This window comes from Nonomuraea sp. NPDC050790, assembly GCF_044456745.1.
In the GTDB taxonomy this organism is placed as follows: Bacteria; Actinomycetota; Actinomycetes; order Streptosporangiales; family Streptosporangiaceae; genus Nonomuraea.
On sequence record NZ_JBITGF010000012.1, the window covers coordinates 114,584 to 168,864 of the forward strand.

The window sequence follows — 54,281 nt, forward strand, 5'->3', positions numbered from 1 at the left end:
AATGCCCTACTACGGGCCAGACTTCGGCCTGCTGCAGCAGCGGGATCCCGAGATCGCCCAGGTGTTGCTCGACGAGCTCGACCGGGTGCGCGGCGGGATCCAGCTCATCGCGAGCGAGAACTTCACCTCGCCCGCCGTGCTCGCCGCCCTGGGTTCGACCCTCACGAACAAGTACGCCGAGGGCTACCCGGGACGCCGCTACTACGGCGGCTGCGAAGTCGTGGACCGGGCCGAGCGGCTGGCGATCTCGCGGGCCAGGGAGCTGTTCGGGGCGGAGCACGCCAACGTCCAGCCGCACTCGGGTGCCTCGGCGAACCTGGCCGCGTACGCCGCGCTGCTGCAGCCGGGCGACACCATGCTGGCCATGGCGCTGCCGCACGGCGGCCACCTCACGCATGGCTCGAAGGTGAACTTCTCCGGAAAATGGTTCGACGTCGTGGCGTACGGCGTGCGGCGCGACACCGAACTGATCGACTACGACGAAGTCAGGGCGCTGGCCCTGCGCCACCGGCCGAAGGTGATCGTCTGCGGCGCCACGGCCTATCCGCGCCTGGTGGACTTCTCGATCTTCCGCGGCATCGCCGACGAGGTCGGGGCCTGGCTGCTGGCCGACGTGGCGCACACGATCGGGCTGATGGCGGGGGGTGTGATCCCGAGCGCGGTGCCGTACGCGGACGTGGTCACCTTCACCACGCACAAGGCGCTGCGCGGACCGCGCGGCGGCGGCATCCTCTGCACCCGCGAGGTGGCCGCGCGGGTGGACCGGGCGGTCTTCCCGTTCGTGCAGGGCGGGCCGCTGATGCACGCGGTGGCGGCCAAGGCGGTGGCGTTCGGGGAGGCGCTGCGGCCGGAGTTCGCCGACTACGCCAGGCGGGTGGTGGCCAACGCGCGGGCGCTGTGCGAGACGCTCGCGGCCGAGGGGATGCGCCCGGTGTCCGGCGGCACCGACAGTCATCTGGCGCTGATCGACCTGCGCCCGCTGGGCGTGACGGGGGCGGAGGCGGAAAGCCGGTGCGCGGCGGCATCGATCACCCTGAACCGCAACGTGATCCCGTATGATCCCGAACCACCTGCCGTCACGTCAGGAGTCAGGGTCGGCACGCCGTGCGTCACCACGCAGGGCATGGGGCCCGAGGAGCTGAAAGAGGTGGCAACACTCGTGGCGCAGGCGGTGAGATATCCGGACACCGTGGCTGAAGTGCGGAGACGGGTCTCGGAGCTGCTGGTTATACATCAGCCTTATCTCAGCGAATTATAAGCTGTTCTGTGTCGTTTTCCGGCCACAGCAGGCCGGATGATCAGGGAAACTGATGCCCGTGCGCGAATACCTCTTCATGGCTTTGGTCGCGGCGGCGGTGACGTTTCTACTCGTGCCGCTGGTCCGTCGCTTCGCCATCCGCATCGGAGCGATGCCCGAGGTTCGCGAGCGCGACGTGCACACCACGCCGACCCCGCGCCTCGGGGGTCTGGCCATGTACTTCGGCCTGGTCGCCGGCCTGCTCGTGGCCGGCAACCTCAACCGCACCGGCTACGTGCTGTCGCAGGAGCAGACCACGCTGGCGCTGATCGTGGCCGGCGGCCTGATCACGCTGACCGGGTTCCTGGACGACTGGTGGGGCATGGACCCCTTCATCAAGCTGGGCGGCCAGATCGCGGCGGCGGGCGTCATGGTCTTCTTCGACATGCGCCTGACCTCGATCCCGCTGCCCGACAGCTGGGGCGGCGCGTACGTTCTCGACTACAACCTGAGCGCGGTCCTGACGATCCTCATCGTGGTCGTCGCCATCAACGCGGTGAACTTCGTCGACGGGCTCGACGGCTTGGCGGCCGGCATCGTCGGCATCGCCGCCGCGGCCACCTGGATGTACTCGATCTTCCTCGACCAGGCCATCGAGCAGAACCGCATCAACACCACGGCGGCCATCACCGCGATCCTCATCGGCATGTGTCTCGGCTTCCTGCCGCACAACTTCCACCCGGCCAAGATCTTCATGGGCGACACCGGCGCGATGCTGCTGGGCCTGGTGCTGGCCGGCTCGCTCATCACGGTGACCCCGCTCGACCCGTTCTCCTTCGACGGCATCAACAAGTTCGGCACGCTGGTGCCGTTGCTGCTGCCGGTGGCGGTGCTGGTCCTGCCGCTGACCGACCTGATAACCGCCGTGGTCAGACGCACCTCCCAGGGCATGTCGCCGTTCGCGCCCGACCGGGGCCACCTGCACCACCGGCTGCTCGACATCGGCCACTCGCAGCGCCGCACGGTGCTGATCATGTACGCGTGGACGATCCTGTTCGCCTTCGGCCTGGTGACGATGTCGGTCTTCGGCGTGCCGATCCTGCTCTTCCCGATTGTGATTCTGCTCGCACTCGGCGTGCTGGTGATGATGGCGCTGCCCCGATTCCGCGGACGCGGCGGCGCGCACGCCGCCGCGCGCGGCCGGTCCGACGATGACGACGACGGCCCGCCGACCGGCCCGATGCCCGCCATCCAGCCATTCGACGAGGTCACCCGGCAGGTACGCCGCCCGTCCCCGCCCCAGGAGCGCAACACCGTCCAGGCGTTCCCCGGCGGTTCATGATCGCGAACTAGAAACGGCAGGTAAAAGCGGCCTTCCGTGAGCTTGTGATATCTTTCACGAGCAAGGCCCCCTGGAAGCACCGGCTCTGGGGGTAGCAAACGCTCGCTTGATAACTCGCTACGGGAGCACCGATGCAGGCCAACGACGTGCGCGTACTCAAAAGCGCCGCGCTGCCCACGCTGGTCGTGGGCGCCGTTGCCGCCATCGTGGCCTTCTTCGTCGCGGGGGGTAAGGGAGCCATCGGAGCCCTGGTCGGGCTCGCGCTGGTCGGTGTCTTCTTCAGCATCAGCGTGGTGGTCGTCTCTTACGCCGCCAGAATCTCCCCGCACATGATGGCCGCCGCGGCCATGGTCAGCTACCTCGTCAAAGTCGTCGTCATCATGGTCATGCTCTCCACGTTCGGTGACACCACCGCGTGGAACCCGCAGGCCTTCGCCTGGAGCGTGGTGATCTGCACGATCGTGTGGACCGCCGCGGAAGTCAGGGCGTTCATGAAGACGAAGATGCTCTACGTGGACCCCGAGGCCAAAGTGCCGGGCCAGGGCGACTCATGAGCACGGCAAAGGGCGGGGTCCGATATGACTAGTCCTCCGCTTGCCTGCTATCGTCGGGCGCGCGATGAGCGAAGAGAAGAAGCGCCGGCCCGAGGACGACGGCCAGGACTTCGCCAACGCCGCGTGGTCGATTCCCAGCTACCTTCTCTCCGGGATGGCGATCTACGGCGGTGCGGGCTGGTTGCTGGACCGCTGGCTCGGCACGTCCGCGCTCTTCCCCATAGGCATTGTCGTGGGGGTCGCGCTCGCCGTCTACCTGGTCTACCGCAAGTACGGTCGCTGATCCCACCCGGCGATCGCTTCGCTGAGGAAACCCTTGTGATCCACTACGACGTTGAAGGGGACGCCGCGTGAATGCGCTGACGGTCCTGGCCGCCGACACTCCTGGCGAGTTCGGGGCGCCGACGCCCGAGTCACTGTTCGACCTTGCCCCGATCATTCCCGGGGTCGCCTGGTTCACCAAGCCGGTTCTCCTCGCGGTCCTCAGCTCGATCATCGTGATCTGGTTCTGCTGGGCCGCCTTCGCCAAGCCGAAGATCGTGCCCCGGGGTGTCCAGAACGTCGCCGAGTACGGCTACATGTTCGTGCGCGACCAGGTCGCCCGACCCTTCCTGGGCAAGGACGCCGACCGCTGGATGGGTCTGCTGCTGAGCATCTTCTTCCTGGTGCTCGTCTGGAACCTGATGGGCGTCGTGCCCCTCATCCAGTTCCCCGTCGCCTCGCACATCGCCTTCCCCGCGGTGCTCGCGATCTCGATCTACATCCTCAAGGTCTACCTCGGCGTCAAGCACCAGGGTGCCATCGGCTACTTCAAGAACATGATGTTCCCCCCGGGACTGCCCAAGCCGATCTACTTCCTGCTGGCCCCGATCGAGTTCCTCTCGAACATGATCATCGCGCCCTTCACGCACGCGGTGCGACTGTTCGCCAACATGTTCGCCGGTCACATGCTGCTGGCCTTCTTCAGCATGGTGGGCTTCTGGTTCCTGTTCGAGAAGCTGACCCCGCTGGGCGCCCCGATCGGCGTGCTGGGTGTGGTGATGACCATCATCTTCACCGGCTTCGAGATGTTCATCCAGTTCCTGCAGGCATTCCTCTTCGCGATGCTGGCCTCGATGTACATCGGCGGCGCGCTGCACGCGGAGCACTGAGAACCACATACCGGAACAGTCCGAGACCGGTGATACTCCGCTTCACCGGCCGTCCAGTAAAGGAAAACAGCAATGAGCGTTCTCGCTGAGGTCTCCGGCAACGTCACCGCCATCGGTTACGGTCTCGCCGCCATCGGCCCCGGCATCGGCGTCGGCATCATCTTCGGTCAGGGCGTGCAGGCCATCGCCCGCCAGCCGGAGGCGTACGGCCTGATCCGCCAGAACATGCTCCTGGGCTTCGTCCTCACCGAGGCCCTGGCCCTGATCGGTCTGGTCGCGCCGTTCATCTTCCAGGGCATCAAGTAATCCGAAGGCCCTCTGACGAAAGGCTGCACCCATGACTAAGGCAGCTACGCTCCTCGCTGCGGAGGAGGGTTACAACCCGCTCCTTCCGCACACGTACGAGCTTGTCGTCGGTATCTTCGCGTTCGCCGTCGTCGCCTTCTTCCTCATCAAGGTCCTCACCCCGCGCATCCAGAAGACTCTGGCCGAGCGGACCGACGCCATCGAAGGTGGCATCAAGAGGGCGGAGGAGGCTCAGGCCGAGGCGCAGGCGCTGCAGCAGCAGTACCGCGACCAGCTTGCCGAGGCCAGGCACGAGGCGGCCCGTCTGCGCGAGGAAGCTCGTGAGCAGGCCGCGCAGATCAAGGCCGAGCTCCGCGAGGAGGCGCAGGCCGAGGCCCGGCGTCTCGTCGAGGCGGCGCACGCCCAGATCGAGGCCGACCGCCAGGCGGCGTTCGCCTCGCTCCGCAACGAGATCGGCCGCCTGTCGACCGATCTGGCCGGACGCATCGTCGGCGAGTCCCTTGAGGACGAAGTCCGGCAGCGCCGTACCGTCGACCGGTTCCTCGACGAGCTCGAGAACTCCACGGCGGTGCGGTAATGAGGGGCTTGAGCAGGTCTTCGCTGGCCGAGGTCGAGGAGCGCTTCAACGCCGCGGCCGGCAGCGCCGACCTCGGCACGCTCTCCGACGAGCTGTTCGCGGTCGCCGACCTGCTCGACCGTGAGCACGGCCTGCGCCGCGCCCTGTCCGACCCGGCCAGGCCCGCGGGGCAGAAGGCGGAGACCCTTCGCGGCCTGCTTCAGGGCAAGGTCAGCGAGGCGAGCCTGAACACGGCCGAGGCCGCGGTCGCGGCCAGGTGGTCGCGCGCCGGCGACCTGACCGACGTGCTGGAGCGGCTCGGCGTGGTCGCCGCGGCCGCCGAGGCCGAGGGACAGGGCAAGCTGGACGAGGTGGAGGACGAGCTCTTCCGCTTCGGCCGCATCGTCGCCGCCAACCCCGACCTGCGCCGCGCTCTCACCGACGCGTCCGCCCCCGCCGAGGGCAAGCAGCAACTGCTGCAGAGCCTGCTCGGCGGCAAGGTCGCGCCGTCCACGCTGCGTCTGGTCACACAGCTGGCAGTGCACCCGCGAGGACGTAACCTGGAGGGTGGCCTCGAGGAGTTCGGGCAGCTTGTCGCTCAGCAGCGGCAGCGCCTGGTCGCGGTGGTGCGCAGCGCCGTCGCGCTCAGTGAGGAGCAGAAGCAGCGCCTGACGGCGTGGCTGCGCGGCTCCTACGGCCGCGACGTGCACCTGAACGTCGAGGTGGATCCGCGTGTGCTCGGTGGATTCTCGGTCCGCATCGGCGACGAGATCATCGACACCACCATCGTGGGACGAATCGAAGAAGTCCGCCGCCGGTTGGCCGGCTAGGCGATAAGAGGAGACAGAGAAGAGATGGCGGAGCTTACGATCCGGCCGGACGAGATCCGGGACGCGCTTGAGCGCTTCGTCCAGGCGTACGAACCGGAAGGCGCCGCGCGCGAGGAGATCGGGACCGTCGTCGACTGTGGCGACGGCATCGCCCACGTCTCCGGCCTTCCCTCGGCGATGGCGAACGAACTGCTCGAGTTCGAGGACGGCACGCGCGGCCTGGCACTGAACCTCGACACCCGCGAGATCGGTGTCGTTATCCTGGGCGACTTCAGCAAGATCGAGGAGGGCCAGACGGTCCGCAGGACGGGCGAGGTCCTGTCCGTGCCCGTCGGCGACAACTTCCTCGGCCGCGTGGTCGACCCCCTGGGCAACCCGCTCGACGGCAAGGGCCACATCGAGTCCGAGGGCCTGCGCGCCCTTGAGCTCCAGGCGCCCTCGGTCGTCCAGCGCCAGCCGGTGAAGGAGTCCCTCGCCACCGGCATCAAGGCGATCGACGCCATGACCGCGATCGGCCGTGGCCAGCGTCAGCTGATCATCGGCGACCGTGGCACGGGCAAGACCGCGATCGCCGTGGACACCATCCTCAACCAGCGCGACAACTGGCTCTCGGGCGACCCGACCAAGCAGGTGCGCTGCGTCTACGTCGCGGTCGGCCAGAAGGGCTCCACGATCGCGCAGGTCAGGGCTCGCCTGGAGGAGGCGGGCGCGCTGGAGTACACGACCATCGTGGCCGCTCCCGCGTCCGACGCCGCCGGCTACAAGTACCTCGCCCCCTACACCGGTTCTGCCATCGGCCAGCACTGGATGTACCAGGGCAAGCACGTCCTGATCGTCTTCGACGACCTGACCAAGCAGGCCGACGCCTACCGCGCGGTCTCCCTGCTGCTGCGCCGCCCGCCGGGCCGTGAGGCCTTCCCCGGCGACGTCTTCTACCTCCACTCCCGCCTGCTGGAGCGCTGCGCCAAGCTCTCCGACGACATGGGCGGCGGCTCGATGACCGGTCTGCCGATCATCGAGACCAAGGGCAACGACGTCTCGGCGTTCATCCCGACCAACGTCATCTCCATCACCGACGGCCAGGTCTTCCTCGAGACCGACCTGTTCAACGCCGGTGTGCGCCCCGCCATCAACGTCGGTATCTCCGTCTCCCGAGTCGGTGGTTCCGCGCAGGCCAAGGCGATGCGCAAGGTCGCGGGCACGCTCCGTCTGGCCCTGTCGCAGTACCGCGACCTGGAGGCGTTCGCCGCGTTCGCCTCCGACCTCGACGCCGCCTCCAAGGCTCAGCTTGAGCGCGGTCTGCGCCTGGTCGAGCTGCTCAAGCAGCCCCAGTACAGCCCGTTCTCGCTGGAGCGCGAGGTCGTGTCGGTGTGGGCCGGCACCACCGGCGAGCTCGACGAGGTCCCGGTCGAGGACATCCGCCGCTTCGAGTCGGAGTTCCTGGACTACATCCAGAGCGCGCACAAGGGCATCTTCGACAGCATCCGGGAGACCCGCGAGCTGTCCGACGACACCGTCACCGCCCTCAAGGACAGCGTGACGGAGTTCAAGAAGGGCTTCACCACCTCCTCGGGTGAGCTTCTGATCAAGGACGAGCCCGTCGCGCCGCTGGGCGAGGACGAGGTCGGCCAGGAGAAGATCAAGAAGGTCGTCCGGCCGGCGGAGAAGAAGTAGGCCATGGGTGCCCAGCTAAGGCTGCTGCGGCGGCGGATCAAGTCGGTCACCTCGACCGCCAAGATCACGCGTGCCCAGGAGCTCATCGCCTCCTCACGGATCGTGCGGGCGCAGCAGCGGATGCAGGCGGCGCTGCCGTACGAGCGTGAGATCACTCGCGCCGTCACCGGCGTCGTCAGCAACGCGTCGAGCGTCGACCATCCTCTGACGGTGGCGAAGGAGAACCCCGCCAAGGCGGGCGTGCTCATCGTCACCAGCGACAGCGGGTTCTGCGGCGGCTTCAACGCCAACGTGCTGCGCGAGGCCGAGGCCCTGCGCGGGCTGCTGACGGGACGCGGGCTCGAGGTCATCCCGTTCGTGACCGGCCGCAAGGGTGTCACCTGGCACTCCTTCCGCTCGCGTGACATGGGCGGCCAGTGGGTCGGCTTCTCCAGGAAGCCGTCCTACGCCGACGCCAAGGAGATCGCGGGCGAGCTGATCGAGTCGTTCAAGGACGACAACGGGATCGACGAGATCCACATCGTCTCGACCGAGTTCGTCTCGATGCTCACCCAGAACGTGGTGGTCAAGCGCATCCTGCCGCTTGAGATCGAGGAGACCGAGGCTTCGGCGACGGACACCATCCCGCCGTACTTCGAGTTCGAGCCCACCGCGGGCGACGTGCTGGAGTCGCTGCTGCCGCGCTACGTCGAGTCCCGCATCTTCACCGCGCTGCTGCAGTCGGCGGCCTCGGAGGAGGCCGCGCGCCGGCGCGCGATGAAGTCCGCGACGGACAACGCCAACGAGCTGATGCGGATTCTGACGCAGCAGATGAACCAGGCTCGCCAGGCCGAGATCACCCAGGAAATCAGCGAGATCGTCGGTGGCGCCAACGCGCTGGCCGACGCCGCAGCGGGGAAAGAGTGAAATGACTGCAGAGACTGTTGAGACCACGACGGGCACGGGCCGGGTGGCGCGTGTCAACGGTCCCGTCGTCGACGTGGAGTTCCCCGTCGAGGCGATGCCCGACATCTACAACGCGCTGAACGTCGAGGTCACCCTCGGCGGCGAGACGAAGACGCTGACCCTGGAGGTCGCCCAGCACCTGGGTGACAACCTGGTCCGCGCGATCTCCATGCAGCCCACCGACGGCCTGGTGCGCGGCTCCGCCGTCACCGACTCCGGCGAGCCGATCTCGGTGCCCGTCGGCGACGTCGTCAAGGGTCACGTGTGGAACGCGCTGGGCGAGTCGCTCGACGTGCCGACCTCCTCGCTGAAGATCACCGAGAAGTGGGGCATCCACCGTCCCAGCCCGGCCTTCGACCAGCTCGAGTCGCGCACCGAGATGCTGGTCACCGGCATCAAGGTCATCGACCTGCTGACCCCGTACGTGCAGGGCGGCAAGATCGGCCTGTTCGGCGGCGCCGGTGTCGGCAAGACCGTTCTGATTCAGGAGATGATCCGCCGAGTCGCGCGTAACTTCGGTGGCACCTCCTGCTTCGCGGGCGTCGGCGAGCGTACCCGTGAGGGCAACGACCTGTGGCTGGAGATGGAGGAGGCGGACGTCCTCAAGGACACCGCGCTCGTCTTCGGCCAGATGGACGAGCCCCCGGGCACCCGTCTGCGCGTGGCGCTGTCGGCGCTGACGATGGCGGAGTACTTCCGCGACGTGCAGAAGCAGGATGTGCTTCTGTTCATCGACAACATCTTCCGCTTCACACAGGCCGGTTCCGAGGTCTCCACGCTGCTCGGCCGCATGCCGTCCGCCGTGGGTTACCAGCCCACGCTGGCCGACGAGATGGGTGTGCTCCAGGAGCGCATCACCTCGACGCGTGGTCACTCGATCACCTCCATGCAGGCGATCTACGTGCCCGCGGACGACATCACCGACCCGGCGCCGCACAACGCGTTCGCGCACCTCGACGCGCAGACCGTTCTGTCGCGGCCGATCTCGGAGAAGGGCATCTACCCCGCGGTGGACCCGCTCGACTCCAGCTCCCGCATCCTCGACCCGCAGATCGTGGGCGACGAGCACTACGCGGTGGCCCAGGAGACGAAGCGAATCCTGCAGAAGTACAAGGAGCTGCAGGACATCATCGCGATCCTCGGTATCGACGAGCTCTCCGAAGAGGACAAGGTCACGGTCAACCGGGCCCGCCGCATCGAGCGCTTCCTGTCCCACCCGATGTACGCCGCCGAGGCGTTCACCGGTCAGCCGGGTGAGAACGTGCCGCTGGACGAGACCATCGCCTCCTTCAAGGGGCTGTGCGCCGGCGAGTACGACCACCTTCCCGAGCAGGCGTTCTTCATGGTCGGCGGCATCGAGCAGGCCGTGGCGAAGGCCAAGGAACTCGAGCGCTGATCGCCCGACGATGCCGGTGTCAGCAGGCGCTGATACCGGCATCTTGAGACCGGAAGGGAACCTAACGTGGCCAAGCTACGCGTAGGGGTTGTCTCGCCAGAGCGTGAGATCTGGTCGGGCGAAGCCGACATGGTGATTGCCAAGACCGTCGACGGCGAGATCGGTATTATGCCGCAACACGCACCCGTTCTCGGCGTCCTCGTCGAGGGCGGCGTGCTGCGCGTGAAGCGGGAGGGCGAGGGCGATCTGATCGCCGCCGTCCACGGGGGTTTCATCTCCGTGGCCGACGACGAGGTCTCCGTGCTCGCCGAGGTGGCCGAGCTCGGTTCCGAGGTCGACGTCGCGGCGGCCCGCGATGCTCTTGAGCGGGCTCAGGCCTCGATCGAGAGCAACCAGGAGGATGCCGACGCGGCAGTCGAGGCCAAGCGTGCGCGGGCCCGGCTGAAGGCGGCCGGCGAGGACGTCTGATCTTTTGGGGGCGGCGATGGCGGCAGCGCTGACGGTACTGATCGGCGTGCTGCTGTTCGCCGCCCTGATCGTGTTGCGCGGGCTGGTGCTCGCGCGCACGCGCGGGAGCGTGCCCTGCCGGCTGCGGCAGGGGTCCGGCTCCTGGCGCAGCGGGGTAGCCCGCTACGCCGACGGGGAGCTCCACTGGATCCCGCTCATCGGTGTGCGACTGAGGCCGCGCCACGCGATCGCGAGGCGCGGCCTCGTCGTTTCCGACCGTCGTCCGCTGGACGACGACCTGTACGCCATCGACTGCGGCCCGGTGTCGCTGGCGATGAGCGCCGACGCCCTGACGGGCTTCCTGGCCTGGCTGGAGTCGGCTCCGCCCAGCGCCTACCTCGACGTCGCCTAGCGGGTGCCGCCCGGCTTCCAGAGGATCTCGGAGCCGTCGTGGGCGATCCTGCACAGGATGAACAGCAGGTCCGACAGCCGGTTGAGGTACTTGGCGGCCAGCGGGTTGATGTCGTCGTGGACCTCCATGGCCGCCCAGGCGGTCCGCTCGGCCCTGCGCACCGTCACGCGGGCCACGTGGAGCTGGGCGGTGGCCGGGTCGCCGCCGGGCAGGATGAAGCTGCGCAGCGGCTTCAACCGGTCGTTGAAGGCGTCGCACTGCTCTTCCAGCCACGCGACGTAGGACGCCTCGACCCGCAGCGGCGGGAACTCGGGCTCGGCCACCACCGGCGTCGCCAGGTCGGCGCCCAGGTCGAAGAGCTCGTTCTGGACGCGGCCAAGCACCTGCGCGATCTCGGGGGCCAGCGTGCCGAACGACAGGGCCAGGCCGATCGCCGCGTTGGCCTCCTCGGCGTCGGCGTAGGCGGCCAGGCGCGGGTCGGTCTTGGGGGCGCGGCTCATGTCGGCGAGCGCGGTCGTCCCGTCGTCCCCGGTGCGGGTGTAGATCTTGGAGAGGACGACGGGTTTGTCCTTGTCTGCTCGGGTCATGGTCCCCAGGATCTCACTCTTCGTCCGTACTGCGGAGCCACAGGGTGAGTGCCCAGTCCTGGTCGTTGGCGAGCGGGTCGGCCCGGTGCGCGGGCAGCCCCTCCACGCAGCTCGGCATCACGAACGCGCAGGTGGCCGCGGCGTCGGCGGTGTAGTTGACCAGGTTGGCGCGGAAGATCGCCTCGGCGCTCTCCTTCTCGCCCACCTGCGACAGGGCCACCGCGGTCAGCACGCTCCAGTAGTGCGGGAAGACGTCGCCGTAGAGCCGGTCGCGGCCGAACCAGAAGCCGTCCCAGTGCCGGATGCCGATGTCGCGCAGCCGTACGTGGGGCTGGGGGCCGCCGAAGGCGCGCAGCCAGCGCAGCGCCCGCTCCAGCGCCTGCGGGTGGCCGCCGTCGGCGGCGAGCAGGGTCACCAGAGGCGCCACCATCGACTGCTCGTAGTTGACCTCGTGGCTGGGCAGGGCGTGGCCGAGGCGGGCGAAGTGGGCGGCGTGCTTGGCGAGGTGGTCGCGCAGCTCGGCGGCCCGTGCCGGCTGGTCGTTCTCGTCGAGCTGCCCGGCCACCTGGCGGATCACCTCGGGGAAGCCGAGCAGCAGGTGGTCGATGGCGCCCAGGGCGTAGGCGCGCTCGATGACGCGGGCGGCCAGGTCGAGGTCGGCGGCCTCGCCGTACAGCTTGAACTGGTCGGCGAAGAAGTGGGCCACCCACGGGAAGTTGTACAGGCGCGGCACGCGCTCGGTGAAGTGGCTGCCGCGGCGGACGGTGCCGTCCTCCTCCACCAGCCAGGTGCGGGCGAAGTCCGCCCAGCCGTGCAGCGCCTCGTCGATCGCCGCCGCCTCGCCCCACCCGCGCAGCCTGGCCTGCTGGAGCAGCGTGGGCATGGCCAGCCGCTCGGCGCCGTCGGTCCAGTCGCCCCAGCCGTTGGCGGGCTGGGTGAGGCCGGTGGCGTTGTCGTAGGGGACGAAGGCGTGGCGTTCCGGCGCGCCGAGGTGCAGGGGGCGGTGGTCGGCGAGGACGCGGGCGACCCGCCGCTCGACCAGCTCGCGTCGCGGCGCGTGGAACAACACGGTGGTACGGCTGCCGCCCGGCACCTCCACGTGCACCGGCCCGTGCTCGTGCGAGGTGATCTCCCGATCGCCCACGAGCAGCGGCTCGCCCACCTCGGCGACCAGCCGGTCGATGGCCACCGGCGGCCGGGTGGCGGCCAGGAACGCCTCGACGCCGTCGTGGAAGCCCGTCTCCAGCCGCAGCGTGTAGCCCTCGCCCGGCTCCAGCGTGAGCTCGGGCTGCCCGCCGAACGCCTCCGGGTTCCTGGCGTGGTCGGTGACGTGGAGCAGGATGTGGCCGCGGACGTTGGAGCCGGAGCCGATGTTCCTGGACTCGACCGAGTAGGCCCACAGCGCGCCCTCGCGCACGATCGTGCCCAGGACCGGGCCCTCGCCGCTCATCGGCTGGGCCAGCACCCAGGACCAGGCGCCGCCGGTCCAGACGTGGGCGTGGCAGGCGCGGGTGAGGGCGTCCTCGGCGTCGTCGTAGACGTCCCTGATCGGCAGGGAGAGGGCCAGCGAGCCGATCGTGACCGGGGCGTCGCCGGTGTTGAGCCAGGTGTAGGTCTCGGTGAGGGCGGGCTCGCCGGTGGTCCTGGCGATGGTCAGCGTCAGGCCGGGGACGGGCTCGTGGGCGCCGGAGGCGGCGTTCCAGCGGCCCGAGCCGCGTGAGGTGATCGCGAAGCCGCTGCCCCACCGGTGGGCGGGCGTGTGCCAGCGGTCGGTCTCCTCCTGCAGAAGGAACGGGTGCTCGGGCAGGTCGGGGTGGGTGAAGCGGAGCGGGAAGCCGTCGGGGTGGAAACGGGCGGTCATGTGGCTGGCCTCGGCAGGGGTTGATCGATGTCGTACAGGCGCGCGTCGACGTGGTCGAGCGCGTGGCGTACCGCGCCCATGACCACCGCCTGGTCACCAAGTGCGGAGACTGCCACAACCGGGGGCTCCAGACAAAGCGGGTCCAAATGGCGGCGCAGCGGTTCGAGCAGGACGTCGCCGGATCGGGAGACGCCGCCGCCCAGGACGACGAGGTCGGGATCGACGGTGAGCACGAGGGCGGCGATGCCCTCGGCCAGGTCATGGGCGTACTGCTCGACCGCCCAGCGGGCGGCCGGGTCGCCGGTGCGCGCCTGGGCGAAGACGACGGCCGCCGCCTCCTCGGGGGAGGTGCCTTGGGGCAGGCCGGGGTAGCCGGTGAGGTGGGAGGGGGCGCGGTGCCAGCCGACCAGGGGCAGCGCGCCGATCTCGCCGGCCGAGCCGCGCCTGCCCCGGTGGAGCCGGCCGTCGATGATCAGGCCGGCGCCGGTGCGTACACCGGACAGGACGAACACCAGGTCGCCCACGCCGCGGGCCTGGCCGGCCCAGTGCTCGGCGAGCGCGGCGAGGTTGCAGTCGTTCTCGACGAGGACGGGGCAGGAGAACGGGCCGCCCAGCTCGCCGGCGAGGTCGACGCCCGTCCATTCGGGCAGGCCGGTGGAGAGCTTGACCACGCCGCCGTCGGTCACGACGCCGGTGGTGCCCGCGCAGTAGGCGAGGATCTGGCCGGGCGCCACGCCGGCCGCCTCCAGCGCGCCGGCGGCGCAGGCGCGGGTGGCGGCGAGCCGTTCCGGGGCGCCGCCCTGCGGGCTCACTCGTTCCGTGCGCGCGGCCAGGACGGCGCCGTCGAGGTCGGCGACGGTGGCGCGGACGCTGTAGGAGCCGATGTCCACGCCCAGGACGTGGCCGCCGGCGGCGTGGAAGGCGACCAGCCGCGCGGGACGCCCCATCTGGCCGGTCTCGGGCGGCAGCTCCCTGAGCCAGCCCGCCGCCAGCAGGTCCTCGACCAGGCTCTCCACGGTCGGGCGCGACAGGCTGGCGTGCCTGGCCAGGTCGGTGAGCCCCACCGGGCCCCGGCCGCGCAGCGCGCGTAGCGTCTGGACCATGTTGATCCGGCGCAGCCGCGAGGTGTCACCGCCGCGAATGGTCACTCCTGCCCCCCGCTCCCAGGAACTACGACTAGATCATCCCCGATCGGGTCGCCCCGCGGGATGACAAATGTCATCGGATGCGCACTCACCCTGCATTTCCAGCCCGTGATTTCCACGACTACCTGGTTGAACCGCGCAGCCAGCACCATAGACGCATGCTGGAGATAAGGGAGCTGCGCAAGCGGTACGCGGACAAGGTCGCCCTGGACGGGGTGGGCTTCGCCGTACGGCCCGGCGAGATGTTCGGGTTCGTCGGCGCCAACGGCGCCGGAAAGACCACCACCATGAGGATCGTCATGGGGGTGCTCAAGCCCGACGCCGGCGAGGTCGCCTGGCAGGGCAAGCCGCTCGGCGCGGCCGACCGGCGGCGCTTCGGCTACATGCCCGAGGAGCGCGGCCTCTACCAGAAGATGCGGGTGGGCGAGCAGGTCGAGTACTTCGGCCGGCTCCACGGGCTGAGCCAGCCCAAGGCCCGCCGCGCCACCGACGAGCTGCTGGAGCGGCTGACGCTCACCGAGCGGCGCGCGGACGCCGTCGAGGCGCTCTCCCTGGGCAACCAGCAACGCGTGCAACTGGCCGTGGCGCTGGTCCACGACCCCGAGGTGCTGGTGCTCGACGAGCCGTTCTCCGGCCTCGACCCGATCGCGGTCGACGCGCTGGCCGGAGTGCTGCAGGAGCGGTGCAGGGGCGGCGTGCCGGTGATCTTCTCCAGCCACCAGCTCGAACTCGTCGAGCGGCTGTGCGACGCGGTCGGCATCATCTCGGCCGGGCGCATGATGGCCAGCGGCACCGTCGAGGACCTGCGCGCGGCCGAGAGCACCACGCTGCGCGTCGTCGTGCGCGATGCCCAGCCGGGCTGGGCCGACGGCCTGCCGGGGCGGCTCACGGTCAACGGCGACCGGCACGTGCTGCTCGTCGAGGCCGGCGAGGACCAGGAGATCCTGCACCGCGCCGTCAAGGCGGGACACGTCGAGCACTTCGGGGTCGAGCGCCCCACCCTCACCGAGATCTTCAAGGAGGCCGTGGCATGAACTCCCTGCTCCTCGTGGCGCGTCGGGAGATCTCGACCCAGCTCCGGTCGAAGGCCTTCGTCATCGGCCTGGTCGTGACCGTGGTCATCATGGCCGCCCTCGCCTTCGCCCCCAAGCTCTTCGACCGCCCCGACACCTATGCGCTGGGCACGGTCAACTCCCAGCAGCTCCCGCTCAAGGCGGCGGCCCCGGACATCGAGTTCGAGTGGCGCAGCTTCCCCGACGCGCAGGCCGCCAAGACCGCGCTGCTCGACGGCGACGTCCAGGCGGTGCTCGTGGACGGCACGAAGGTGCTGACCGACGGCAAGATCGAGACCGAGCTCGAAGTCCTGCTGCAGAGCGTCAACCGCGAGGCGCGGCTCGGCGCGGCGGGTGTGAACATCCCGCCGCTGGCCATGGAGTCGGTGGGCGCCGACACCCGCTACGAGGCCGCCCGCGCGGGCATCGCGACCGTCCTGGTGGTCCTGCTGTTCATGCTCGTCATCGGGCAGGCCATGATGGTGGCCATGGGCGTGGTCGAGGAGAAGGGCAGCCGGATCGTGGAGATCCTGTTCGCCTCGCTGCGGCCATGGCAACTGCTCGGCGGCAAGATCGTCGGACTGGGCGTGATCGGCGTCATCAACCTCGTCGTGACGCTGGCCGCGGGCCTCGCCGCCGCGTTCGCCTCGGGTCTGGCCATGGACTTCCCGCCCGGGATGCCGATGATCGTGACGTGGGTGCTGGTGTGGTTCGTCCTCGGGTACGCCTTCTACGCCACGATGGCCGCCTCCCTGGCGTCCCTGGTGTCGCGGCAGGAGGAAGTCGGCAACACGCTGACCCCGATGACCATGCTCATCATGGTCACCTACCTCGTGGGCTTCTTCGCCGCCAACGAGCCGACCGGCACGGTGGCGCAGGTCGTCTCGATCATCCCGCCGTTCTCCTCGATCGTCATGCCGGTGCGCCTGGCCGCCGCCGACGTGCCCGTCTGGCAGGTGTCGCTGGCGGCCGTGCTGATGGTGGCCGCGGTCGTGGGCATGCTCGCCCTCGGCGCCAAGATCTACGAGCGGGCGGTGCTGCGTACCGGAGCGAAGGTCAAACTCGGCGACGTGCTGCGCGCGAAGTAGATGGACGAGCTGACGCGGGCCCGCCGCCTGACCCGCCTGGTGCTGAACTCGACGCTCGGCGCCATGTGGCTGGTCATCCTGCTCAACTCCGCCGCCACGCTGGGGATGGGGCGGACGGCGTGGTGGCAGATCGGGCCCGCGCTGCTCATGACGGTCGTCTTCAGCTGGCTCTACCTGCGCATCAGCGACGCCGTCTTCGAGCGTCGCTATCCGCGGCGTGACATCGTGATCTCCGGGGCCCTGGCCTTCGGCTCCTGCGCGCTGGCCGGCGCCGACGTGATCGGCTGGGGCTTCGTGCCGATGGCCTGGCTGTCGGTGGCGGTGGTGGGGGTCTCGCGGCGGACCATGATCCTGCTGTTGTCCGGCGGCTGGCTGGTCGTCAGCGCGCTGGCGGCCGTCTGGACGCTGGCCGGACACACGCTGTTCGTCCCCGAAGGCACCCCGGCGTGGAGAGGGATCTTCATGGCCGCCTTCACCTACCTGCTCATCTGCCTGATGACCCCGCTGTCCAACCGGATGTGGGTGTGGATCTGGCTGCTGGCCGACAAGGCCCACGCGGGCAAGGAGGCGGAGGCTCGGCTCGCGGTCACGGAGGAGCGGCTGCGCTTCGCCCGCGACCTGCACGACCTCGTCGGGCATCAGCTCTCCGCGCTCGCGGTCAAGTCGGAGCTGGCCGTACGGCTGGCCGACGGCGACGTGGAGGCGGCCAAGGCGGAGATGACCGAGGTCCGCGACCTGACCAGGAAGGCGCTGCGCGAGCTGCGTGAGGCGGTGCGCGGCTACCGGGAGCTGGATCTGCCGGCGGAGCTGCTGAGCGTCAGGAGCGTGCTGGAGGCGGCCGGCGTGCGCTGCGAGCTGAACCTGCCCTACCGGGATGTTCCGGACGATGTGGCCAAGGTCTTCGCGTACGTGGTCCGTGAGGCGGCGACCAACGTGCTCAAGCACTCCACGGCCGGCTTCTGCGTCATCACCCTGCGCTTCACCGGGGACGACGCGACGCTGGAGGTGCGCAACGACGGCGTGGCCCGCAGGCGCGCCCTCGACCTCGGCAGCGGGCTGAACGGCCTGAACGAGCGGCTGTCCGCCGTGGGCGGGAAGCTGACGGCGTTGCCGAATGGTGATGGGGAATTCGTGCTGAAAGCGGTAGTACCTCGCTGAGCGGGTAGTTCTCTCTTACCAGTGCCCGCTCGACCGGGTTGGACGACGTTGCGTGACGATCATCGCGGAGCGTGAGCAGAGGAGGTGGCATGCGCGTCCGGGGGAAGCCTGGAGCCCAGGTGGTGCGGATCGGCTCTCGGCTGGACGCCGGGACCTCGGCAGGGGTACGCCCGCGGCTGCACGACGCGGTCGACTCCGGCACGGGCGATCTCATCGTGGATCTCTCCAAGCTGGAGATGATCGACGCCACCGGCCTCGGCGTGCTCGTGGGCACGCATCGGCGCGCGCTCGCCGCGCAACGCCGCCTGGTGCTGCGGGCGGTGCCGCCCAGGATCATGCGGGTGCTCGCGGTGACCCGGCTGAACCGGGTCCTGCACGTGGAAGTGCCCGCCGCCGCGGTGGCCTGAGCGCCGCCTACACCTCGGCGCGGAGCCTGGCCAGGGTCGCGGGCGTCTGGGCGTCCAGCCAGTCGGCCAGTTGCTCGAAGGAGACGCACCTGACGGCGTTGCGGGTGCAGACCTCGTCCATGAGCGTGAGCAGCGCGCGCATGTAGATGCCGCCGTTCCACGATTCGAAGTGGTTGCCGATGAAGACCGGCGCGCGGTCGCCCCGCATGGAACGGCGCACCGCGCCGACGTAGGCCGCGGCGGTCTGGCGTTCCCAGCGCCGCCAGTGCTGTCGTGAGCCGGTCTTCGCGCCGCTGTGGACGGTGTAGAAGTTGTAGTCCATGCCGAGGACCCGCGTCCGGCCGCCGGGCAGCGGGATGCTGGGCAGCGGGAACTGCCACAGGCCGTGGCGTCTGCGCGGCCAGCGCACCTCGCCGGTGCCCGAGGCGTCGTAGCGCCAGCCGTACTTCCTGAAGGCGGTGAACATCGCCTGCCGGTCGCCCTGGAGGCAGGGTGTGCGGCCGCCCGCCACCGCCTGGCGGATGCGGAAGGGCAGGTCGGGCAGGTCGGTGCGGCCGGAGTTGCGCCGCCAGTTCTCGACGAGGCCGTAGAACTGCTCGATCTCGCTACGCCAGTCGGCGGCCGACCACGACGCGACGCCGGTCGGGCCGCAGAAGTGGCCGTTGAAGTGCGTGCCGATCTCGTGGCCGGCGTTCCAGGCGGCGGTGAGCTCGGCCGCCTGGCCGGCGATGCGCGAGGGGCGCTGGAAGCCGATGTCGGAGCTGCCGCGCGGGCGGCCGGGCGGCCGGTACAGCTCGCGCCGGTCGGCCGGCAGCAGGTAGACGCCCGACAGGAAGAACGTCAGCTTGGCCAGGTTGCGCTCGGCGGCCCTGCGGAAGACCGGGAACCAGTCCTGGCCGTCCACGCCCGCCCCGTCGAAAGAGATCACCACGAACTGCGGCGGGCGTTCTCCCGCGCGCAGGCGGCAACTCTTCTCCGCGCACCACGCACTCCGGCCGGTGGACGACTTTCGCGAAGTCGTTTCACTGGGCCGGGGGCTGACGGGTGCGGTCAAACCAAGCCTGTCCGGCAATGGCAGTGCCGTGACGTTGCCGCACGCCGTCGTTCCCAAAGCCACACAGACGCCGATTAGCGGCGTGAATTTCCCCCGGCGCACTCCGCCATGGAATCACGGTCTGTCATCAAATGCTCACGACGCACCGAGTGCCCGTCCAGAGATGTGAACGGCGACCCGCACCAGCTCCTCGAGTTCCGTCGGCTCCTCGGCCAGGATCCATTCGATGAGAAGTTCTTGCAGCGCTCCAATCACGCCGAGCGCCAGCAGATGCCGATCGATCTTCGCCGCCTTCGGGAATTCGGCGGACGCCTCCTCGACGAGCCGGGCGAAGGAGGCCACCGCGCGTTGCCGCGAGGCCGCCAGCACATCCCCCGACCTGCGCACCTCCAGGTGCATGATGCGGGCGCGGCGCCAGTCGGCCGTGGCGAATTCCATATAGGCCCGCACTCCCGCGCCGATTCTCCCGTCAAGCGTCTGAGGCGCATCCTGCAACGCTTTGGCGACGACGGCGAGACTTTCCTCGACGCAACGTTCGTGCAGCGCCTGAAGGAGTTCCTCGCGCCCGCCGAAACATTCGTAGAACGCCCGGTTGGAGATCCGCGCCTCAGAACACAGCCTTTCGATCGTGGTAGCCGAGAAGCCCGGCTTAGCGTAGAGCGTGTACGCGGCTGTCATCAGCCGCTCGCGTCTGTCGGCCAGTCTTTGCTCAGCCGACATTCCCCGGTAAGACCGGTTCACATTCCACCCGTCCAACATGATCGTGGCCCCCAGAGCACATAATTATGGACGGATGATCTGTATTCGGAAAGAGCGGGCAGATCACCTCTTACGTCGTCCGTGCAAGAACGTGACAAGCCTGATCAGCCGCTCAAGCTCATCGGCGCCCCGGGAGAAGGACGTAAGGTTCATCCCGGGCATCGCAAAGCGCTGCCGGGAGATGGCCTTGGGACGGGCGAACTCGCGCAGTCCGTCGGCGCCGTGGATGCGGCCGAACCCCGAGTCACCGACCCCACCGAAGGGTAGCGCGGGAACGCCCGCGAAGGAGATGACCGAGTTGATCGCGGTCATTCCGCTGCGCATCAGCCTGGCCAGTTCCATGGCCCGGCGGGTGTTCCTGGAGAAGATCGTGCCGGCCAGCCCGTACGCCGAGGCGTTGGCCAGCTCCAGCGCCTCGGTCGCGTCACGGGTGCGGCGCACGGTGATCGTCGGGCCGAACGTCTCCTCGCGCACGGCGGGGGAGTCCTCGGGCACGTCCTCGACGATGACCGGGTCCACGAACGGCGCGCGGACCGACTCCGGCCCACCGGTCACGACTTTTCCGGACTTGGTGGCTTCGTCGATGTGCCGGCTGATGATGGCCAACTGCCCCGGCATGGTGATCGGGCCGTAGTCCTCGCCCGCCCTGACCGACTTCACCCGCTCTGCCAGCTCCCGCATGAACGGCTCGTACACCGCGTCCACCACGTAGACCCGCTCCACGCCCACGCAGGTCTGCCCGGCGTTGGTCAGCGCGCCCCACAGGCACGCGTCGGCCGCCGCCTTCAGGTCGGCGTCGGCCTCCACGATGAAGGCGTCCTTGCCGCCGCACTCGGCCACCATCGGCGTGAGGTTCTGGGCGCAGGCCGCCATGACCCGCTTGGCGGTGGCCGTGGAGCCGGTGAAGGCGATCTTCTTGACCCTCGGGTCGCCGGCCAGGGCCGCGCCGGTCTCGCCCAGGCCGGTGACCGTCTGCAGGACCGGGTGCTCGGGCACCGACTCGGTGAACAGCTCGGCCAGCCGTACGCCGACGCCGGGGGTGAGCTCGCTGGGCTTGAAGACGACCGCGTTGCCGGCCGCGAGCGCGTACGCGATGGAGCCCATCGGCGTGAAGACCGGGTAGTTCCACGGGCCGATCACGCCGACGACGCCCAGCGGCAGGTACTCCAGGGTGGCGGCCAGGTTCAGGCCGACCATGCCGGGCGAGACCCTGCGGCGGCCGAGCACCTTGGCCGCGTTGCGCGCCGCCCAGTCGATGTGGGTGATCGCCAGCACGATCTCCAGCGTGGCGTCGCCCACCGGCTTGCCGGTCTCCTCGTGGACGAGCTGGGCCAGCGGCCTGAGGTTCCGCGTGATGACGGCCTTGTAGTCGAGCAGCCTGCGGCGCCGTTCGGCCGCGCCCAGGCCCGCCCACCAGGCGGCCGCCGCCTCCGCCCGGCCGACGGCCGCGCGCACCGCCTCCGGTCCCTGGTTGGGGTGGCTGCCCACGACCGTGCCGGTCGCCGGGTTCAGGGAGTCGAACGTCAGCGTCGTCATGGGCGCCACGATAGGCCGGTAAATCAGCACTTACAACAGACCGCGCTCCATGGCCGTCGTGACCGCCGCGGTGCGGTCGGAGACGCCGAGCTTGCCGAAGACGCGCAGCAGGTGCGTCTTGACCGTGGTCTCGCTGATGAACAGCCGGCGGCCCACCTCGGCGTTGGTCAGCCCGCGCGCCACCAGCGCGAGCACCTCCGCCTCGCGCGGGGTCAGCGCAGGGGCGGCGGGGGCGCGCAGCCGCGTCACCAGCTTGGTCGCCACCGACGGCGACAGCACCGTCTCACCCCTCGCCGCCGCGTACACGGCGGCCAGCAGGTCCTCGGCACTGGTGTCCTTCAGCAGGTAACCCGCCGCCCCCGCCTCGACCGCGCGCACGATGTCGTGGTCGCTCTCGTACGTCGTCAGCACGATCACTCGGGTGCCGGGACGGTCGGCCAGGATGCGGCCGGTCGCGTCCACGCCGTCGCCGCCGGACATGCGCAGGTCCATGAGCACCACGTCGGGGGCCAGTTCGCGGGCCCGCACGACCGCCTCGTCGCCCGAGGCCGCCGCGCCGACCACGTCGAGGCCGGGGTCGCCGTCCAGCATGCCGCGCAGGCCCTCCCTGACCACCGGGTGGTCGTCCACGATCAGGAGCTTGATCACGCCGGTACCTCCACGGTCAGCGTCGTCCCCGCGCCCGGTTCGCTGGCGAGCGTCAGCGTGCCGCCCGCCTGCTCGACCCTGCCGCGCATGGTACGCAGGCCGAAGCCGCCGTTCTCCGCGCCGAACCCCCGTCCGTCGTCGGACACGCTGAGGCGCACGTGGCTCTCGCCGTACTCCAGACCCACGCGCACGGCCCGCGCGGCGGCGTGCTTGCGCACGTTGGCCAGCCCTTCCTGCAGCGCGCGGATCAGCACCACGTCGGTGCGGGTGGACAGCGGCCTGGCCGTGCCGCACGCCTCGAAGCGCACGCCGACCCCGATCTCGTCGCCCGTGCGTTCGGTGATGCGCCGCAGCGCCTCGACGAGCGAGGCGTCGTCGAGGGGCGCGGGCGCGAGCGCCGAGAGAAAGGCGCGCGCCTCGGCGAGGTTCTCCTGGGCGGTCCGTACGGCCAGCGCCAGGTGCCGCGCCGGATCCGGCTGCCGCTGGGCGGCCTGCACGAGCATGATGATGCTGGTGAACCCCTGGGCCAGCGTGTCGTGGATCTCCCCGGCCAGACGCTCGCGCTCGGCCTGCGCCCCGCGCTCGGCCGAGAGCCTGGCCACCTCGGCCCTGCTCGCCTCGAGTTCCTCGATCAAAGCGGCCCGCTCCTTGCTCTGCTTGGTGATCCGCTCGATCCACAGCCCCATGGTCCCGGAGAAGAAGACCACCACGGTCATGACCACGATCAGGTTGAAGGCCGACCCGAGTGGATCCTCCCGGTCGGCCACCGTGATCGCCGGCCCCGTCCACAGCACGAGGCTGGCGATCGTCGCGCCCTTGGCGGGCAGCGCCAGGTAGCACATGGAGCAGAGCCCGAACAGCGAGAACGAGATCGCCGGGATCGTCAGCGCTGCCGGGGTGAACAGAATGACCAGCAGCGCCACGTAGACCACGCTCCCGCGCCGGTCCTCGGCGACGATGGCCGGGCGGCCGACGAGTACATAGGCCGGGATCGTGGCCAGCAGGCAGCCGGCCACGATCACCTTCTCCCTGGTGGTGAAGTCGCCGGCCAGCGCGAACACCACCGGGATCAACGTGGTGACGACCAGCAGCAGCTCCCAGCCGCGCAGGCTCTCCCACACGTTGGGGCCCGCGGTGCTCACCCCTCGCGCCGGCTCTTCCACCGGAACGTCATCAGGCACAGCGCCAGACCTCCGACCGTCCACGCGCCCAGAACCAGGGCGACCTTGCCCAATTCATACGACCCGGCCATCTCCAGCGCCACCCCGTTGTCGCCGATGAACACCGAACGGAAGCCCTGCGCCACCCAGCGCAGCGGGAAGACCGAGGCGACGTCGATGAGCCACGGCGGCAGCTCGGTGAAGGGGATGTAGATCCCGGAGATGAACTGCAGCACCACGAACGGCAGCGTGATCACCGCCGCCGCGGACTTGGCCGAGCTGGGCAGGCTGCTGGCCGCGATCCCCAGCAGGGCGCCGGCCGCCAGCCCCAGGACCAGCACCCAGGAGAAGGTCAGCCAGCCGACCGGGTCGGCGGGCAGTTCCAGGTCGTACAGGAACACCGCCACGGCCAGCAGCAGCGCCACCTCGATGGCCGCGATGACCAGAACGCTCAGCACCTTTCCGGCGAAGTACGAGCTCTTCGGCATCGGCGTGCCCGCCAGCCTCTTGAGCCCGCCCTCCTCACGCTCCACCGCGATGCTGATGGCGAGGTTCTGGAAGCTGACGCTGAGGATGCCCGCGCTGATCAGCGCCGCGGCGTAGAGCTGCGAGACCGTGACGTGCGTTCCGTCCAAGGTTCCGGCGAAGATCGCGCTGAACAGCACCAGCAGCACGATCGGGAAGGAGAAGGTGAAGACGACCTGGTCGCGGGCGCGGAAGAAGATCTTGAGTTCGAAGGCGGCTCTCGACAGCGCGATCACGATTCCTCCAGCAGGCGCAGGTAGACGTCCTCCAGGGTCGGCCGGGCGACGCGCAGTTCGGGGATCTCGCCGTCGTAGCGGCGCATCAGCCCGGCGATCGTCTTGGTCGGGGTGGCCGTGCGCTCCTCGCCGTCCGCCCACGTGACCGTGGCCTCGTCGCTCGCGCGCCCGCCCAGGGTACGCGGCGTGCCCTCGGCCACGATCCGCCCGCCCGCGATCACCGCCACCCGGTCGGCCAGTTCCTCGGCCTCGTCCAGGTAGTGGGTGGTGAGCAGGATCGTGGTGGCCTCCAGGTTCCTGATCAGCTCCCAGAAGCGGCGGCGGGCCTCCGGGTCGAAGCCGGTGGTGGGCTCGTCCAGGAAGAGCAGCTCCGGGTTGCCGATCAGGCTCAGCGCGACGTCGAGGCGGCGGCGCTGGCCGCCGGAGAGCTTGCCGACGCGGGCCTTCGCCTTCTCGGGCAGCCCCACGCGGTCGATGACCTCGTCGGGGTCGGCCGGGGCGGGGTAGAAGCGGGCGAAGTGGGCGACGATCTCGCGCACGGAGACCTCGGCCACGTCGCCGCCGGTCTGGGGGACGATGCCCAGGCGGGCGCGCCACGCCCGGGTCGGATGGCCCGGGTCAGCTCCCAAAACGCTGACCTCGCCGCCGTCGCGCTTCCTGAGCCCTTCGAGGATTTCGATGGTGGTCGATTTGCCGGCGCCGTTGGGGCCGAGTAAGGCGAAGGTCTCGCCCCGGCGGATGTCCAGATCTATGCCGCGGACCGCCTCCAAAGCGCCGTAGCGCTTGGCGAGCCCGCGGACCTGCACTGCGGTTTCCATGTCTTCCAGGATCCGGATCCGTCCGGACCCCCGACACCTACGGCCGATCGACCCCGTTGTCCTCCGTTCAGAGGACGGCCGGGCGGAGCATGCCCCACACCGCGGGGCCGTCGGGCAGCTTGATCTCCGTGGTCACCCGGAAACCGAAGTGCTCGTAGACGGGGATGTTCGACTCCTTGCTGCTCTCCAGGTAGACCGGCAGCCCCGCGCACCGGGCCAGGCCCTTGCGCAGCAGCGCCGCGCCCACGCCCGTGCCCTGGACCGCCGGGTCGGTGCCGATCTGGGCGAGATACCAGTGCGGCTCCCGCGGGCGGTGCCGGGCGAACGTCTCGTCCAGGAGCATGCCGTACGCCACCCGGTCACCCATCGCCGCCAGCAACGCCGGCCCGCCCTCGGCCAGGTCGGGTGCGAAGCCGGGCGGGTCCCAGAGCGCCGCTCCGACCACCGCGCCGCCCTCGTCGCGGGCGACGTCCACCACGTCGTGCATGTAGTGGGCCAGTGCGGCGAACATCCCCGGCCTGGCCGCCGCCTCCGGCAGCATCCACTCGATCACCGGGTCGCCGGCGAATGCCCGTCCGAGCAGCTCGCCGACCTCCTCCATGCCGTCCGCCCGGCCGGCGCCGACGATCTCCATGCTCAGTCCTCCAGCCATGATCCGTGGAAGCCCGCCGGGACCCGGCGCGGCAGCCGTACCGACGCCACCTCGGACAGGTCGTGCGCGTCGGCCACGAGCAGGCGGGAGGCCCCGCCCGAGGTGACGATCGACAGCAGCCAGCCCTCGTCCTCGGCCCGCGCGCCCGCGGCGGGGACGAACACCGCCTCGCCCGTCGCGCCGCCCGTCGCGAGGGTGGCGGCGGCGCCGCTGTGGTGGTCGTACTTGACGATCTGGTCGTCGCCGACCGTGTAGAGGTAGCGGCTGCCGAGGCCGAGCCGGTGCTCGTTGAGCGTCGGGAACTCGACGTTGCGGTCGTCCAGCGGCTCCTCGGACACCTTGCCCGTCGCCGGGTCCAGGATCCAGCGGTGGAGGGAGGCGCTGATCGTGCCCGCGGCGTGGCGGACGGCGTCGGCCCTGCCGCTGATGTGCTCCCACAGCTCGGTGAAGACGCCGGGGGAGTAGCGGGCGGCGGTGAGCACCACGCGCCCCTCCTCGTCCTCCCACGCGTTGCCGACGTGGAAGGCGTAGCACGGATCGACCTCGAACCACCGCGTCACCCCGCCCGCCCGGGGCGTCAGGCCGATCCGCGCGCCGTACTCCTCGTCGAAGGCGTATGGCATCGACATGCCGCGCTCCAGGTCGAAGGTGACCGGGAGGTCCAGCCAGACCAGGTGGTTCTCGGTGATCGCGAAGTCGTGCATCATCGTCGAGCCCGGGACCTCGATCTCCTTCGACTCGACCAGCTCGCCGCCCGCCGACAGCCGGTGGTAGGTCAGGAAGGGCGGGAAGAACCCGTAGCCGAAGAAGTGCAGCTCGCCGGTGATCGGGTCCTGCTTGGGGTGCGCGGTCATCGCCGTCGCCAGCTTCCCCTGGAAGTCGACCGGTCCCGCCGTGTCGAGCTCCGGCGTCATCTCGTACGGCAGGCCGACCTCGATCAGCGCGTAGATCCGGCCGTCGTGCCTGATGACGTTCGTGTTGGCCTGAGTGGCGGCCAGGTCGACACCCTTCTCGCCGACCAGATCGGCCCCGTCGGTGAACTTGCTGGTGCGCACCCACCGGTTCCGATACCACTCGGCCCGGCCGTCGCGCAGGCGGATGCCGTGGATCATTCCGTGCCCGCCGAACCAGTGTCCCGGGTCCTCGCCGGGGCGCGGGTTGGGGCCGTTGCGGAAGTAGCGCCCGGTGAGCTCGGGAGGCAGCGCGCCGTCCACCGCCAGGTCGTAGGCGTCGATCTCGTCGGGAACGGGAGCCAGGTCGCCGGTCAGGTAGGCCTTGTCCATGCCGATACTCCTATCTTGATAGGTCGAACATAGAAGCTTCATGTATGACCTGTCAATGCTGGAACGTCGTGGACTCTTCGAGCCATGGTGTGGTCAGCCGGAGCCAGCCGTACGCGTCGGTCTTGAGGAGGTCGTCGCGGACGGACGGATCGGCGCCACGCGCCAGGAGCAGGCGGACCACCTCGACCCGGCCGCCGGGGATCGCCCAGTGCAGACCGGTCCGCCCGAGGTAGGGCGCGACGTCGGGGTGGACACCACGGTCGAGGAACCAGCGCACGACCTCGATCCGGCCGTGCTGGCAGGCGTGCACGAACGCCTCTCCCACGATCTCCTCCGGATCATCGGTCGGCGGGAGCCTGGACGGGAAGCCCGCGCCGGTGTCGGCGAGGTCCGGGCGCGCGGGCGCGGCGTCCCGCCTGAGGCCGCCCTCCGCGTCGAAACAGGCCCGGACCAGGTCGAGCCGGTCGCAGGCGGCGTAGAGCCAGAGCGTTCGCGGGAGGATCCCGTGCCCGGCGAGCACGTCGACGGACTCGGTGTCGCCCAGGAGCGCGGCGTTCTCCAGCGGGGTGGCGCCCAGGGCGCGGGTGCCGGGGTCGGCGCCCGCCTCCAGCAGCAGGCGCAGGTACGCGACCCGATGGTTGCGGGCGGCCAGGGTGAGCGGGACGTCCAGGCAGGTCGCTCTGCCCAGCAGGGTGACGACGGCGGCGCGCGGGACGCCGAGCTCCTTCCCCAGCCGGACGCCGGGGACCAGCTCGGGGGCGGCGAGCATCTCCAGCAGGGTGTCGGCCTGCCCGGCGCCCAGGCTCGCCAGATGGTCGGTGTCTCCGGCCAGCAGGGCGCCGGCCTCGCGGTGCAGCAGGCGCCGCCGTTCCCTGTGCTCGCCGCGATCGCGGCGGGACTTCTCCGTGAACGACACCAGCTCCCGCCAGGTCGGGAAGCCGAGCTCGCGGGCGATGACCAGCCGCGCGTCGCGCAGCCGGGCGTTCGCGGCGGAGGTCGCGGTGGCGTGCCTGGGGACGTAGGCCCGCAACCGCCTCAGCGCGCCGTTGTCGCCGCGGCGTAGCTCCTCAAGAAGCGCGTCGGCCATGGAGGTGTAGACGCCCGGTCCGAGTCCCCTGAGGCGGGCCACCGGCCGTTCCCCGGCGGCGGCGCGGCTCTCGACGTCCTCGCGGAACGCGGCCCAGGTCCGGAAACCGTGTTCCTGAGCCAGCACGAACTGGGCGTCGCTCAGCAGGAACCGCTCGGCCGCTCGATCGCCCAGCACGTCGGTGACCCGGGTTCCGGCTGTCGCGTCGCCCGTGGCGTAGCCGCGATGCAGGGATTTGGCCTGCTTGCGGTAGTACTCCAGGTTCGGGCGGGCCGGTAGCTCGAAATGGCGGTCGGACATAGCAACCTCCTTCGCCGCCGGGGTCCGCCGGCCCGGCCGGAAAGAGGTGGTGTCGTCGTTCGCTGCTTCGACGTGCTGATCGAGGTGGGAAGCTCCCTGCCCGCGGACTGGCGGCGCCCTCGTACGCTCCCCCCAGAGTAACCCCTTGACCGGAAATTTCATGGAACCGCCGTCGTCGCTCGTGGCAATTACCCGTGTCATGACACGAGACACCCGAGAGGCAAGAGATGCGACACGCGGACCTCGCGTCGCGGCCCGAGTCCCAGCGCCTCGCCACCCTGTTCGTCCGGCACGCGCCCGAGCTCAAGCGTTACGTGGTGCGCAGGCTGGGCGTGGATCCCGCCGACGACATCGTGGCCGAGACGTTCGCCGTGGCGCTCGGCCGGATGGAGACCTACGACAGCAGCCGTGGCGACGAGCGCTCCTGGCTGTACGGCATCGCCACCAACCTCATCGGCCGGCACCGGCGGCGGGAGGTCGGCCTGTACAAGGCGTTGAGCCGTACCGGGGTGGACGCGGTGATCGAGCCGTTCACCGACGAGGTGGAGCGGCGGGTGGCCGCCGCCGGGGCGCGCCGGCGGCTGGCCAAGGCGCTGGCGGGGCTTTCTCAGAAGCATCGGGACACGTTGTTGCTGGTGACGTGGGCGGAGCTGACGTACGAGGAGGCCGCTGTGGCCCTCGACGTGCCGGTGGGGACGGTGCGGTCGCGGGTGAACCGGGCGCGGAGCAGGTTGCGCCGGGTGCTGGCCGGGCTGGATCCGGCTTCTGCGGATGATCCGCCTTCCCTGGATGATCCGCGTTCCCTGGATGATCCGCGTTCCCTGGATGATCCGGCTTCCCTGGATGAGAGGTGAGCGGGCGATGGTGAACGAGATTCGACTCCTCGCGGAGATGCGGGGCGAGGTTCCTGAGGGGCTGGATGTGACGGGGGCTGAGCGCAGGCTGGCCGAGATGGTGGCCGAGCGGGGGCCGGCCACAGCTCGGATCAGGCGTCGGCGGGTGGTGTCCCGGTTGTTGCTGGCGGGCGCGTGCGTGCTTGCCGTCGCCGTCTTCCTCCCCTTCATGCGACCCTCAGGACTCCCCGGTACGGCCACGCCCACCGCGCCCCTGACCACGGACGGCGCGGCGAACGTGCTTGAGCAGGCGGCGCTCGTGGCCTCCCGGACCGGCGCGAACGAGATCCGCCCCGACCAGTGGCTGTACCTCAAGGAGTCGCAGCACATGGGCGGGGGCGATTTGCCGGTGTTCGAGCACTGGGGCCGGATGGACGGCAAGAGGTCGGCGCTGCGCGAGGAAGGCGGTGCGTTGCGGGAGACCGCCGCCGAAAAGGGCCCGACGCACGTCGGACGCACCCAGAAGGAAGTCGACTCCCTGCCCACAGACCCCGACGTGCTCCTGGCCCACCTACGCGCGCTGAAGACGGAGCGTGTCGTGCTGTCGATCTGTCGGCCCCGATGTTCCCCTGAGATCTCCGGAGACGTCAGAGCGTTCGGCGCCATCGGCTGGTACATGAAGTTCGGGCCCCTGATCCCGCCGGACACGGTGGCCGGAATGTACCGGGCGCTGGCGAAGCTCCCGCAGGTGTCCATCGAACAGAACACCAAGGACGCGGACGGCCGCCCGGGAATCGGGGTGGCGTTCGACGCCGGGGAGGGCACCAAGGCGTACTACATCCTCGACCGGCGCGACTACCGCTTCATGGGCATGAAGGTCGTCTCCGCCGACGGCACGGTGGTGGGCATGTCCGTACTCGCCGCCGGCATCGTCAACCACCCCGGCGACCTCCCCTAACCACCCTCCCCGGCCCCAATGGCCCCCGGCGGGGACCCTCCAGTCCACCGGCGGGGTTCCCGATCGGGCACAGACTTGCGCAGAGTGACCCGGACTCCAACACCCGCGGCCCGAGGGTGCCCACAACGCCGACAGTCCGAGCGTGGTGCTCACGGCACGGTGCAGCCCGAGTGCCCTCGCATCGGCAAAGCCCGTGAATGGCCGCTTGTCACTGGTTTCGGCGCTGTTGACCGGATCCACGGTGCCCGGGCAACGGCTCGGGGGTCCGGGGGCGGGCCCCCGGCTGGGGGTGTGGGGGGCTTGGCCCCCCACTCAGAGGAGCCCGAGCGCCCAAGGCGCGAAGCGCCCTCTCGCGAGGACCATGCCCTTGGGTCCGGGGCGAAGGCCCCGGCAGGGGGTCGTGGGGGCTCGGCCCCCCACTGAGGGGAGCCCGAGCGTCCAAAGGCGCGAAGCGCCCCCCGCGAGGACCATGCCTGAGGGCTAGAAGAGGGTGGGGTTTTCGGGTTCGATGCCGCGCAGCGCGTCGTAGTCCAGGGTCACGCAGTCGATCCCCCGGTCCAGCGCCAGCACCCGAGCCTGAGGCTTGATCTCCTGCGCCGCGAACACCCCCCGCACCGGCGACAGCAGCGGGTCGCGGTTCAGGAGTTCGAGGTAGCGGGTCAGTTGCTCCACCCCGTCGATCTCTCCACGCCGCTTGATCTCGACCGCCACCGTGGCCCCGCCGGAGTCCCTGCACAGGATGTCCACCGGCCCGATCGCCGTCATGTACTCCCGCCGGATCAGCGAATACCCGTCGCCCAGCGTCGTGATGTGCTCGGCGAGCAGTTCCTGGAGGTGCGCCTCCACCCCGTCCTTGATCAGGCCGGGGTCCACGCCCAGTTCGTGGGAGAAGTCGTGGAGGATCTCCTCCATTGTCAGCACCAGCTTCTCGCCCGTCTTGCCGTGGGTGACGGTCCAGGTGTCGCCGTCCTCTTTGAGTTTGCAGGGCGGGTTCATCCAGTTGAGCGGCTTGAACGCGCGGTCGTCGGCGTGGATGCTCACGCTGTTGTCCGCCTTGATCATGATCAGCCTCGGCGCCATCGGCAGGTGCGCCGTGAGCCGTCCTATGTAATCCACGCTGCATCGCGCGATGACCAGCCGCATGACGGCCCACCCTACCGGCTCTGGAAAACTGGGGGGCATGGCGTTTGAAAAGGTGGGAGTGGTCGGTCTCGGCACGATGGGTGCGGGGATCGCCGAGGTGTTCGCGCGTGCGGGGATACGGGTGATCGGCGTCGAGGCCGACGCCGAGGCGCTCGCGCGGGGGCGCGGGCACCTGGAGAGGTCCACCGGCCGCGCTCTGGACAAGGGACGGCTGAGCGCCGAGGAGCGTGCGGCGATTCTGGGGCGGATCACGCTCACCACCGCGCGCGAGGATCTCGCCGACGCCGATCTGGTGGTGGAGGCGATCCCCGAGATCCTCGAGTACAAGATCGGGCTGTTCGCCGACCTCGACCGCATCTGCAAGCCGGGCACGGTGCTGGCCACCAACACCTCGTCGTTGCCGGTGACCGCGGTCGCCGCCGCCACCGGGCGGCCGGGACGGGTGGTCGGGATGCACTTCTTCAACCCGGCGCCGGTCATGAAGCTGGTCGAGGTGGTCGGCACGGTCCTGACGGAGGAGGGACTTCCCGCCCGGATCGCGGACCTGGCGAGGGCGCTGGGCAAGACGCCGGTCGTGGTGGGCGACCGGGCCGGGTTCGTGGTGAACAGGCTGCTCCTGCCGTACCTCAACCAGGCCGCGGCGCTGCTGGAGCAGGGCGTCGCGACGCGCGACGACATCGACACGGCGATGCGGAAGGGCGTCGGGCTGCCGATGGGGCCGTTCGCGCTGCTCGACCTCATCGGGCTCGACACCTCCTACGAGGTCATGGGGGTGCTCTTCGACGAGACGCGCTCGCCGCGCCACGCGCCCGCCCTCGTGCTGCGCGAACTGGTCACCGCGGGACTGCTCGGCCGCAAGAGCGGCCGCGGCTTCTACGGCGACGAGCCCGTTCCCGACGATCCGGACAAGGCAACCGTCGCGAAGGTGCTGGTCCGCGGTGAGGGCGCGGAGGAGTTCGCCGCGCGGCTGTCCGCCGCGGGCTTCGGCGAGTCCGACACGCCCGACGTCGTGCTGCGGCTCGGTGAGCGTCCCGTGATCGAGCACGCCGTACGGCATGCCGACCCCTCCCGCGTGGTCGGCATCCACCTCGTGGGCCAGGGCGTCGCGGAGGTCGCCTCGACCGTGCTGACCTCACCGGCGGCGACCACCGCGGCCTGCGGCCTGATGACCGTGCTCGGCCTGGCTCCGGTGCCGTGCAAGGACCGGGCCGGGTTCGTGGCCGACGCCCTGCTCTACCCCTATCTCAACGACGCGGTCCGCATGCACGAGTCCGGCTACGCCTCCATCCAGGACATCGACGATGCCATGCGGCTGGGCTGCGGTTACCCGGCGGGGCCGTTCGAGATGATCGAGGAGATCGGGCCGCGGCGGGTGCGCGACGGCCTGCGCGCCCTGTACGCCGAGTACCGCGAACCGTCCTTCGCGCCCGCGCCCCTGCTCGACCAGCTCGTCACCGCGGGCCTGCAGACGTTCCCGCGCGCATGAGCCCGCGCCGCGCCCGCCGCAAGGAGTCGACCCGGCCCAGCGCCTTCCCCTCCTCCACCGACCGGGTGGAGGAGTGGCCGGACGGCGAGTGGAAGGTACGCATGCTCAGCGGCGCCGGAGCCGCCAAGGACTACCGCTGCCCGGGCTGCGACCAGGAGATCAAGGCGGGCCAGCCGCACCTGGTGAGCTGGCCCAACTGGACCGGCGGCGACGAGGAGCGGCGGCATTGGCACACGGCCTGCTGGCGCAAGAGACTGGACCGCGGTCCCGGACGTAGCCGTTACTGAAAGGAACGATGTGGAGATCCGCGCGGCGACCGTGCTGCCCGCCCGGCGTGAGCCGATCGAGTTGCACACCGGTGACGGACTGACCCTGGTCGGCGAGCTGGCCCTGCCCGAGGCCCGCGACCCGGTCGCGACGCTCGTCACCCTGCACCCGCTGCCCACCCACGGCGGCTTCATGGACAGCCACGTCTACAAGAAGGCCGCCAACCGCCTGCCCGCGCTGGCCGACCTGGCGGTGCTGCGCTTCAACACGCGCGGCACCTCCTCCGAGCGCGGCACCTCCGAGGGCGCCTTCGACGGCGGCGAGGGCGAGCGCTACGACGTGGCGGCGGCGCTGGAGTACGCCGAGTACCACGACCTGCCGCACGTGTGGGTGGTCGGCTGGTCCTTCGGCACCGAGCTGACGCTGAAGTGGGCGCGCGACCCGCTGGTGGAGGGCGCGATCCTCATGTCGCCGCCGCTGCACCGCGCCGTGGACGCCGACCTCGACGCGTGGGCGGAGTTCGGGCGGCCGATGACCGTGCTGGTGCCGGAGTTCGACGACTACCTGCGGCCGGAGGAGGCCCGCGCCCGTTTCGCCCGGGTGCCCCAGGCGGAGGTGGTGGCGGTCGAGGGGGCCAAGCATCTGTGGGTGGGCGAGCCGTACGTGCGCATCGTCCTCGACGAGATCGTCAAGCGCGTCAATCCGGTACGCCACCCGCTGCCCACCGAGGTGCCCCCGAAGGATAAGCTGTAGAACGATGTTCTGTGGAGCGAGGAGGCGGGCGTGGACGCGTTCGATCTGACCGGCAAGAAGGCACTGGTCACCGGAGCATCCCGGGGCATCGGCAGAGCCATCGCGCTCGCTTACGCGCGGGCGGGCGCGGACGTGGCGCTGGTCTCCCGCTCGGCCGACTCGCTCGGCGAGGTGGCCAAGGAGGTCGCCGAACTGGGCCGGTCGGCCTTCGTGGTGCCCGCGGACCTGACCGACAGGGAGGCCGCGGCCGGCGCCGTCCGCGGCTCGATCGAGGCGCTCGGGCACGTCGACATCGTGGTCAACAACGCCGGAGGCTCCAACTTCCTGGTGGAGTTCAAGGACCTGCGCCTGTCCGGCTGGGACAAGCTCATGCGGCTCAACCTCGACTCGGCCATGGCCGTCTGCCACGCGATCGCCCCGCACCTGCTCGACCGGGGCACCGGCTCGGTGATCAACGTCGGCTCCGCGGCCGCCCAGGGCGCGCCCTTCCTCGCCCCCTACGCCGCCGCCAAGGCCGGGCTGATCGCCCTCACCAAGTCGCTGGCCATCGAATGGGCCCGCGCGGGCGTCCGGGTCAACGCGCTGTGCCCCGGCTGGACGGCCACCGACCTCAACCGCAACCTCTGGCAGGACGAGGCGGCGAGCCGTTCGACGATCGCCTCGGTCCCCATGGCCCGCTGGGGCACCGCGGAGGAGATGGCCCATCCCGCGGTATTTCTGGCCAGTCCTGCCTCGGCCTATATGACAGGCCAAGTCCTGTTCATCGACGGCGGTCTGACGACAACCTGAGGGAAGCGGACTACCGTGATTCCGTGCAGCTCTACACGAGATCAGCCGGGAACGGTGTTCCGGTCGTCCTGCTCCACGCTTTTCCCCTCTCCTCGGCGATGTGGCTGGCCCAGCGCGAAGGACTGGCTGCCACGTGCAGGGTGATCACGCCAGATCTGCGGGGGTTCGGCGGATCGCGGCTCGGTGACGACGAGCCGTCGGTCGACGCCATGGCCGACGACGTCGCCGCGCTGCTCGACGCGGAGGGCGTCGACCGGGCCGTCGTGGGCGGCCTGTCCATGGGCGGCTACGTCACCATGGCCTTCTGCCGCCGCCACCCCGACCGCCTGCTCGGCGTCATCCTGGCCGACACCAAAGCCTCGCCCGACCCCGAGCCGGCTCGCGACAACCGCGAGCGCATCGCCCGCCGCGTGCTCGACGAGGGCCCGGGCGTGCTGGTCGAGGAGGTGCTGCCCGCCCTCATCGGGCACACCACGCGTGAGCGGCGGGCCATGGTGTTCGGGCGGGTACGCGGGCTGGTCCAGGCGGCCCCGCCGGCCGCCGTCGCCTGGGCGCAGCGGGCGATGGCCGCCAGGCCCGACTCCTTCGACACGCTGAGCGGGCTGAAGGTGCCGCTGCTGGCGATCGTGGGGGAGGAGGACGAGCTCGCGCCGGTGGCCGACGCCGAGGCGATGACGCGGGCCGTACCGGATGGGCGGTTGGAGGTCATCAAGAAGGCCGGTCACCTGAGCGCGGTCGAGCAGCCCGAGGCGTTCAACGCCGCGGTGGCCGACTTCGTCAGCTCCGGGCCTGGTGGGGCAGGACGATCTCCCGGATGATCAGCGAGATGGCCGCGGCGACCGGGATGGCCAGCAGCGCGCCGACGATCCCGAGCAGCGCGCCGCCGAACAGCGCCGCGATCACCGTGACCGCGGGCGTCACGTCCACCGAGCGCTTCATCACGCGCGGGTAGATGTAGTAGTTCTCGACCTGCTGGTAGACCACGAAGAAGATCGCGCAGGCGATGCCGGCCGGGACCGAGCCGAGCAGCGCCACAGCGGTCACGAGCACCGCGCCGATCGTCGCGCCGACGAGCGGGATGAGGTCCGTGAGCGCGACGACGAGCGCGAGCGCCAAGGCGTACGGCACGCCCGCGATCGACAGGAAGATCCAGCTCAGGACGCCCGCGATGACCGAGATGAGCACGTTGCCGGCGACGTAGCCGCCGATCCCGTGCAGGATCTCCTCGGTGATCGCCTCCGTGCGCTCGCGCCGCGAGGCGGGCACCAGCTTGAGCAGGTACACCTTGATCGTGTGCAGGGAGCCGAGGAAGTAGAGCATCAGCACCAGCAGCGTCACGGTGGTGAACAGCCCGTCGGCCACCACCAGTCCGGCGCCCATGAGGCCGCTGGCCAGCGTGGTCGCCATCGAGCCGGTGAAGAACGAGCGTAGCTGCGTCAGGATCTGGTAGTCCTGCTCCAGCATGCGCAGCGTGGGGTTGTTGCCCAGTTCGGTGATGTAGCCGGGCACCGCGCTGACGAAGTCGGCCAACTGCTGGCTGACCGGCGGCACGATGGCCAGGCCGAACAGCGCGAAGGCCACGATGACGCCGGCGAAGACGATGCCGATCGCCGCCCGCCTGGACAGGCGGCGCCGCTGGAGCGCCTCGACGGCCGGGTTCAGGCCCACCGCCAGGAACATCGCGACCGTGATGAGGATGATGACGCTCAGCGAGCGGACGACCATCTGGCCGATCGCGATCGCGGTCAGCACGCCGAGGCCGCCGATCAGTCCGAACAGGAACGGCCCGCGGGCCAGGGGTTTGCCCGGCAGGCCGTACTGGGGGCTCTCTTCGGCCGGAGTCTCGACCTCAGCGGACAATGGGGGCTCCTGGGGCAAATGGGGCGGAGGCAACAAAAAGAGAGCCTAGCGACCGCGCGGTCGCCAGGCTCTCCTTCAGCCGTCAGTCAAGCCCCCGAGGGCGAGCCCTACTCCTGCCACCACTCGCTGTCGTCGTCCGCCTTGGCCTCCGTCTTGGCGGGTGCGGCAGCGGCTGGTGCGGGCGCGGGCTTGTTGTCGTTGGCGGGCGCCGCCAGAGCCGGCTTGGCCGGTGCCGCGGCCACCGCGGGCTCCGGCTCCATGCCGGGCAGAGCCGCGCCGCCGAGCAACTGGCGAAGCTGGGCGAGGTGGCTGGTGATGCTGTCGCGCTGGCGCGTGAGCTCGTCGACCTGGCGCTGCATCGAGGTGCGGATGCGCTCGGCCTCCGACTTGGCCTCCGAGACGATCGTCTCGGCGCTGGACTTGGCGTCGGAGACGATCTGCTCGGAACTCTTGCGGGCGTTGGCGACGAGCTGCTTGGCGTGGATGTCCGCCTCGCGGCGGGTCTGCTCCGCCTGCTGCGTGGCCTTGGTCGCACGCGACTCCGCCGTGGCGGCGCGCTGCTCGGCCTCGGCGACCAGCTTCTGCGTGTTGGCCTGGGCGGTGGCGTGGCGCTCTGCCTCCTGGCGCTCGGCCTCCTCGCGGCGGGAGGCGAGCTGGATCTCGAACTCCGCCTCGTCCTGGGCCCGCTTGGCCTCGGACTCCTCCAGCACCCGCTGGGCCTGGGCGCGCATCTCGTCGGCCTGACGCTTGGCCGTCGTGAGGACCTCGTCACGCTCGCGCTTGGTCGATGCGCGGAGCTGGGCCACCTCGCGCTCGGTGGTGGTGCGCAGCTTGGCGATCTCGCGCTCGGCGTCGGCGCGCTTCTCGGCCACCTCGTGGTCGGCCGTGGCGCGCAGCTTGGCGGCCTCGCGCTCGGTCGTGGCGGTCAGCTCGTCGGACTCGCGGCGGGCGGTCGAGCGGATCTCCTCGGCGTCCCGCTCGGCGCTGGTGCGCATGTCGTCGGTCTCGCGGGTGGCCTGGGCGCGCTTCTCGGCGGCCTCGGCCTCGGCGGCGGCGCGTACGTCGGCGGCCTCCACCTTGGCGGCGGCCTTGAGCTCGTTGGCCTCGGAGCGCGCGGCCTGCACGAGCTCGGTGGCCTGCTCCTCGGCCAGGCGGAGCAACTGCTCGATGCGGGCGCCGAGCCCCGAATAGGTGGGTCGCTCCTGCTCCTGAAGCTGGCGCTGGGAGTCGGAGAGGTCGCGCTGAAGACCGGCGAGCTGCTCGCGGGACTGACGCAACTCGCCGTCGAGCTGCTTCAGGTGGTCGTGGACCTGGTGGCGGTCGTAACCGCGCAGCACCACGTCGAATTCGCGAGCTGGGGCGTCTTCGAAGAAATTGTTGAGCTGGGCGTCGATGTCGGACTGCATGGAGGCTCGATCCTGGGTTGTCGAGACGGCTACATCGGCCGGACGGGGGGTTCGGGGCATCCGAGCCAGGAGCCTGTGCCTCACGGCAGGCTCCATGTCCGGTGGAAAGCCAGCGTACTCCGCTGGTGCCGCCTTGGAGGCCCCGTCCAACTATCTGCGTGACTAGTTACATATGAACGTTTTTTGTGTTTCCTAGGGCCTGGCCGCTTGGACAAGCTCCGTCAACATTCCTCCCACGTCCTTGGGGTGCAGAAACGCGATCGAAGATCCCATTGAGCCGTGTCGTGGATGTTCGTCGAGCAGTCTGACGCCTTTGGCCCCGATCTGTTCCATTGCTCCGGCCACATCGGGCACCCCGAAGGCGACGTGGTGGACGCCCTCGCCCCGCTTGGCCAGGAACTTGCCCACGGGGGAGTCCGCGCTCAGCGGCTCCAGGAGCTGGATGTAGGAGCCGCCGCCCTCGCCGTCCGCGACGTGCAGCATCGCCTCCTTGACCCCCTGCTCCTCGTTGACCTCCCGCGCGACGACGGTGAGCTCGAACAGGCCGGAGAAGAGCGCGATCTTCTCTTCCAGGTCGTTGCAGGCGATCCCGATGTGGTCGATGCGCATGAACATGTGTGGCCTACCTCCATGGCGGTCATCCAGGTACCCGTGGGTATGGTGTCAAACGACCCCTCGTGTGCACAGGAGGCCCCTGACATGTCTGGTTCCGTCATCGTCGCCGGAGCGCGCACGCCGATCGGCAGACTGCTCGGCTCGTTGTCCGGATTGTCCGCCGTCGACCTCGGCGGCATCGTCATCAAGGCCGCCCTGGAGCGTTCCGGGGTACGCCCCGACCAGGTCGAATACGTCATCATGGGCCAGGTGCTCCAGGCGGGCGCCGGCCAGATCCCGTCGCGCCAGGCCGCGGTCAAGGGCGGCATCTCCATGAACGTGCCCTCGCTGACCGTCAACAAGGTCTGCCTGTCCGGCCTGGACGCCATCGCCCTGGCCGACCAGCTCATCAGGGCCGGCGAGTTCGACGTCGTGGTGGCCGGCGGCATGGAGTCGATGTCCAACGCGCCGCACCTGCTGCCCTCACTGCGCAAGGGCGTCAAGTACGGCCCCGCCGGCATCGTCGACTCGATGGCCCACGACGGGCTGTTCTGCGCCTTCGACCAGGTGGCGATGGGCGAGTCGACCGAGCGCTACAACGCCCGCCTCGGCATCGGCCGGGAGGAGCAGGACGCCTTCTCCGCCCGCTCCCACCAGCTCGCCGCGGCCGGCATCAAGAACGGCGTGTTCGACGACGAGATCGTCCCGGTGGAGATCCCGCAGCGGCGCGGCGAACCGGTCGTGGTCAAGGACGACGAGGGCGTCCGCGCCGACACCACGCCGGAGACCCTGGCCAAGCTGCGCCCGGCCTTCGCCGCCGACGGCACGATCACCGCGGGCTCGGCTTCGCAGATCTCCGACGGCGCCTGCGCGGTCGTGGTGATGTCCAAGACCAAGGCCGAGGAGCTGGGGCTGCCCTGGCTGGCCGAGATCGGCAGGCACGGCAGCGTGGCGGGACCCGACGCCTCGCTGCAGTCGCAGCCGGCCAACGCCATCAAGCAGGCGCTGTCCAAGCAGGGGCTGGACGCCGCCGACCTGGACCTCGTGGAGATCAACGAGGCGTTCGCCAGCGTGGTGCTGCAGTCGGTGAAGGAACTGGGCGTACCGATGGAGCGGGTGAACGTCAACGGCGGCGGCATCGCGGTCGGTCACCCGATCGGGGCCTCGGGGGCGCGCATCGTGCTGACGCTGGCACACGAGCTGAAGCGGCGCGGCGGCGGCCTGGGCGCGGCGGGTCTGTGCGGCGGCGGCGGCCAGGGCGACGCCCTGATCATCCGCGTCCCCTAGAAAGCCCCCATGGCCGCGCGGTCCTTGGTCACGCGTTACGCGTTCCTCCGGCTACGCGGCCTTTGGCCGCGCGGTCCCTTCGGCTACGCGGGCTCTTGGCCGCGCGGTCCCTTCGGCTACGCGGGCTCTTGGCCGCGCGGGCTCGCGGGCCCTTGCTGGGCGGGCCACCCGAGGTCTGGTCCGGCGGGTCCGGGAGGCGGCGCGTGGGCTGGTGGGTCTTGGGGTGGGAAACGGGTTTTGGCGTGGCGGAGTACTCCGCCACGCCCGTGGTTTCAAAATGGAGCCGGCAGCCCGGCTAGGGAGGCAGTTTGGCCCGGCCGCGAGGGAGGTGGCGGCCGGGCCATCGTGCGGTGGTCATGAGGACAGGAACTTGGCGAACACCGAGCGACGCCCGGTCTTACGCGCCTCGCGGGCCCGCCGGTGCTCGGCGGCGGCCCTGCGAAGCTCCTCGGCGTGGTTCTGCATCACGGTGTACTCGAGTTCTGCGTTCATCGGAACCTCCTGAAAGGTAGTGAGGGGTACGGAACTTAGTGGGAGAGAAGCCTGGCGAGGACGGAGCGGCGGTGCTTGCGGCCCCTGGTCGCCTCCATGGCCCTGCGGTGCTCGGCGGCTACCCGGCGCAGCTCCTCGGCGTGGTTCTTCATGAGCGCGTACTCAAGTTCGGCATTCATTTCGGGTGACTCCCGGTGTCGTGGTGCTGTTGTTTTCTTGCACTCCTAACACTCCTCCTAAGGCCCACCCCGCCACATCGGGCGGATGCCTTATCTGTGCGCCTTAGGCGGGACCGGGGGTACCTAGACGGGGTCCTGGACCTCCCTAGGGCTCGTCCGAGAACTTGACGGTGACCTTGGTGAAGCCCAGCGACTTCAGCAGTCCCTGGAGCATGACCTTGGTGTTGGCGTCGGCACGGGCGCGCAGGTCACTGGCGGTGGCCGCCTCCGCGATCTTCTTCTCGGCGAGGACGTAGAGCTCGCGCTGGTCGGTGGGGCTGGCCGACAGGAAGTCCTCGACGCGGTCGAGCAGGCCGCGCTGCTGGGCGAAGACGTAGGAGCGGTTGTTGTCGATGTTGGGCTTCTCCAACTGGGCCCGGGGCAGGCGCAGCGTCACCTCCTTGCGGTCCTCGGAGACGGTGACGGCGTCCTTGGCGAGGCCGGTGAAGTCCACGTAGGCGTCCACGCCACCGGAGCCGACGAACAGGGTGCGGCTGCCCTTGATGGCGTCGGGCAGGAAGTTGGCGTCCTTCTCGAGGTCGACGACCACCTGGAAGGTGCCGGTGGCCGCCTCGAAGCGGCTGAGGTCGTGGATCGACTGCAGGAGCACCGGCTGGCTGCGGTCTATGGTCTGCTCGCCGAGGGGGTTCCACCAGGCCCAGGCCAGGCGCCCGCCGACGATGAGGAGGGCGGCGAGCACGAGGAGCCCGGCGATATTGCGCCACCTGCGACGTCGCGTCAGGGGAGTTGTCGTCATGCGGGCAGTACTACCCGCACGACGATCATCAGTGCCAGCTCTGGGGTGACATTCCTGTCGGATACACCGGATAAACGGGCGTTGGCGACGCCGGTACGGCACTCGCCATCGGCCCACCGCCGAAGTGGGTGCCCGACAGCCTGCACGACTGGAACTCGTTGTAGAACATGCGCAGCCAGTCGCGCCGCTGCGGCTCGCTCAGCCCGGAGAACCACGCCGCCGCGTACTGGTGCTCGGGCATTGGCCCGCCGGGCAGCGGCTCGCCGCGCAGCCACGCCATGACGATGTCGCGGTAGCCGTCCGCGGGCGAGTCGACGCACTCGGCGGCCAGCGACTCGATGTAGGCGTAGGCGGCCTCGTCGGCGAACCCGGCCGACAGGTCGGGCACGTGGATGGCGGCCAGCCCCGCGGTGGACTTCAGCGGCTCGCCCAGCGGGCGCTGCTCGACCCGGGTGAAGGCGGCGGGTGTGCCGGACAGGCGGGAGGCGATCTTGGTGAAGGCGGCGCCGAGCTCGGTCAGCCCGCCGCGCATGCCGGGGTGGACGCAGACGGTGATCGGCCAGTCCTGGCAGCTGTAGGCGATGGCCTGGGCCGCGGCGGGCTTGGGGTCGGTCAGCAGCCGCGCCACCCCCGTCCCGGCGGCCAGTACGGCCAGCAGCGCGCAGGCCAGCACCAGCGCCTGCCGCGTCACCACGGCCGCCCAGCCGAGCAGCAGCGCCGCGGTGATCCCGATCAGCCAGAGCGTCTGGTCGAGGAAGGCCGTCCCGCTGAGCCCCTGGAACAGGTCGTACGGCTCGCCCGTCCCCGGCGCCAGCCGATCGGCCCAAGGCCGCCCCTCGGCCAGCCAGGTGAACAGCCCGTAACAGGCGATCCCGGCCACCGGCGGCATGAAGGGATGGGGCAGCAGCCACCCGGCGACCCACCCGACGACGGAGTAGAGCGCCAGCCCGGCCATGCCCATGCCGAGGCCGGACAGGCTCAGCCTGCCCGCCTGCTCGGTCAGCACCGTCTTGATGGCGAGCACGAGCACGGTGGCGGCGAACGAGCCGGTCACGACCACCAGGATGGCCAGCGGCGCCTTGAGCGCGCGCCAGGTCGACAGAGAGCGCCCCCGCAGCGCGCGCCGCTTGCGCAGTGCCACCCACGCGGCGAAGGCCGCGGCCACCGGGCCGGTGAGCCGGAGCGAGCCGATCACGGCGGCCACGATGTTCTCCCAGGCGTCGACGCCGGGGATGAGCACGCTCCATGCCGCCATCAGGCCCAGAGCGAGCAGGACCGCGACGGTGACCGCCGCGCTGTGCTTCAGCTCCTCGCGAGTGACACCCGCGTGCTCACGCACAGAAAACCCCGTTGACGTACATCAAAAGCACCCCCCGTGCCCCTTGGCGCCGCGAAGCTGTGATGTCCGGGCCGTCCCCACGGCTTCCTCCGGACTTTGCGCTCCGCGTCACCTTCCGTGCGAGAACCATAACTGAGCGTGATGATTGAAGGCGGCGTTCTTGGTCAAGCTCGTGCGTCCGGCTGCGCTACGTAATCAGACGAACCAGCGCTAACGTAGCGCTGTGCCACAGCCGAAGTCGCTCAACCTGCCGTTCGATCCCATCGAACGCGCCGCCGAGACCTGGCGTGTTCACTTCGGGCCCTCTTCCGCCATGGCCGCCGTTACTTCGATCATGAGAGCGCACCAGATCCTCCTGTCGCAACTTGACTCGCTCCTTAAGCCGTACGACTTGACCTTCGCGAGATACGAGGCATTGGTGTTGTTGACTTTCAGCAGAACCGGCGCGCTCCCGCTGTCGAAGATCGGCGAACGCCTCATGGTCCATCCCACGAGCGTCACCAACACGGTCGACAGGCTGGAGCGCTCCGGCCTTGTCACCCGCCTGCCCAACCCGCGCGACGGCAGGGGCGTGCTCGCCGAGATCACCGACGCGGGCCGCGAGGCCGTGCGCCGCGCGACGGCCGACCTCATGGCCGCGGAGTTCGGCATGGAGATGTACGGCGAGGCCGAGCTGAAGCAGATGTTCGACCAGCTCCGCACGCTCCGGGTGGCGGCTGGTGACTTCGGCGCCTCCCCGATGCGGCAAGATGAGGAGCATGGCGGACTTCTCTAGGCCCGGGTCGCTCTACGGAGCAGTGGACCTGGGCGCGCGTAAGCAGGCACTGGAGGCGCAGGCCAGGCGGGAGGCCGCGGGTCCCCAGGCCGCGTCGGCGTCGGTGGTCGACGTCACCGAGGCGACCTTCACCGGCGATGTCATCGAGCGGTCGCGGACCGTGCCGGTCATCCTCGACCTGTGGTCGCCCCGGGCGCCGGGCAGCGCACAGCTCAGCCCCGTGCTGGAAAAGGTGGTCGCCGGGCTGGGCGGCCGGGCCGTACTGGCGAAGGTGAACGTGGACGCCAGCCCGCAGATCGCGCAGGCGCTGCGCGTGCAGGCGGTGCCGACCGTGCTGGCCATCTTCCAGGAGCAGGCGGTGACCGGCTTCCAGCAGGTGCTGCCCGAGGCGGAGATCCAGCGCTGGCTGGATGAGCTGATGGGCGCCGTCGAGCAGTTCTACGAGGCCAACCCCGCCGCGCGCCCGCCGGAGCAGGAGGGCGAGGCGTTCGCCCAGGACGGCCCGGCCGAGCCGCCCGCCGACCCCGACCTGCTCGCCGCCGAGCAGGCGATCGACAAGGGCGACCTCGAGGCGGCCGAGGCCGCCTACGAGCGGCTGCTGGCGCGGGTGCCGGGCGACGAGGACGCCAGGATGGGCCTGGCGGGCGTCGGGCTGATCAAGCGCACGATGACGGCCGACCCCGGCGAGGTGAGCCGCCGCGCCCAGGACCCCGCCGACATCGAGGCCCAGTTGCTCTCCGCCGACCTGGAGATGCTGGCCGGATCGGTGGACGAGGCGTTCGCGCGGCTGGTGGGCGTGGTCAAGCGCACCTCCGGCGACGAGCGGGAGAAGGTGCGCAAGCACCTGCTCGGCCTGTTCGACGCGCTGCCCGCCGAGGACCCGTCGCTGGCCAAGGCGCGTCGGGCCCTGGCGAACGCCCTGTTCTGACGTCTAACCTGGACATATGCGGGTCGTCACGATTTCGGCGACGTACGGCACGGCCGGGCACCTGATCGGCCCGGCCGTGGCCGAACGCCTTGGCGTGCCCTTCGTCGACCGCGCGATCCCCAGCGCCGTGGCCCAGGAGCTGGGCTGCTCGCTGGAGGAGGCGCTGGCCCACGACGACCGGGCGGAGCACGGGCTCGGCCGCCTGCTGTCAGGGGCGATGCGGCTGCCGACGGTCACGTTCGGCGGCGTGGACATGTACGTGCCCGGCGCCCTGCCCGTGGCGCCCGAGGAGTTCGTGCGCAGGACCGAGCGCACGATGAAGGACACGGCCCGCGACACCGGCGGCGTCTTCCTGGGCAGGGCGGGCGCCGTCGTGCTGGCCGACCACCCGGGCGCCCTGCACGTACGCCTGGACGCCCCGCTGAAACGCCGGATCGCGCAGACGGCCACCCTCTCGGAGCTGTCCGAGAAGGAGGCGCGCCGCACGATCGAGGACAACGACCGGGCCCGCACCGCCTACGTGCGGCACTTCTACCGCGTGGACCCGGCCGAGCCCTGCCAGTACCAGCTCGCCGTGGACAGCACGCTGATCCCGGTGCCGGTCTGCGTGGAGGTCATCGTCACCGCTGCCGAGGCCCTGGACTGATGTCCAGCCGGTGGTCGCGGCAGCCCTTCGGGGCGCTGACCGGGTTGCAGCGGGCGGTGGCGCCGCCGGGCAGTTCGCCCACGTACTCGGAGCCGTTGCGCGCCGACAGGCCGATGACGGGGAAGTCGGTGCTGACCATCTGGGCGCCGCTGTCCAGGGCCGCGCGCAGCCGCGTGGTGTCGCCGGAGCGGGCCTCGGTGAACGGCACGTCCGAGCGGGTGCGCACGTAGTAGCCCTTCTTCACGAACTCCTGGATCTGGGCCAGGTTGGCGCCGAGCGGGTCGTTCCAGCCGATGAAGGCGGCGTCCGGGCGGCCGGGGCGGGAGTTGGTGAACAGCACCCTGCCCTCCAGGCTCGGGCGTCCGGCCAGGTAGTGGGCCTGAAGGGCCGGGTCCTGGTTGTCCATGAAGAACATGACCTTGCCGCGGGAGCGGTCGAGGCGCGGCCAGCCGTACCGCAGGACGGACTCTTCGAGCGTGTGGCCGGCCCTGCGGACGCCGTCGGGCGTGATGAGCCGCTCGCCGGGGAAGACCGAGCGGATCTCCGCGTCCAGGGCGTCCAGCAGGGCCGTGTCCCACGGCGGGCTCTTGGCGCCGCCCATCGCCTCCTTGGCCGGGTCGGTGCGCTTGAGCTCGGTCAGGATGGTGATCGGCACGTGGCCGGGGTTGGCGTCCGACCACTGCTTGACCTGGCGCAGGCACTTGACGAGCGTCGAGCAGTTGGAGGCGTAGTCGTGGTCGCCCCAGTGCAGGACCTTGAAGCCGGGCTTGGCGAGGTCGGGGTCGGTCAGCGGGGGCAGGCCGGCGTCGCGGCGCACCAGCGGGCTGGTGTAGAGGCCGCCCTTGGGGTCGGGGAAGACGTCCAGCTCGATGCCGCGCACGTTCTGGGCGGCGAACTGGTTGGGGATCGCGGTGTGGGAGTACTGCAGGTTCCACCAGTTGCGGTCGGTCCTGCGCTGGACGTCCTTCTCCTCGTCGGTCAGCTCCAGGTGGTAGCTGTTATGCGTGGCCATGGTCTGGACGTGGTTGACGCGGAGTTCGTTCCCGGCCGCCGTCGCGGGCGCCGCTGTGGTGAGCAGGGCGAGCGCGGTGGCGGCCAGCAGGGCGGGGGTGCGCAATGGTGCTCCTCGTGCAGGGGATACGGGACGACCCTTGAGGGAGTGGATGAACGTTCCGTTGCAACATTTCCTGATCTTTGGGGAAATATCCGGAAACATCGGCTGTGGGATCGTGCACTCGCGAGAAGTGGCACCATGGAAAGCACTCTTGGTCAGGCCCTAAGGAGCGGATGACGTGGCGACCGTCCCGAGTGTGTCGTACTCCATCACCGTGCGGCTCGAAGTGCCCGCAGGCGGCAAGGCCGTCAGCGCGCTCACCCACGCCGTAGAGACCGCGGGCGGCGTGGTCACCGCCCTCGACGTCAACACCGCGGGCCACGACAAGCTCCGCATCGACGTCACCTGCGCCGCGCGCGACACCGACCACGCGCAGGCCATCGTCGACCAGCTCGAAGCCATCGAGGACGTGGTCATCCACAAGGTCTCCGACCGGACCTTCCTGATGCACCTCGGCGGCAAGATCGAGATGAAGTCGAAGGTGCCGCTGCGCAACCGCGACGAGCTCTCGATGGCCTACACCCCGGGTGTGGCCCGCGTCTCGATGGCCATCGCGCGCAACAAGGAGGACGCGCGCCGCCTGACCATCAAGCGCAACACCGTCGCGGTGGTCACCGACGGCTCGGCCGTGCTCGGCCTGGGCAACATCGGCCCCGAGGCCGCGCTGCCGGTCATGGAGGGCAAGGCGGCGCTGTTCAAACGGTTCGCCGGAATCGACGCCTGGCCCATCTGCCTGGACACGCAGGACGTCGACGAGATCGTCAGGACCGTGCAGGTGATCGCCCCCGGCTTCGGCGGCATCAACCTGGAGGACATCTCCGCGCCCCGCTGCTTCGAGGTCGAGCGCCGCCTGCGCGAGCTGCTCGACATCCCCGTCTTCCACGACGACCAGCACGGCACCGCCATCTGCGTGCTCGCCGCGCTCACCAACGCCCTGCGCGTGGTCCGCAAGGAGATCGGGCAGGTCAGGATCACCATGGCGGGGGCCGGTGCGGCCGGCAACGCCGTACTGCGGCTGCTGCTGGCGGCGGGGGCCCGCAACGTCATCGTCTGCGACTACCTCGGCGCGGTCCACAAGGGCCGCGACGACCTCGACGAGTCGCTGCGCTGGATCGCCGAGCACACCAACGCCGAGGGCTACTCCGGTGACCTGCGCGGCGCGGTCAAGGGCGCGGACGTGTTCGTGGGCGTGTCGGCCCCCGGCATCCTCAACGGCGACGACATCGCCACGATGGCCGACGACGCGGTGGTGTTCGCGCTGGCCAACCCGGAGCCCGAGGTCCAGCCCGACGACGCGCGCGAACACGCCGCCGTCGTGGCCACCGGCCGCTCCGACTACCCCAACCAGATCAACAACGTGCTCGCCTTCCCGGGCGTCTTCCGCGGCCTGCTCGACGCGCAGGCGGGCGGGGTGACGCAGGAGATGCTGCTGGCGGCGGCGGGGGCGCTGGCCGCGGTGGTGACGCCGGAGGAGCTGGGTCCCAACTACATCGTGCCGAGCGTGTTCCACCCCGACGTGGCCACCGCCGTCGCGGCGGCCGTCCGCGAGTCCGCCGGCGGGCGCGCGAGAGGCTTCACCGAGGCCTGATCGCGCTACTGCCCGCACAGATCCGTCTGTGCGGGCAGTTTTATGCGCTGTGGTTCTCGCGGTTTCTTCTGTGCGGGCCGTTTTTCCGTTACGGCAAGCCGTGGTTGCCCCACCCGCCGCACGGGGTTGGCCCCCGTCCAGGGAGACGCCCGTCCAGCGTGCGGGGCCGGCCGCCGCGACGACGCCCGCGTGCTAGGAGATGCCCGTCACCGTGTTCCTCATAGCCGGGTCGCTCAGGTGCGGCGGAGGAGAAGGGCGGTCAGGGCCAGGGCGGCGTTGACCAAGATGGCGACCGTGACCCCCTGCAGGACCGTGCCCATCGCGGCGGTGGCGACGGCGCTCATCACCGGGATGCCCATCGTGATGCCGACCTGCTGCGTCATCGTGGCGAGGCCGGTCGCCAGGCCCTGCTCCGAGTCGGGCAGTCCGGACGTGGCGGTCACCATGAAGCCGACGATCGCCACCATGTTGCCGATGCCGCCGACGAACGTGGCGACGAGCAGCAGCCAGATCCAGCCCTGCGAGGCGCCGAGGAGCCCGAGCGAGGCCGTGGCCACGCCCTGGACCGCGAACCCGGTCAGCAGCGCGCCCCTGGTGCCGATCCTGGACAGGATCCTGGGCGCCAGCACGCCGCCGATCACCGTGCCGAGGCCGAGGACGCCGAACGCCAGCCCGGTCGCCAGCGCCGAGTAGCCGAGCACCTTCTGCAGGTAGAGCGTGAGCAGGAACACCAGCGAGGTCTCGGTGGCGAAGGCGATCAGTCCGGCCAGGTTGCCCCACTTGACGGTGGCCCTGGTGAGGATGGACACCGGCACCAGGGGGTGGGCGGCCCGCCGTTCGACGAACCAGAAGAGGACGAGCAGCACGAGACCGGCGGCGAGCGCGCCCACGCCCAGGGGGTCGGAGAAGCCGTGCTCGCCGGCTCGGGTCAGCCCGTAGACGAGGGCCAGGAGGCCGCCGGTCACGGTGATCGCGCCGGGCACGTCGATCCTGGGCCGCTGCTCCTGGCGGCTCTCGGCCAGTACGGCGGGCGCGGCCACGAGCACGGCGAGCGCCACGGGCACGTTGATGAAGAACGCCCAGCGCCAGCTCAGCAGGTCCGTCAGCAGTCCGCCGAGGATCGCGCCCGAGGTGAACCCGGCCGACATCAGCGCGCCGTTCAGCCCGAGCGCCCGCTGCCGCAGCGGCCCCTCGCGGAAGGAGGTGGTCAGCAGCGAGAGCCCGGCGGGCGTGACGATCGCGGTGGCCAGCCCCTGCGCGACCCTGGCCGCCAGCAGCATGCCCGGCGAGGTGGCCAGCCCGCCGGCCAGCGAGGACAACCCGAGCAGCGCCATCCCGGCCAGGAAGAGGCGCCGCCGTCCGAACAGGTCGGCGATGCGCCCGAACAGCAAGGTGAAACCGGCCGCCGCCAGCGCGAACGTGGTCGCCACCCACTGCAGGTCGGCCAGCGCGAACCCGAGTCCCGAGCCGATCACCGGCAGCGCCACGTTCAGGATGGAGAAGTCGACGGCCAGCATGAACTGGGAGCCGAGCAGCAGCACGAGGATCAGCTTCTGCCGGGCGGTCATCCGGTCGGACGCGTGCGCCCGCTCCGTGAGTACGGTCATCTCAGCCCCTTAATGGGTCATTCGTTCCGTTAAGATGGAGACGAACGTAACACACCGAGGAGCCTTAATGGAACAGCAGTCCCGTTTGGCTGGAACGGTACGCCCCGGCGGGCGCACGGCACGCACCCGCGCCGCGGTCCTGGAGGCGACCCAGGACGAACTGGTGGAGTGCGGATTCCACGGCCTGAACATGGATCGGGTGGCCGCCAAGGCGGGCGTCGGCAAGACCACGCTCTACCGCCGCTGGGGAGACCCCGCGGGCCTGGTCACCGACCTGATGGCCGAGCTGGCAGAGTCCTCGGCCCCGCACGCCGACACCGGCGGGATCGAGGGCGACCTGCGGGCCAACGCGCTGAACGTCCTGGGCGCCGTCACCGACCCCCGCCTGGGCGCCACCTTCCAGGCCGTCATCGCCGCCGCGACCGGCGACGAGGCGGCGGCCGCGGCGCTGAGCGACTTCTATCTGCGCCGCGTGCGTGCCTGGGCCCCGGTGGTGGAGCGGGCCGTGGCACGCGGCGAACTGCCCGAGGGCACCGACGGCATGGAGGTGATCAGGGCGGTCTCCGCGCCGCTGTACTACCGCCTGCTGGTCACCAGGGAGCCGGTCGACGAGGCGGTCGCCGAACGCGCCGCCGCCCGCGCGCTGGCGGCCGCGCGGGCGGGTGCGTTCACATAAGAGGCGTTCGTGAGAGGGCGGCTGCGTTCACGCGAGGGTGCGTTCACGCGAGGGCGTGTTCGCGTGCGGGTGCGTTCACGTGAGGGTGCGCTCGGGGGCGGGCCTGCGCGTGAGGGTACGGCCCCGCTAGAGGGTTGACTCGGGGCGCCGGTAGTTCTGCCGGGGCCAGATCGAGCCGTACCACCAGACGATGCCGCCGGTCAGGACGAGGCCGCCGGCGGTGGCCAGCTTGCCCATGAAGTCGGAGGGCGGCCCGGTGAAGGGGAGCTCGTCGTCGCAGTCGTCGCCGCGACGGCAGTCGTCCTCGTCGTCCCAGCAGGGCTCGCCGCGGTCGCAGTCCTCGTCGTCCCAGCAGTCCTCGCCCCGGTCGCAGTCCTCGTCGTCCCAGCAGGGCTCACCCCGGTCGCAGTCGTCCCACTCGCGGCCGCGGTCCCAGGCCCGGCGGTGGTTCGAGCCGCAGTCGTTGCCGATCTGGTCGCGGGAGACGAGCTTGTCGCGCGAGTCGGGGGTGGTGTAGAAGGTCTCGATCTCGACGCGGCGCTGGTGTCCGAGCTTGATGCGCTTGGTGTAGTTGCGGCGGGCTTCGAGGACACCGGTGTCGACGGTCTCGTCGTCGCGGGTGATCTGGAACTCGGCCTGGTAGTCGCTGGTGCTGCGGAGCCGGACCTCGACGGTTCTGTTCTCGCAGTTCGGCCTGCTGACGCTGACGGTGAAGGGCGCGTCGGGCGCGGGCGGCACGGCCGCGCCGGCCGATGTGGTGAGGAGCAATGCGCCCAAAGGGGCCGCCAGTGCTGCCAGTGTGAGGCGGGTGCCAATGGTCATAGCTTCCCCCAGCATGGTGATCTTTGCTACCTACAGTGCCCGTTTGATAGCACTGCGTAACATCAGTAACCCGGGGCAGCGAGATGGCCTTCTCCTCCCTCATGATGGAGGTATGGCGGAGGCGATCTACGTGGGCGGGTTGTTGGTGGCGACTCCGCTGCTCGACGACCCGAACTTCCGGCGTAGCGTCGTGCTGATCCTGGAACACGACCTCGACGGCGGCACGCTCGGCGTCGTGCTGAACCGGCCGAGCGACGTCTCGGTGACGCAGGTGCTACCCGTCTGGGACCCGCTGGTGACCGGGCCTTCCGTGCTGTTCGAGGGCGGTCCGGTGCAGACGGACAGCGCGCTGGCGCTGGCTGCGGTGCCGAGCGGGGAGGAGCCTCTGGGCTGGCGGCGCCTGCACGCGGGCACGCCCGCGGTCTCGCGCCTCGGCACGGTCGATCTGGACGCGCCGCCGGAGATCCTCCAGGGTGAGATCGCGCAGATGCGGATCTTCGCCGGTTACGCGGGCTGGAGCGCGGGCCAGTTGGAGACGGAGATCGCCGAGGGCCACTGGTACGTGGTCGACTCCGAGGCCGGCGACACCTTCCACGACGATCCGGGCACGCTGTGGCGTCGGGTGCTCAGGCGGCAGCCGGGCGAGCTGGCGTTCGTGGCGACCTGTCCCGACGACCCGTCGATGAACTAGGCGTCCCAGCCGGGCCTGAGCGAGCGTTCCGCGATCGCCAGCGTCTGTTCCATGCGCTCGACGATGGCGTCGATGTTCATGGGCTCGGTGGGGCACTCGAAGCCGACCCGCATGGTGGCCATGGCCCAGGCGACGATCAGGTGCGAGAGCTGGTCGTCGTCGCCGACCCCGCGGCGGCGGGCGATGATCTCGGTCAGGCGCCGCTCGGTCTCGGTGCCGCGGGCGACGGACTTGCCGACCAGGGCCGGGTTCTGCTCGAAGAGTTTGCGGAGCTTGAGGAACCTCTCGGCGTCTTCCGGCGTTGAGCCGTGCATGTCGTGAAACATGGCACGCAGGGCGTGTGCCAGAGACGTGAACGGCGGCTCGTCCGCCGGCCGGCTGTCGAGGGTCTCCGTCATCGTCTCCTCCCCCTGCTCGTGGAACCACAGCGGGATGGAGTCCTTGCTGGGGAAGTAGCGGAAGAACGTCCGGGGCGAGACGTCGACGACCCCCGCTATCTGCTCGATGGTGGTGGCGTCGTACCCTTGTTCGAGGAAAAGATCGAGCGCCACGTCGAGGAGCGCGACGCGGGTCTTCTCCTTCTTGCGTTCTCGCAGTCCCACAGCCGTCACTCCCTCGAAACCTTCCTGTCACACTATGACATAAGTCATCGTGTGCCGATTAAAACCCGTTTGTCATCTGTCATCGTATGACATAAGTTACCGGAGTCTTAGGTTACTTATGCCCCGGTGTGGGGTGGCTAGCGTAGGGGGACTCGAATGGCGGCTCACGCGAAGGCGACGGTGGAGGTTCCGTCGCCCCCGGGCGGAGCTCAATCGGCAAGCGGGGGAAATCCGTGGCTGACGCTGCTCGCGGTGTGTCTGGGCGTCATCATGGTGATGCTCGACGGCACCGTGATGGGCATCGCGGCCCCGGTCATGGGCGCCGAGCTCGGTGCGACGCTCTCGGACATGCAGTGGGTGACCAACGGCTACCTGCTCGCGCTGGCGGTCTTCCTGATCACCGCCGGCAAGCTGGGTGACATCTACGGCCACAAGCGGGTCTTCCTGCTCGGTGTCGCGGGATTCGCGATCACCTCGGCGGCCATCGCGCTGAGCGGCTCGGTCACCGCGTTGATCATCTTCCGGGTGCTCCAGGGTCTGTTCGGGGCGCTGCTGCAGCCGGCCGCGCTCGCGCTGCTGCGCTCGGCCTTCCCCAAGGAGCGGCTGAACCAGGCCATGGGCGCGTGGGGCGCGATCATCGGTCTGTCCAGCGCCGCCGGCCCGATCCTGGGCGGCCTGCTGGTCGAGAACGTGAGCTGGCAGTCGGTCTTCTACATCAACGTCCCGGTCGGCATCGTCGCGCTGATCATGGGCTTCCTGATCATCAAGGAGAGCCGCGCCGCGAGCCTGTCCAGGATCGACTGGCCGGGTGTCGTGCTGCTGTCCGGCATGATGTTCTCGCTGGTCTGGGCGATCATCAAGGCGCCCGAGTGGGGCTGGACCGACCCGAAGACGCTGATCTTCGCCGGGGTCTTCGTGGTCTTCGCCGCCGCCTTCATCTTCTGGCAGAGCAGGGCCAAGCAGCCGCTGGTGCCGCTGTCGCTGTTCAGGAACCCGTCCATCTCCATCGGCACCGTGCTGATGATGATGGTGGCCTTCGCGATGTTCGGCGCCATGTTCTTCCTGGGCTTCTTCTTCCAGGGCGTGCACGGCCTGACGCCGCTTGAGGCGGGCCTGCGCATGCTGCCGATGAGCGCCGGCATGATCGTCGCCTCGCCGCTGGCGGCCATGGCGATCGGCAAGCTCGGACCGAAGATCACCATGGCGGTCGGCCTGCTCATCACCGCCTCGGCGATGTTCCTGATGTCGCAGCTCAGCATGGACGCCTCGTTCGTCGAGAGCGGCCTGCCGTTCCTGCTGCTGGCCTTCGGACTGTCGCCGGTCTTCGTCGGCGCCACCGAGATCATCGTGGGCAACGCCCCGCTGGAGCTGGCCGGTGCGGCCGGCGGCATCCAGCAGTCGGCCATGCAGGTCGGCGGCGCGCTGGGCACCGCGATCCTCGGCGCGGTCATGGCGGGCACCATCGCCGACAAGCTGCCCGGCTACCTCGGCCCCGGCGCCGCCGCGCTGAAGCCCGCCGAGCTGGAGGGCCTGGAGAAGGCGGCCGCGTTCGGCACCGTCCCGGCCGAGGCGACCCAGGGCATGGCCCAGCCGATCATCGACGCGCTGACCAACGCCGTGCACCTGGCGTTCATGGACGGCATGCACACCGCGTTCACGGTCAGCACGATCGTCGCGGTGATCACCGCCGGTCTGGCGCTGTTCGTGCGCTCGGGCCGCAAGATCGAGGGCGAGCCGGTCCACATCGGCTGACCCACCCTCATCCCCACGTACGGCTCCCGCCCACCCGGCGGGAGCCGTACCGCTGTCTGGGGGATGGCCAGGCGTGACGACCGGGGCTATCGGGGGGTGATGACCAGGTCCAGGCGGCCGGAGGTCTTGGTCTTGACGGTCAGGACGCGGCGGGTGGCGTCCCACTCGGCCTCGCCCAGCGACGCCTTGCCGCCGTTGGGGAAGCTCCTGGCGGGCAGGTAGATCTCGGTCGCGCCGGTCTCGTTGGCGTCGAAGGTGACGGTCAGCTTGACCGCCTCCTCGTCGTAGGCGACCCGGAGAGGGACCCCGCCCACGGCCCTCGGGTACGGCCGCGCGTAAGCCTCGACCAGCGGCCCCGCCCGCCCCTTGTCGTAGGGCCCCCAGGGGCCGTCGTCGCGCGACCAGTAGGCGCGGCCCATGGCGGTCTCGTCGGTCACCTGGAGGATGCGTTCGACCAGCTCCGTGGCGCCCGGCCGGGTCATGTCCAGCCCGAACTCGCCCAGCACGATCGGCGCCTTCATCCGCTCGGCCGTACGCAGGATGTTGTCGCGCCACCAGCCGAGCGTGCGGTCGGTCCACTCCCTGGATCCCGCGGTGTAGTCGTCGCCCAGGTCCAGCGGGAGCGGGTAGAGATGCGGCGCGAACGCGATGCGCGCCGGTCCGGTGCGCGGGTCGTCGAAGGCGGGCAGCGC

Annotated in this window: 58 protein-coding genes (1 of these 58 cut by a window edge); 32 read left to right on the forward strand and 26 right to left on the reverse strand. The window is 70.2% G+C overall.

Going from position 1 to position 54,281, the window contains the following annotated elements; genetic code table 11:
* Window position 1 precedes the first annotated feature (1 nt).
* From glyA to ACIBEJ_RS44475, 13 genes are all read left to right on the forward strand, one after another.
* Window positions 2-1,258, forward strand: coding sequence for a serine hydroxymethyltransferase (gene glyA, locus ACIBEJ_RS44415; RefSeq protein ID WP_397189005.1), 1,257 nt, complete (start codon window positions 2-4; stop codon window positions 1,256-1,258).
* A gap of 58 nt (window positions 1,259-1,316) precedes the next feature.
* Window positions 1,317-2,579, forward strand: a complete 1,263-nt coding sequence (locus ACIBEJ_RS44420; RefSeq protein ID WP_397189006.1) for a glycosyltransferase family 4 protein — start codon at window positions 1,317-1,319, stop codon at window positions 2,577-2,579.
* Window positions 2,580-2,710: 131 nt separating this feature from the next.
* Window positions 2,711-3,133 carry a hypothetical protein gene (locus ACIBEJ_RS44425; RefSeq protein WP_397189007.1) on the forward strand — a complete coding sequence of 141 codons (423 nt, stop codon included), beginning with the start codon at window positions 2,711-2,713 and terminating at the stop codon, window positions 3,131-3,133.
* Between the two features lie 64 nt (window positions 3,134-3,197).
* The gene (locus ACIBEJ_RS44430; protein WP_397189008.1) at window positions 3,198-3,416 is read left to right on the forward strand and encodes an AtpZ/AtpI family protein; all 219 of its coding nucleotides are present in this window, start codon (window positions 3,198-3,200) and stop codon (window positions 3,414-3,416) included.
* 67 nt (window positions 3,417-3,483) lie between these two features.
* A complete protein-coding gene (gene atpB / locus ACIBEJ_RS44435; RefSeq protein ID WP_397189009.1) occupies window positions 3,484-4,284 on the forward strand; it encodes a F0F1 ATP synthase subunit A in 801 nt (266 codons plus the stop codon).
* Window positions 4,285-4,356: 72 nt separating this feature from the next.
* On the forward strand, window positions 4,357-4,590 hold the full coding sequence (gene atpE, locus ACIBEJ_RS44440) for an ATP synthase F0 subunit C (RefSeq protein ID WP_036327412.1): 234 nt from the start codon (window positions 4,357-4,359) through the stop codon (window positions 4,588-4,590).
* 31 nt (window positions 4,591-4,621) lie between these two features.
* On the forward strand, window positions 4,622-5,167 hold the full coding sequence (locus ACIBEJ_RS44445; protein ID WP_397189010.1) for a F0F1 ATP synthase subunit B: 546 nt from the start codon (window positions 4,622-4,624) through the stop codon (window positions 5,165-5,167).
* On the forward strand, window positions 5,167-5,976 hold the full coding sequence (locus tag ACIBEJ_RS44450; RefSeq protein WP_397189011.1) for a F0F1 ATP synthase subunit delta: 810 nt from the start codon (window positions 5,167-5,169) through the stop codon (window positions 5,974-5,976). Before ACIBEJ_RS44445 ends, ACIBEJ_RS44450 begins: the two co-directional genes overlap by 1 nt.
* A gap of 24 nt (window positions 5,977-6,000) precedes the next feature.
* Window positions 6,001-7,650, forward strand: a complete 1,650-nt coding sequence (atpA, locus tag ACIBEJ_RS44455; RefSeq protein ID WP_397189012.1) for a F0F1 ATP synthase subunit alpha — start codon at window positions 6,001-6,003, stop codon at window positions 7,648-7,650.
* A gap of 3 nt (window positions 7,651-7,653) precedes the next feature.
* Window positions 7,654-8,556: a F0F1 ATP synthase subunit gamma gene (locus tag ACIBEJ_RS44460; RefSeq protein ID WP_397189013.1), complete on the forward strand. Its 903-nt coding sequence runs from the start codon at window positions 7,654-7,656 to the stop codon at window positions 8,554-8,556.
* A gap of 1 nt (window position 8,557) precedes the next feature.
* A complete protein-coding gene (gene atpD / locus ACIBEJ_RS44465; protein WP_397189014.1) occupies window positions 8,558-9,991 on the forward strand; it encodes a F0F1 ATP synthase subunit beta in 1,434 nt (477 codons plus the stop codon).
* A 66-nt stretch (window positions 9,992-10,057) separates the two neighbouring features.
* Window positions 10,058-10,459, forward strand: coding sequence for a F0F1 ATP synthase subunit epsilon (locus ACIBEJ_RS44470; protein ID WP_397189015.1), 402 nt, complete (start codon window positions 10,058-10,060; stop codon window positions 10,457-10,459).
* Between the two features lie 16 nt (window positions 10,460-10,475).
* Window positions 10,476-10,850: a DUF2550 domain-containing protein gene (locus ACIBEJ_RS44475; RefSeq protein ID WP_184965940.1), complete on the forward strand. Its 375-nt coding sequence runs from the start codon at window positions 10,476-10,478 to the stop codon at window positions 10,848-10,850.
* Here the strand turns inward: ACIBEJ_RS44475 and ACIBEJ_RS44480 are convergent.
* The 3 genes from ACIBEJ_RS44480 to ACIBEJ_RS44490 are packed head-to-tail and all read right to left on the reverse strand — an operon-like array spanning window position 10,847 to window position 14,446.
* On the reverse strand, window positions 10,847-11,437 hold the full coding sequence (locus ACIBEJ_RS44480; RefSeq protein ID WP_397189016.1) for a cob(I)yrinic acid a,c-diamide adenosyltransferase: 591 nt from the start codon (window positions 11,435-11,437) through the stop codon (window positions 10,847-10,849). The two genes, ACIBEJ_RS44475 and ACIBEJ_RS44480, sit on opposite strands and share 4 nt — an antisense overlap.
* 13 nt (window positions 11,438-11,450) lie before the next feature.
* Entirely contained in the window at window positions 11,451-13,298 is a 1,848-nt protein-coding gene (locus ACIBEJ_RS44485) for a hypothetical protein (RefSeq protein WP_397189017.1), read from the reverse strand.
* Window positions 13,295-14,446, reverse strand: coding sequence for an ROK family protein (locus ACIBEJ_RS44490; RefSeq protein WP_397189018.1), 1,152 nt, complete (start codon window positions 14,444-14,446; stop codon window positions 13,295-13,297). The genes ACIBEJ_RS44485 and ACIBEJ_RS44490 overlap by 4 nt, the downstream gene beginning before the upstream one ends.
* A gap of 155 nt (window positions 14,447-14,601) precedes the next feature.
* On the opposite strand from ACIBEJ_RS44490, the gene ACIBEJ_RS44495 reads away from it, so the two are divergent.
* From ACIBEJ_RS44495 to ACIBEJ_RS44510, 4 genes are all read left to right on the forward strand, one after another.
* On the forward strand, window positions 14,602-15,477 hold the full coding sequence (locus ACIBEJ_RS44495) for an ABC transporter ATP-binding protein (RefSeq protein ID WP_397189019.1): 876 nt from the start codon (window positions 14,602-14,604) through the stop codon (window positions 15,475-15,477).
* Complete coding sequence (locus ACIBEJ_RS44500; protein ID WP_397189020.1) at window positions 15,474-16,583, forward strand: ABC transporter permease; 1,110 nt, start codon at window positions 15,474-15,476, stop codon at window positions 16,581-16,583. Before ACIBEJ_RS44495 ends, ACIBEJ_RS44500 begins: the two co-directional genes overlap by 4 nt.
* On the forward strand, window positions 16,584-17,741 hold the full coding sequence (locus tag ACIBEJ_RS44505; protein WP_397189021.1) for a sensor histidine kinase: 1,158 nt from the start codon (window positions 16,584-16,586) through the stop codon (window positions 17,739-17,741).
* 89 nt (window positions 17,742-17,830) lie between these two features.
* Window positions 17,831-18,148 (forward strand): STAS domain-containing protein, encoded by a 318-nt coding sequence (locus tag ACIBEJ_RS44510; protein ID WP_397189022.1) that lies wholly within the window; start codon window positions 17,831-17,833, stop codon window positions 18,146-18,148.
* 7 nt (window positions 18,149-18,155) lie between these two features.
* Here the strand turns inward: ACIBEJ_RS44510 and ACIBEJ_RS44515 are convergent, their stop codons facing one another.
* From ACIBEJ_RS44515 to ACIBEJ_RS44560, 10 genes are all read right to left on the reverse strand, one after another.
* Window positions 18,156-19,076: a hypothetical protein gene (locus tag ACIBEJ_RS44515; RefSeq protein ID WP_397189023.1), complete on the reverse strand. Its 921-nt coding sequence runs from the start codon at window positions 19,074-19,076 to the stop codon at window positions 18,156-18,158.
* A gap of 261 nt (window positions 19,077-19,337) precedes the next feature.
* A complete protein-coding gene (locus ACIBEJ_RS44520; protein ID WP_397189024.1) occupies window positions 19,338-19,880 on the reverse strand; it encodes a TetR/AcrR family transcriptional regulator in 543 nt (180 codons plus the stop codon).
* A gap of 144 nt (window positions 19,881-20,024) precedes the next feature.
* Window positions 20,025-21,497: an aldehyde dehydrogenase family protein gene (locus tag ACIBEJ_RS44525; protein ID WP_397189025.1), complete on the reverse strand. Its 1,473-nt coding sequence runs from the start codon at window positions 21,495-21,497 to the stop codon at window positions 20,025-20,027.
* A 30-nt stretch (window positions 21,498-21,527) separates the two neighbouring features.
* On the reverse strand, window positions 21,528-22,145 hold the full coding sequence (locus ACIBEJ_RS44530) for a response regulator (protein WP_397189026.1): 618 nt from the start codon (window positions 22,143-22,145) through the stop codon (window positions 21,528-21,530).
* The gene (locus ACIBEJ_RS44535; RefSeq protein ID WP_397189027.1) at window positions 22,142-23,287 is read right to left on the reverse strand and encodes a sensor histidine kinase; all 1,146 of its coding nucleotides are present in this window, start codon (window positions 23,285-23,287) and stop codon (window positions 22,142-22,144) included. The genes ACIBEJ_RS44530 and ACIBEJ_RS44535 overlap by 4 nt, the downstream gene beginning before the upstream one ends.
* Window positions 23,284-24,066, reverse strand: coding sequence for an ABC transporter permease (locus ACIBEJ_RS44540; protein WP_397189028.1), 783 nt, complete (start codon window positions 24,064-24,066; stop codon window positions 23,284-23,286). The genes ACIBEJ_RS44535 and ACIBEJ_RS44540 overlap by 4 nt, the downstream gene beginning before the upstream one ends.
* Window positions 24,063-24,884: an ABC transporter ATP-binding protein gene (locus ACIBEJ_RS44545; protein WP_397189029.1), complete on the reverse strand. Its 822-nt coding sequence runs from the start codon at window positions 24,882-24,884 to the stop codon at window positions 24,063-24,065. The genes ACIBEJ_RS44540 and ACIBEJ_RS44545 overlap by 4 nt, the downstream gene beginning before the upstream one ends.
* A 67-nt stretch (window positions 24,885-24,951) precedes the next feature.
* Window positions 24,952-25,518, reverse strand: coding sequence for a GNAT family N-acetyltransferase (locus ACIBEJ_RS44550; protein ID WP_397189030.1), 567 nt, complete (start codon window positions 25,516-25,518; stop codon window positions 24,952-24,954).
* A 2-nt stretch (window positions 25,519-25,520) separates the two neighbouring features.
* A complete protein-coding gene (locus ACIBEJ_RS44555; protein ID WP_397189031.1) occupies window positions 25,521-26,819 on the reverse strand; it encodes a carotenoid oxygenase family protein in 1,299 nt (432 codons plus the stop codon).
* A gap of 52 nt (window positions 26,820-26,871) precedes the next feature.
* Entirely contained in the window at window positions 26,872-28,206 is a 1,335-nt protein-coding gene (locus tag ACIBEJ_RS44560) for an ankyrin repeat domain-containing protein (RefSeq protein ID WP_397189032.1), read from the reverse strand.
* A 227-nt stretch (window positions 28,207-28,433) separates the two neighbouring features.
* On the opposite strand from ACIBEJ_RS44560, the gene ACIBEJ_RS44565 reads away from it, so the two are divergent.
* On the forward strand, window positions 28,434-29,060 hold the full coding sequence (locus ACIBEJ_RS44565; protein ID WP_397189033.1) for an RNA polymerase sigma factor: 627 nt from the start codon (window positions 28,434-28,436) through the stop codon (window positions 29,058-29,060).
* Window positions 29,061-29,067: 7 nt separating this feature from the next.
* A complete protein-coding gene (locus ACIBEJ_RS44570; protein WP_397189034.1) occupies window positions 29,068-29,997 on the forward strand; it encodes a CU044_5270 family protein in 930 nt (309 codons plus the stop codon).
* A 480-nt stretch (window positions 29,998-30,477) separates the two neighbouring features.
* Here the strand turns inward: ACIBEJ_RS44570 and nucS are convergent, their stop codons facing one another.
* Window positions 30,478-31,140, reverse strand: a complete 663-nt coding sequence (gene nucS, locus ACIBEJ_RS44575) for an endonuclease NucS (protein WP_397189035.1) — start codon at window positions 31,138-31,140, stop codon at window positions 30,478-30,480.
* 37 nt (window positions 31,141-31,177) lie between these two features.
* Between nucS and ACIBEJ_RS44580 the strand changes: the two genes are divergently transcribed.
* From ACIBEJ_RS44580 to ACIBEJ_RS44600, 5 genes are read left to right on the forward strand one after another with little or no spacing between them, the layout of a single operon-like run.
* On the forward strand, window positions 31,178-32,626 hold the full coding sequence (locus ACIBEJ_RS44580) for a 3-hydroxyacyl-CoA dehydrogenase family protein (protein WP_397189036.1): 1,449 nt from the start codon (window positions 31,178-31,180) through the stop codon (window positions 32,624-32,626).
* Window positions 32,623-32,913, forward strand: coding sequence for an ATP/GTP-binding protein (locus ACIBEJ_RS44585; protein WP_397189037.1), 291 nt, complete (start codon window positions 32,623-32,625; stop codon window positions 32,911-32,913). Before ACIBEJ_RS44580 ends, ACIBEJ_RS44585 begins: the two co-directional genes overlap by 4 nt.
* A 10-nt stretch (window positions 32,914-32,923) precedes the next feature.
* Window positions 32,924-33,646 (forward strand): alpha/beta hydrolase, encoded by a 723-nt coding sequence (locus tag ACIBEJ_RS44590; protein ID WP_397189038.1) that lies wholly within the window; start codon window positions 32,924-32,926, stop codon window positions 33,644-33,646.
* A 30-nt stretch (window positions 33,647-33,676) separates the two neighbouring features.
* Entirely contained in the window at window positions 33,677-34,435 is a 759-nt protein-coding gene (locus tag ACIBEJ_RS44595) for an SDR family NAD(P)-dependent oxidoreductase (protein WP_397189039.1), read from the forward strand.
* A gap of 23 nt (window positions 34,436-34,458) precedes the next feature.
* The gene (locus ACIBEJ_RS44600) at window positions 34,459-35,253 is read left to right on the forward strand and encodes an alpha/beta fold hydrolase (RefSeq protein ID WP_397189040.1); all 795 of its coding nucleotides are present in this window, start codon (window positions 34,459-34,461) and stop codon (window positions 35,251-35,253) included.
* Here ACIBEJ_RS44600 and ACIBEJ_RS44605 read toward each other — a convergent pair.
* From ACIBEJ_RS44605 to mce, 3 genes are all read right to left on the reverse strand, one after another.
* Window positions 35,213-36,295, reverse strand: a complete 1,083-nt coding sequence (locus ACIBEJ_RS44605) for an AI-2E family transporter (RefSeq protein WP_397189041.1) — start codon at window positions 36,293-36,295, stop codon at window positions 35,213-35,215. The genes ACIBEJ_RS44600 and ACIBEJ_RS44605 overlap by 41 nt on opposite strands.
* Before the next feature lie 107 nt (window positions 36,296-36,402).
* Window positions 36,403-37,701, reverse strand: coding sequence for a DivIVA domain-containing protein (locus tag ACIBEJ_RS44610; RefSeq protein WP_397189042.1), 1,299 nt, complete (start codon window positions 37,699-37,701; stop codon window positions 36,403-36,405).
* Between the two features lie 192 nt (window positions 37,702-37,893).
* Window positions 37,894-38,316, reverse strand: coding sequence for a methylmalonyl-CoA epimerase (mce, locus tag ACIBEJ_RS44615; protein ID WP_397189043.1), 423 nt, complete (start codon window positions 38,314-38,316; stop codon window positions 37,894-37,896).
* 84 nt (window positions 38,317-38,400) lie between these two features.
* Between mce and ACIBEJ_RS44620 the strand changes: the two genes are divergently transcribed.
* A complete protein-coding gene (locus tag ACIBEJ_RS44620) occupies window positions 38,401-39,582 on the forward strand; it encodes an acetyl-CoA C-acetyltransferase (protein WP_397189044.1) in 1,182 nt (393 codons plus the stop codon).
* Window positions 39,583-39,936: 354 nt separating this feature from the next.
* Here the strand turns inward: ACIBEJ_RS44620 and ACIBEJ_RS44625 are convergent, their stop codons facing one another.
* The 4 genes from ACIBEJ_RS44625 to ACIBEJ_RS44640 form a co-directional block, all read right to left on the reverse strand.
* On the reverse strand, window positions 39,937-40,074 hold the full coding sequence (locus ACIBEJ_RS44625) for a hypothetical protein (protein ID WP_397189045.1): 138 nt from the start codon (window positions 40,072-40,074) through the stop codon (window positions 39,937-39,939).
* Between the two features lie 35 nt (window positions 40,075-40,109).
* Complete coding sequence (locus tag ACIBEJ_RS44630; RefSeq protein WP_397189046.1) at window positions 40,110-40,253, reverse strand: hypothetical protein; 144 nt, start codon at window positions 40,251-40,253, stop codon at window positions 40,110-40,112.
* 145 nt (window positions 40,254-40,398) lie between these two features.
* On the reverse strand, window positions 40,399-41,049 hold the full coding sequence (locus tag ACIBEJ_RS44635; RefSeq protein ID WP_397189047.1) for a DUF4230 domain-containing protein: 651 nt from the start codon (window positions 41,047-41,049) through the stop codon (window positions 40,399-40,401).
* Window positions 41,050-41,077: 28 nt separating this feature from the next.
* The gene (locus ACIBEJ_RS44640; RefSeq protein WP_397189048.1) at window positions 41,078-42,388 is read right to left on the reverse strand and encodes a hypothetical protein; all 1,311 of its coding nucleotides are present in this window, start codon (window positions 42,386-42,388) and stop codon (window positions 41,078-41,080) included.
* Between the two features lie 223 nt (window positions 42,389-42,611).
* Between ACIBEJ_RS44640 and ACIBEJ_RS44645 the strand changes: the two genes are divergently transcribed.
* The 3 genes from ACIBEJ_RS44645 to ACIBEJ_RS44655 are packed head-to-tail and all read left to right on the forward strand — an operon-like array spanning window position 42,612 to window position 44,737.
* Window positions 42,612-43,163: a MarR family winged helix-turn-helix transcriptional regulator gene (locus tag ACIBEJ_RS44645; RefSeq protein WP_397189049.1), complete on the forward strand. Its 552-nt coding sequence runs from the start codon at window positions 42,612-42,614 to the stop codon at window positions 43,161-43,163.
* Complete coding sequence (locus ACIBEJ_RS44650; protein ID WP_397189050.1) at window positions 43,147-44,091, forward strand: tetratricopeptide repeat protein; 945 nt, start codon at window positions 43,147-43,149, stop codon at window positions 44,089-44,091. The genes ACIBEJ_RS44645 and ACIBEJ_RS44650 overlap by 17 nt, the downstream gene beginning before the upstream one ends.
* A gap of 16 nt (window positions 44,092-44,107) precedes the next feature.
* Window positions 44,108-44,737: an AAA family ATPase gene (locus ACIBEJ_RS44655; protein ID WP_397189051.1), complete on the forward strand. Its 630-nt coding sequence runs from the start codon at window positions 44,108-44,110 to the stop codon at window positions 44,735-44,737.
* On the opposite strand, the gene ACIBEJ_RS44660 is transcribed toward ACIBEJ_RS44655, so the two are convergent.
* Window positions 44,712-45,854: a phosphatidylinositol-specific phospholipase C1-like protein gene (locus tag ACIBEJ_RS44660; RefSeq protein WP_397189052.1), complete on the reverse strand. Its 1,143-nt coding sequence runs from the start codon at window positions 45,852-45,854 to the stop codon at window positions 44,712-44,714. The genes ACIBEJ_RS44655 and ACIBEJ_RS44660 overlap by 26 nt on opposite strands.
* A 175-nt stretch (window positions 45,855-46,029) precedes the next feature.
* Between ACIBEJ_RS44660 and ACIBEJ_RS44665 the strand changes: the two genes are divergently transcribed.
* Window positions 46,030-47,439, forward strand: coding sequence for an NAD-dependent malic enzyme (locus ACIBEJ_RS44665; protein ID WP_397189053.1), 1,410 nt, complete (start codon window positions 46,030-46,032; stop codon window positions 47,437-47,439).
* Window positions 47,440-47,672: 233 nt separating this feature from the next.
* Here the strand turns inward: ACIBEJ_RS44665 and ACIBEJ_RS44670 are convergent, their stop codons facing one another.
* Complete coding sequence (locus tag ACIBEJ_RS44670; RefSeq protein ID WP_397189054.1) at window positions 47,673-49,046, reverse strand: MFS transporter; 1,374 nt, start codon at window positions 49,044-49,046, stop codon at window positions 47,673-47,675.
* A 67-nt stretch (window positions 49,047-49,113) separates the two neighbouring features.
* Between ACIBEJ_RS44670 and ACIBEJ_RS44675 the strand changes: the two genes are divergently transcribed.
* A complete protein-coding gene (locus ACIBEJ_RS44675; protein WP_397189055.1) occupies window positions 49,114-49,722 on the forward strand; it encodes a TetR/AcrR family transcriptional regulator in 609 nt (202 codons plus the stop codon).
* Window positions 49,723-49,848: 126 nt separating this feature from the next.
* Here ACIBEJ_RS44675 and ACIBEJ_RS44680 read toward each other — a convergent pair whose 3' ends face one another.
* On the reverse strand, window positions 49,849-50,544 hold the full coding sequence (locus ACIBEJ_RS44680) for a hypothetical protein (RefSeq protein ID WP_397189056.1): 696 nt from the start codon (window positions 50,542-50,544) through the stop codon (window positions 49,849-49,851).
* Between the two features lie 112 nt (window positions 50,545-50,656).
* Here ACIBEJ_RS44680 and ACIBEJ_RS44685 point away from each other — a divergent pair, with 112 nt between their 5' ends.
* Window positions 50,657-51,235 (forward strand): YqgE/AlgH family protein, encoded by a 579-nt coding sequence (locus ACIBEJ_RS44685; protein ID WP_397189057.1) that lies wholly within the window; start codon window positions 50,657-50,659, stop codon window positions 51,233-51,235.
* Here ACIBEJ_RS44685 and ACIBEJ_RS44690 read toward each other — a convergent pair.
* The gene (locus ACIBEJ_RS44690) at window positions 51,232-51,837 is read right to left on the reverse strand and encodes a TetR family transcriptional regulator (protein ID WP_397189058.1); all 606 of its coding nucleotides are present in this window, start codon (window positions 51,835-51,837) and stop codon (window positions 51,232-51,234) included. The two genes, ACIBEJ_RS44685 and ACIBEJ_RS44690, sit on opposite strands and share 4 nt — an antisense overlap.
* A 156-nt stretch (window positions 51,838-51,993) precedes the next feature.
* Between ACIBEJ_RS44690 and ACIBEJ_RS44695 the strand changes: the two genes are divergently transcribed.
* Window positions 51,994-53,589: a DHA2 family efflux MFS transporter permease subunit gene (locus ACIBEJ_RS44695; RefSeq protein ID WP_397189059.1), complete on the forward strand. Its 1,596-nt coding sequence runs from the start codon at window positions 51,994-51,996 to the stop codon at window positions 53,587-53,589.
* An 86-nt stretch (window positions 53,590-53,675) separates the two neighbouring features.
* Here ACIBEJ_RS44695 and ACIBEJ_RS44700 read toward each other — a convergent pair whose 3' ends face one another.
* Window positions 53,676-54,281, reverse strand: the final stretch of a protein-coding gene (locus ACIBEJ_RS44700; RefSeq protein ID WP_397189060.1) for a cellulase family glycosylhydrolase. Its footprint extends 840 nt past the window's final position; the window shows 606 of its 1,446 coding nt (coding positions 841-1,446); its start codon lies beyond the right edge, outside the window — the gene reads right to left on this strand; the stop codon is at window positions 53,676-53,678.

Coding starts and splice junctions, on each gene's coding strand:
- ACIBEJ_RS44620 (WP_397189044.1), top strand. CDS start 38,401: ATGTCTGGTTCCGTCATCGTCGCCGGAGCGCGCACGCCGATCGGCAGA.
- ACIBEJ_RS44525 (WP_397189025.1), bottom strand. CDS start 21,497: ATGACGACGCTGACGTTCGACTCCCTGAACCCGGCGACCGGCACGGTC.
- ACIBEJ_RS44555 (WP_397189031.1), bottom strand. CDS start 26,819: ATGGACAAGGCCTACCTGACCGGCGACCTGGCTCCCGTTCCCGACGAG.
- ACIBEJ_RS44650 (WP_397189050.1), top strand. CDS start 43,147: ATGGCGGACTTCTCTAGGCCCGGGTCGCTCTACGGAGCAGTGGACCTG.
- ACIBEJ_RS44505 (WP_397189021.1), top strand. CDS start 16,584: ATGGACGAGCTGACGCGGGCCCGCCGCCTGACCCGCCTGGTGCTGAAC.
- ACIBEJ_RS44635 (WP_397189047.1), bottom strand. CDS start 41,049: ATGACGACAACTCCCCTGACGCGACGTCGCAGGTGGCGCAATATCGCC.
- ACIBEJ_RS44675 (WP_397189055.1), top strand. CDS start 49,114: ATGGAACAGCAGTCCCGTTTGGCTGGAACGGTACGCCCCGGCGGGCGC.
- ACIBEJ_RS44480 (WP_397189016.1), bottom strand. CDS start 11,437: ATGACCCGAGCAGACAAGGACAAACCCGTCGTCCTCTCCAAGATCTAC.
- glyA (WP_397189005.1), top strand. CDS start 2: ATGCCCTACTACGGGCCAGACTTCGGCCTGCTGCAGCAGCGGGATCCC.
- ACIBEJ_RS44495 (WP_397189019.1), top strand. CDS start 14,602: ATGCTGGAGATAAGGGAGCTGCGCAAGCGGTACGCGGACAAGGTCGCC.
- ACIBEJ_RS44520 (WP_397189024.1), bottom strand. CDS start 19,880: ATGACAGCCGCGTACACGCTCTACGCTAAGCCGGGCTTCTCGGCTACC.
- atpA (WP_397189012.1), top strand. CDS start 6,001: ATGGCGGAGCTTACGATCCGGCCGGACGAGATCCGGGACGCGCTTGAG.
- ACIBEJ_RS44585 (WP_397189037.1), top strand. CDS start 32,623: ATGAGCCCGCGCCGCGCCCGCCGCAAGGAGTCGACCCGGCCCAGCGCC.
- ACIBEJ_RS44545 (WP_397189029.1), bottom strand. CDS start 24,884: ATGGAAACCGCAGTGCAGGTCCGCGGGCTCGCCAAGCGCTACGGCGCT.
- ACIBEJ_RS44685 (WP_397189057.1), top strand. CDS start 50,657: ATGGCGGAGGCGATCTACGTGGGCGGGTTGTTGGTGGCGACTCCGCTG.
- atpD (WP_397189014.1), top strand. CDS start 8,558: ATGACTGCAGAGACTGTTGAGACCACGACGGGCACGGGCCGGGTGGCG.
- ACIBEJ_RS44550 (WP_397189030.1), bottom strand. CDS start 25,518: ATGGAGATCGTCGGCGCCGGCCGGGCGGACGGCATGGAGGAGGTCGGC.
- ACIBEJ_RS44485 (WP_397189017.1), bottom strand. CDS start 13,298: ATGACCGCCCGTTTCCACCCCGACGGCTTCCCGCTCCGCTTCACCCAC.
- ACIBEJ_RS44450 (WP_397189011.1), top strand. CDS start 5,167: ATGAGGGGCTTGAGCAGGTCTTCGCTGGCCGAGGTCGAGGAGCGCTTC.
- ACIBEJ_RS44565 (WP_397189033.1), top strand. CDS start 28,434: ATGCGACACGCGGACCTCGCGTCGCGGCCCGAGTCCCAGCGCCTCGCC.
- ACIBEJ_RS44630 (WP_397189046.1), bottom strand. CDS start 40,253: ATGAATGCCGAACTTGAGTACGCGCTCATGAAGAACCACGCCGAGGAG.
- ACIBEJ_RS44680 (WP_397189056.1), bottom strand. CDS start 50,544: ATGACCATTGGCACCCGCCTCACACTGGCAGCACTGGCGGCCCCTTTG.
- ACIBEJ_RS44670 (WP_397189054.1), bottom strand. CDS start 49,046: ATGACCGTACTCACGGAGCGGGCGCACGCGTCCGACCGGATGACCGCC.
- ACIBEJ_RS44460 (WP_397189013.1), top strand. CDS start 7,654: ATGGGTGCCCAGCTAAGGCTGCTGCGGCGGCGGATCAAGTCGGTCACC.
- ACIBEJ_RS44610 (WP_397189042.1), bottom strand. CDS start 37,701: ATGCAGTCCGACATCGACGCCCAGCTCAACAATTTCTTCGAAGACGCC.
- mce (WP_397189043.1), bottom strand. CDS start 38,316: ATGTTCATGCGCATCGACCACATCGGGATCGCCTGCAACGACCTGGAA.
- ACIBEJ_RS44430 (WP_397189008.1), top strand. CDS start 3,198: ATGAGCGAAGAGAAGAAGCGCCGGCCCGAGGACGACGGCCAGGACTTC.
- ACIBEJ_RS44425 (WP_397189007.1), top strand. CDS start 2,711: ATGCAGGCCAACGACGTGCGCGTACTCAAAAGCGCCGCGCTGCCCACG.
- ACIBEJ_RS44625 (WP_397189045.1), bottom strand. CDS start 40,074: ATGAACGCAGAACTCGAGTACACCGTGATGCAGAACCACGCCGAGGAG.
- ACIBEJ_RS44560 (WP_397189032.1), bottom strand. CDS start 28,206: ATGTCCGACCGCCATTTCGAGCTACCGGCCCGCCCGAACCTGGAGTAC.
- atpE (WP_036327412.1), top strand. CDS start 4,357: ATGAGCGTTCTCGCTGAGGTCTCCGGCAACGTCACCGCCATCGGTTAC.
- ACIBEJ_RS44655 (WP_397189051.1), top strand. CDS start 44,108: ATGCGGGTCGTCACGATTTCGGCGACGTACGGCACGGCCGGGCACCTG.
- ACIBEJ_RS44500 (WP_397189020.1), top strand. CDS start 15,474: ATGAACTCCCTGCTCCTCGTGGCGCGTCGGGAGATCTCGACCCAGCTC.
- nucS (WP_397189035.1), bottom strand. CDS start 31,140: ATGCGGCTGGTCATCGCGCGATGCAGCGTGGATTACATAGGACGGCTC.
- ACIBEJ_RS44445 (WP_397189010.1), top strand. CDS start 4,622: ATGACTAAGGCAGCTACGCTCCTCGCTGCGGAGGAGGGTTACAACCCG.
- ACIBEJ_RS44475 (WP_184965940.1), top strand. CDS start 10,476: ATGGCGGCAGCGCTGACGGTACTGATCGGCGTGCTGCTGTTCGCCGCC.
- ACIBEJ_RS44580 (WP_397189036.1), top strand. CDS start 31,178: ATGGCGTTTGAAAAGGTGGGAGTGGTCGGTCTCGGCACGATGGGTGCG.
- ACIBEJ_RS44510 (WP_397189022.1), top strand. CDS start 17,831: ATGCGCGTCCGGGGGAAGCCTGGAGCCCAGGTGGTGCGGATCGGCTCT.
- ACIBEJ_RS44570 (WP_397189034.1), top strand. CDS start 29,068: ATGGTGAACGAGATTCGACTCCTCGCGGAGATGCGGGGCGAGGTTCCT.
- ACIBEJ_RS44695 (WP_397189059.1), top strand. CDS start 51,994: ATGGCGGCTCACGCGAAGGCGACGGTGGAGGTTCCGTCGCCCCCGGGC.